At 60.6% G+C, this 54,125-nt stretch carries 56 protein-coding genes and 9 pseudogenes (1 of these 65 running past the window's edge); 37 read left to right on the forward strand and 28 right to left on the reverse strand.

All coding sequences use genetic code 11. The features are described from left to right. Positions 1 to 594 precede the first annotated feature (594 nt). The 3 genes from NKJ40_RS12005 to NKJ40_RS12015 form a co-directional block, all read right to left on the reverse strand. Positions 595 to 804: a hypothetical protein gene (locus tag NKJ40_RS12005; protein WP_352466276.1), complete on the reverse strand. Its 210-nt coding sequence runs from the start codon at positions 802 to 804 to the stop codon at positions 595 to 597. A gap of 25 nt (positions 805 to 829) precedes the next feature. Continuing rightward, the gene (locus NKJ40_RS12010) at positions 830 to 1,102 is read right to left on the reverse strand and encodes a PDZ domain-containing protein (RefSeq protein WP_352466277.1); all 273 of its coding nucleotides are present in this window, start codon (positions 1,100 to 1,102) and stop codon (positions 830 to 832) included. Between the two features lie 266 nt (positions 1,103 to 1,368). Then, positions 1,369 to 1,581 (reverse strand): DUF982 domain-containing protein, encoded by a 213-nt coding sequence (locus tag NKJ40_RS12015; RefSeq protein ID WP_352466278.1) that lies wholly within the window; start codon positions 1,579 to 1,581, stop codon positions 1,369 to 1,371. Between the two features lie 991 nt (positions 1,582 to 2,572). On the opposite strand from NKJ40_RS12015, the gene NKJ40_RS12020 reads away from it, so the two are divergent. The 4 genes from NKJ40_RS12020 (at position 2,573) to NKJ40_RS31885 (ending at position 4,464) form a co-directional block, all read left to right on the forward strand. Then, positions 2,573 to 3,289, forward strand: a complete 717-nt coding sequence (locus NKJ40_RS12020; RefSeq protein WP_352466279.1) for a pentapeptide repeat-containing protein — start codon at positions 2,573 to 2,575, stop codon at positions 3,287 to 3,289. 552 nt (positions 3,290 to 3,841) lie between these two features. Next, positions 3,842 to 4,039: a hypothetical protein gene (locus NKJ40_RS12025; RefSeq protein WP_352453312.1), complete on the forward strand. Its 198-nt coding sequence runs from the start codon at positions 3,842 to 3,844 to the stop codon at positions 4,037 to 4,039. Between the two features lie 22 nt (positions 4,040 to 4,061). Beyond that, a complete protein-coding gene (locus NKJ40_RS12030; RefSeq protein ID WP_352453311.1) occupies positions 4,062 to 4,265 on the forward strand; it encodes a hypothetical protein in 204 nt (67 codons plus the stop codon). Next, entirely contained in the window at positions 4,234 to 4,464 is a 231-nt protein-coding gene (locus tag NKJ40_RS31885; protein ID WP_502896152.1) for a Y4oE-related protein, read from the forward strand. The genes NKJ40_RS12030 and NKJ40_RS31885 overlap by 32 nt, the downstream gene beginning before the upstream one ends. A 197-nt stretch (positions 4,465 to 4,661) precedes the next feature. Here NKJ40_RS31885 and NKJ40_RS12035 read toward each other — a convergent pair whose 3' ends face one another. Continuing rightward, positions 4,662 to 4,913: a toxin-antitoxin system HicB family antitoxin gene (locus NKJ40_RS12035; RefSeq protein ID WP_352466280.1), complete on the reverse strand. Its 252-nt coding sequence runs from the start codon at positions 4,911 to 4,913 to the stop codon at positions 4,662 to 4,664. Continuing rightward, the gene (locus NKJ40_RS12040) at positions 4,910 to 5,338 is read right to left on the reverse strand and encodes a putative toxin-antitoxin system toxin component, PIN family (protein WP_352453315.1); all 429 of its coding nucleotides are present in this window, start codon (positions 5,336 to 5,338) and stop codon (positions 4,910 to 4,912) included. Before NKJ40_RS12040 ends, NKJ40_RS12035 begins: the two co-directional genes overlap by 4 nt. Before the next feature lie 193 nt (positions 5,339 to 5,531). Here NKJ40_RS12040 and NKJ40_RS12045 point away from each other — a divergent pair, with 193 nt between their 5' ends. Both NKJ40_RS12045 and NKJ40_RS12050 read left to right on the forward strand, forming a co-directional pair. Then, the gene (locus NKJ40_RS12045; protein WP_352466281.1) at positions 5,532 to 5,762 is read left to right on the forward strand and encodes a hypothetical protein; all 231 of its coding nucleotides are present in this window, start codon (positions 5,532 to 5,534) and stop codon (positions 5,760 to 5,762) included. A gap of 23 nt (positions 5,763 to 5,785) precedes the next feature. Then, on the forward strand, positions 5,786 to 7,459 hold the full coding sequence (locus NKJ40_RS12050; protein ID WP_352466282.1) for a recombinase family protein: 1,674 nt from the start codon (positions 5,786 to 5,788) through the stop codon (positions 7,457 to 7,459). A gap of 57 nt (positions 7,460 to 7,516) precedes the next feature. On the opposite strand, the gene NKJ40_RS12055 is transcribed toward NKJ40_RS12050, so the two are convergent. Next, positions 7,517 to 8,419: a LysR substrate-binding domain-containing protein gene (locus NKJ40_RS12055; RefSeq protein WP_352466283.1), complete on the reverse strand. Its 903-nt coding sequence runs from the start codon at positions 8,417 to 8,419 to the stop codon at positions 7,517 to 7,519. Positions 8,420 to 8,519: 100 nt separating this feature from the next. Here NKJ40_RS12055 and NKJ40_RS12060 point away from each other — a divergent pair, with 100 nt between their 5' ends. The 7 genes from NKJ40_RS12060 to NKJ40_RS12090 all read left to right on the forward strand — a co-directional run bounded on the left by NKJ40_RS12060 (position 8,520) and on the right by NKJ40_RS12090 (position 15,921). Continuing rightward, a complete protein-coding gene (locus NKJ40_RS12060; protein ID WP_352466284.1) occupies positions 8,520 to 9,734 on the forward strand; it encodes a trans-sulfuration enzyme family protein in 1,215 nt (404 codons plus the stop codon). A gap of 24 nt (positions 9,735 to 9,758) precedes the next feature. Beyond that, a complete protein-coding gene (locus NKJ40_RS12065) occupies positions 9,759 to 11,357 on the forward strand; it encodes an ABC transporter substrate-binding protein (protein ID WP_352466285.1) in 1,599 nt (532 codons plus the stop codon). A 9-nt stretch (positions 11,358 to 11,366) separates the two neighbouring features. Next, positions 11,367 to 12,302, forward strand: a complete 936-nt coding sequence (locus NKJ40_RS12070; RefSeq protein ID WP_352466286.1) for an ABC transporter permease — start codon at positions 11,367 to 11,369, stop codon at positions 12,300 to 12,302. Between the two features lie 2 nt (positions 12,303 to 12,304). After that, the gene (locus NKJ40_RS12075) at positions 12,305 to 13,198 is read left to right on the forward strand and encodes an ABC transporter permease (RefSeq protein WP_023680719.1); all 894 of its coding nucleotides are present in this window, start codon (positions 12,305 to 12,307) and stop codon (positions 13,196 to 13,198) included. Continuing rightward, positions 13,195 to 14,193, forward strand: a complete 999-nt coding sequence (locus NKJ40_RS12080) for an ABC transporter ATP-binding protein (RefSeq protein WP_352453305.1) — start codon at positions 13,195 to 13,197, stop codon at positions 14,191 to 14,193. The genes NKJ40_RS12075 and NKJ40_RS12080 overlap by 4 nt, the downstream gene beginning before the upstream one ends. Beyond that, positions 14,193 to 15,179: an ABC transporter ATP-binding protein gene (locus NKJ40_RS12085; RefSeq protein WP_352453304.1), complete on the forward strand. Its 987-nt coding sequence runs from the start codon at positions 14,193 to 14,195 to the stop codon at positions 15,177 to 15,179. Before NKJ40_RS12080 ends, NKJ40_RS12085 begins: the two co-directional genes overlap by 1 nt. A 448-nt stretch (positions 15,180 to 15,627) precedes the next feature. Then, complete coding sequence (locus tag NKJ40_RS12090; RefSeq protein WP_352453303.1) at positions 15,628 to 15,921, forward strand: oligopeptide/dipeptide ABC transporter ATP-binding protein; 294 nt, start codon at positions 15,628 to 15,630, stop codon at positions 15,919 to 15,921. Positions 15,922 to 16,130: 209 nt separating this feature from the next. On the opposite strand, the gene NKJ40_RS12095 is transcribed toward NKJ40_RS12090, so the two are convergent. Beyond that, a complete protein-coding gene (locus tag NKJ40_RS12095) occupies positions 16,131 to 17,186 on the reverse strand; it encodes a methyltransferase domain-containing protein (RefSeq protein ID WP_352466287.1) in 1,056 nt (351 codons plus the stop codon). 16 nt (positions 17,187 to 17,202) lie between these two features. Between NKJ40_RS12095 and NKJ40_RS12100 the strand changes: the two genes are divergently transcribed. Then, the gene (locus NKJ40_RS12100) at positions 17,203 to 17,793 is read left to right on the forward strand and encodes a TetR/AcrR family transcriptional regulator (RefSeq protein WP_352453301.1); all 591 of its coding nucleotides are present in this window, start codon (positions 17,203 to 17,205) and stop codon (positions 17,791 to 17,793) included. 151 nt (positions 17,794 to 17,944) lie between these two features. On the opposite strand, the gene NKJ40_RS12105 is transcribed toward NKJ40_RS12100, so the two are convergent. Continuing rightward, positions 17,945 to 19,390: a hypothetical protein gene (locus tag NKJ40_RS12105; RefSeq protein ID WP_352466288.1), complete on the reverse strand. Its 1,446-nt coding sequence runs from the start codon at positions 19,388 to 19,390 to the stop codon at positions 17,945 to 17,947. Between the two features lie 158 nt (positions 19,391 to 19,548). Between NKJ40_RS12105 and NKJ40_RS12110 the strand changes: the two genes are divergently transcribed. Continuing rightward, complete coding sequence (locus NKJ40_RS12110) at positions 19,549 to 19,887, forward strand: hypothetical protein (protein WP_352453299.1); 339 nt, start codon at positions 19,549 to 19,551, stop codon at positions 19,885 to 19,887. 48 nt (positions 19,888 to 19,935) lie between these two features. On the opposite strand, the gene NKJ40_RS12115 is transcribed toward NKJ40_RS12110, so the two are convergent. From NKJ40_RS12115 to NKJ40_RS12135, 5 genes are all read right to left on the reverse strand, one after another. Further along, positions 19,936 to 20,685 carry an amino acid ABC transporter ATP-binding protein gene (locus tag NKJ40_RS12115; RefSeq protein WP_352466289.1) on the reverse strand — a complete coding sequence of 250 codons (750 nt, stop codon included), beginning with the start codon at positions 20,683 to 20,685 and terminating at the stop codon, positions 19,936 to 19,938. Positions 20,686 to 20,729: 44 nt separating this feature from the next. After that, positions 20,730 to 21,785, reverse strand: a complete 1,056-nt coding sequence (locus NKJ40_RS12120; protein ID WP_352453297.1) for an amino acid ABC transporter permease — start codon at positions 21,783 to 21,785, stop codon at positions 20,730 to 20,732. Between the two features lie 39 nt (positions 21,786 to 21,824). Further along, positions 21,825 to 22,940, reverse strand: coding sequence for an ABC transporter permease subunit (locus NKJ40_RS12125; RefSeq protein ID WP_352466290.1), 1,116 nt, complete (start codon positions 22,938 to 22,940; stop codon positions 21,825 to 21,827). 68 nt (positions 22,941 to 23,008) lie between these two features. After that, positions 23,009 to 24,043, reverse strand: a complete 1,035-nt coding sequence (locus NKJ40_RS12130) for a transporter substrate-binding domain-containing protein (RefSeq protein ID WP_352466291.1) — start codon at positions 24,041 to 24,043, stop codon at positions 23,009 to 23,011. A gap of 29 nt (positions 24,044 to 24,072) precedes the next feature. Then, on the reverse strand, positions 24,073 to 25,287 hold the full coding sequence (locus NKJ40_RS12135; RefSeq protein WP_352453292.1) for a trans-sulfuration enzyme family protein: 1,215 nt from the start codon (positions 25,285 to 25,287) through the stop codon (positions 24,073 to 24,075). 79 nt (positions 25,288 to 25,366) lie between these two features. On the opposite strand from NKJ40_RS12135, the gene NKJ40_RS12140 reads away from it, so the two are divergent. The 10 genes and pseudogenes from NKJ40_RS12140 to NKJ40_RS12190 all read left to right on the forward strand — a co-directional run bounded on the left by NKJ40_RS12140 (position 25,367) and on the right by NKJ40_RS12190 (position 34,217). Then, entirely contained in the window at positions 25,367 to 26,263 is an 897-nt protein-coding gene (locus NKJ40_RS12140) for a LysR family transcriptional regulator (RefSeq protein WP_352453291.1), read from the forward strand. Between the two features lie 358 nt (positions 26,264 to 26,621). Then, positions 26,622 to 27,335 (forward strand): annotated as a pseudogene (locus NKJ40_RS12145) (IS6 family transposase). A gap of 1,279 nt (positions 27,336 to 28,614) precedes the next feature. Beyond that, positions 28,615 to 28,882: pseudogene (locus tag NKJ40_RS12150) on the forward strand (hypothetical protein). A 349-nt stretch (positions 28,883 to 29,231) separates the two neighbouring features. Beyond that, a pseudogene (locus NKJ40_RS12155) lies at positions 29,232 to 29,659 on the forward strand (UbiA family prenyltransferase); the annotation flags it as partial. Positions 29,660 to 29,843: 184 nt separating this feature from the next. Next, on the forward strand, positions 29,844 to 30,872 hold the full coding sequence (locus tag NKJ40_RS12160) for a sulfate ABC transporter substrate-binding protein (protein WP_352453290.1): 1,029 nt from the start codon (positions 29,844 to 29,846) through the stop codon (positions 30,870 to 30,872). Then, positions 30,869 to 31,615: pseudogene (cysT, locus tag NKJ40_RS12165) on the forward strand (sulfate ABC transporter permease subunit CysT); the annotation flags it as partial. The gene NKJ40_RS12160 and the pseudogene cysT, both read left to right, overlap by 4 nt. Positions 31,616 to 31,662: 47 nt before the next feature. Then, positions 31,663 to 31,821: a hypothetical protein gene (locus NKJ40_RS12170; RefSeq protein WP_352466292.1), complete on the forward strand. Its 159-nt coding sequence runs from the start codon at positions 31,663 to 31,665 to the stop codon at positions 31,819 to 31,821. Positions 31,822 to 31,952: 131 nt separating this feature from the next. Beyond that, the gene (locus NKJ40_RS12175; protein ID WP_352466293.1) at positions 31,953 to 32,993 is read left to right on the forward strand and encodes a sulfate/molybdate ABC transporter ATP-binding protein; all 1,041 of its coding nucleotides are present in this window, start codon (positions 31,953 to 31,955) and stop codon (positions 32,991 to 32,993) included. Between the two features lie 297 nt (positions 32,994 to 33,290). Further along, positions 33,291 to 33,437: a hypothetical protein gene (locus NKJ40_RS12185; RefSeq protein WP_352453916.1), complete on the forward strand. Its 147-nt coding sequence runs from the start codon at positions 33,291 to 33,293 to the stop codon at positions 33,435 to 33,437. 177 nt (positions 33,438 to 33,614) lie between these two features. After that, a complete protein-coding gene (locus tag NKJ40_RS12190; protein ID WP_352466294.1) occupies positions 33,615 to 34,217 on the forward strand; it encodes a sulfotransferase family protein in 603 nt (200 codons plus the stop codon). A 166-nt stretch (positions 34,218 to 34,383) separates the two neighbouring features. Here NKJ40_RS12190 and NKJ40_RS12195 read toward each other — a convergent pair whose 3' ends face one another. The 4 genes and pseudogenes from NKJ40_RS12195 to NKJ40_RS12210 all read right to left on the reverse strand — a co-directional run bounded on the left by NKJ40_RS12195 (position 34,384) and on the right by NKJ40_RS12210 (position 37,676). Continuing rightward, positions 34,384 to 36,210, reverse strand: a complete 1,827-nt coding sequence (locus tag NKJ40_RS12195) for a heavy metal translocating P-type ATPase (RefSeq protein ID WP_352466295.1) — start codon at positions 36,208 to 36,210, stop codon at positions 34,384 to 34,386. A gap of 281 nt (positions 36,211 to 36,491) precedes the next feature. Further along, positions 36,492 to 36,782 (reverse strand): annotated as a pseudogene (locus NKJ40_RS12200) (ABC transporter permease subunit); the annotation flags it as partial. Positions 36,783 to 36,840: 58 nt separating this feature from the next. Next, positions 36,841 to 37,029: a Tn3 family transposase gene (locus NKJ40_RS12205; protein ID WP_352452069.1), complete on the reverse strand. Its 189-nt coding sequence runs from the start codon at positions 37,027 to 37,029 to the stop codon at positions 36,841 to 36,843. Then, positions 36,951 to 37,676: pseudogene (locus tag NKJ40_RS12210) on the reverse strand (Tn3 family transposase). The gene NKJ40_RS12205 and the pseudogene NKJ40_RS12210 overlap by 79 nt, the downstream one beginning before the upstream one ends. A 66-nt stretch (positions 37,677 to 37,742) precedes the next feature. Between NKJ40_RS12210 and tnpA the strand changes: the two are divergent. From tnpA to NKJ40_RS12230, 4 genes are all read left to right on the forward strand, one after another. Then, positions 37,743 to 38,210: an IS66-like element accessory protein TnpA gene (gene tnpA, locus NKJ40_RS12215; protein WP_352466296.1), complete on the forward strand. Its 468-nt coding sequence runs from the start codon at positions 37,743 to 37,745 to the stop codon at positions 38,208 to 38,210. After that, positions 38,207 to 38,560, forward strand: coding sequence for an IS66 family insertion sequence element accessory protein TnpB (gene tnpB, locus NKJ40_RS12220; RefSeq protein ID WP_352466297.1), 354 nt, complete (start codon positions 38,207 to 38,209; stop codon positions 38,558 to 38,560). The genes tnpA and tnpB overlap by 4 nt, the downstream gene beginning before the upstream one ends. Before the next feature lie 48 nt (positions 38,561 to 38,608). Further along, positions 38,609 to 40,183, forward strand: coding sequence for an IS66 family transposase (tnpC, locus tag NKJ40_RS12225; RefSeq protein ID WP_352466298.1), 1,575 nt, complete (start codon positions 38,609 to 38,611; stop codon positions 40,181 to 40,183). A gap of 71 nt (positions 40,184 to 40,254) precedes the next feature. Next, positions 40,255 to 40,785, forward strand: a complete 531-nt coding sequence (locus NKJ40_RS12230; RefSeq protein ID WP_352466299.1) for a UPF0149 family protein — start codon at positions 40,255 to 40,257, stop codon at positions 40,783 to 40,785. 11 nt (positions 40,786 to 40,796) lie between these two features. Here the strand turns inward: NKJ40_RS12230 and NKJ40_RS12235 are convergent. The 5 genes and pseudogenes from NKJ40_RS12235 to NKJ40_RS12255 all read right to left on the reverse strand — a co-directional run. Beyond that, positions 40,797 to 41,267: pseudogene (locus NKJ40_RS12235) on the reverse strand (Tn3 family transposase); the annotation flags it as partial. 177 nt (positions 41,268 to 41,444) lie between these two features. Further along, positions 41,445 to 41,603, reverse strand: coding sequence for a hypothetical protein (locus tag NKJ40_RS12240; RefSeq protein ID WP_352451994.1), 159 nt, complete (start codon positions 41,601 to 41,603; stop codon positions 41,445 to 41,447). 135 nt (positions 41,604 to 41,738) lie between these two features. Continuing rightward, positions 41,739 to 42,863: a DUF2333 family protein gene (locus NKJ40_RS12245; RefSeq protein WP_352451995.1), complete on the reverse strand. Its 1,125-nt coding sequence runs from the start codon at positions 42,861 to 42,863 to the stop codon at positions 41,739 to 41,741. A 340-nt stretch (positions 42,864 to 43,203) separates the two neighbouring features. Beyond that, positions 43,204 to 44,154 (reverse strand): DUF1402 family protein, encoded by a 951-nt coding sequence (locus NKJ40_RS12250; protein ID WP_502896191.1) that lies wholly within the window; start codon positions 44,152 to 44,154, stop codon positions 43,204 to 43,206. A 190-nt stretch (positions 44,155 to 44,344) separates the two neighbouring features. Then, positions 44,345 to 44,682: pseudogene (locus NKJ40_RS12255) on the reverse strand (transglutaminase-like cysteine peptidase). On the opposite strand from NKJ40_RS12255, the gene NKJ40_RS12260 reads away from it, so the two are divergent. The 3 genes and pseudogenes from NKJ40_RS12260 to NKJ40_RS12270 form a co-directional block, all read left to right on the forward strand. Continuing rightward, positions 44,674 to 44,985, forward strand: a complete 312-nt coding sequence (locus NKJ40_RS12260) for a transglutaminase-like cysteine peptidase (protein ID WP_352451997.1) — start codon at positions 44,674 to 44,676, stop codon at positions 44,983 to 44,985. The pseudogene NKJ40_RS12255 and the gene NKJ40_RS12260 sit on opposite strands and share 9 nt — an antisense overlap. After that, positions 44,969 to 45,157 (forward strand): transglutaminase-like cysteine peptidase, encoded by a 189-nt coding sequence (locus NKJ40_RS12265; protein WP_352452070.1) that lies wholly within the window; start codon positions 44,969 to 44,971, stop codon positions 45,155 to 45,157. The genes NKJ40_RS12260 and NKJ40_RS12265 overlap by 17 nt, the downstream gene beginning before the upstream one ends. Then, positions 45,129 to 45,215, forward strand: a pseudogene (locus NKJ40_RS12270) (transglutaminase-like cysteine peptidase); the annotation flags it as partial. The gene NKJ40_RS12265 and the pseudogene NKJ40_RS12270, both read left to right, overlap by 29 nt. 88 nt (positions 45,216 to 45,303) lie before the next feature. Here the strand turns inward: NKJ40_RS12270 and NKJ40_RS12275 are convergent. The 3 genes from NKJ40_RS12275 to tatB form a co-directional block, all read right to left on the reverse strand. After that, positions 45,304 to 46,131 (reverse strand): undecaprenyl-diphosphate phosphatase, encoded by an 828-nt coding sequence (locus NKJ40_RS12275; protein WP_352452071.1) that lies wholly within the window; start codon positions 46,129 to 46,131, stop codon positions 45,304 to 45,306. A gap of 265 nt (positions 46,132 to 46,396) precedes the next feature. After that, entirely contained in the window at positions 46,397 to 47,107 is a 711-nt protein-coding gene (locus tag NKJ40_RS12280; protein WP_352466300.1) for a CDP-diacylglycerol diphosphatase, read from the reverse strand. Between the two features lie 196 nt (positions 47,108 to 47,303). Beyond that, positions 47,304 to 47,672, reverse strand: a complete 369-nt coding sequence (tatB, locus tag NKJ40_RS12285; protein WP_023680209.1) for a Sec-independent protein translocase protein TatB — start codon at positions 47,670 to 47,672, stop codon at positions 47,304 to 47,306. Positions 47,673 to 47,838: 166 nt separating this feature from the next. Between tatB and NKJ40_RS12290 the strand changes: the two genes are divergently transcribed. Both NKJ40_RS12290 and NKJ40_RS12295 read left to right on the forward strand, forming a co-directional pair. Continuing rightward, the gene (locus tag NKJ40_RS12290) at positions 47,839 to 48,465 is read left to right on the forward strand and encodes a hypothetical protein (protein WP_352466345.1); all 627 of its coding nucleotides are present in this window, start codon (positions 47,839 to 47,841) and stop codon (positions 48,463 to 48,465) included. A gap of 282 nt (positions 48,466 to 48,747) precedes the next feature. Then, a complete protein-coding gene (locus NKJ40_RS12295; RefSeq protein ID WP_352466301.1) occupies positions 48,748 to 49,122 on the forward strand; it encodes a hypothetical protein in 375 nt (124 codons plus the stop codon). Positions 49,123 to 49,188: 66 nt separating this feature from the next. Here the strand turns inward: NKJ40_RS12295 and NKJ40_RS12300 are convergent, their stop codons facing one another. After that, positions 49,189 to 49,860, reverse strand: a complete 672-nt coding sequence (locus NKJ40_RS12300; RefSeq protein WP_352466302.1) for an inorganic diphosphatase — start codon at positions 49,858 to 49,860, stop codon at positions 49,189 to 49,191. 441 nt (positions 49,861 to 50,301) lie between these two features. Between NKJ40_RS12300 and NKJ40_RS12305 the strand changes: the two genes are divergently transcribed. Continuing rightward, entirely contained in the window at positions 50,302 to 51,684 is a 1,383-nt protein-coding gene (locus NKJ40_RS12305) for a multicopper oxidase family protein (protein ID WP_352466303.1), read from the forward strand. A 294-nt stretch (positions 51,685 to 51,978) separates the two neighbouring features. After that, the gene (locus tag NKJ40_RS12310) at positions 51,979 to 52,284 is read left to right on the forward strand and encodes a hypothetical protein (RefSeq protein WP_352452004.1); all 306 of its coding nucleotides are present in this window, start codon (positions 51,979 to 51,981) and stop codon (positions 52,282 to 52,284) included. Between the two features lie 80 nt (positions 52,285 to 52,364). Here the strand turns inward: NKJ40_RS12310 and NKJ40_RS12315 are convergent, their stop codons facing one another. Further along, positions 52,365 to 52,985: a transglutaminase-like cysteine peptidase gene (locus tag NKJ40_RS12315; RefSeq protein WP_352452005.1), complete on the reverse strand. Its 621-nt coding sequence runs from the start codon at positions 52,983 to 52,985 to the stop codon at positions 52,365 to 52,367. 230 nt (positions 52,986 to 53,215) lie between these two features. Between NKJ40_RS12315 and NKJ40_RS12320 the strand changes: the two genes are divergently transcribed. Further along, the gene (locus tag NKJ40_RS12320) at positions 53,216 to 53,743 is read left to right on the forward strand and encodes a DedA family protein (RefSeq protein ID WP_352452006.1); all 528 of its coding nucleotides are present in this window, start codon (positions 53,216 to 53,218) and stop codon (positions 53,741 to 53,743) included. 241 nt (positions 53,744 to 53,984) lie between these two features. Here the strand turns inward: NKJ40_RS12320 and NKJ40_RS12325 are convergent, their stop codons facing one another. Beyond that, positions 53,985 to 54,125 carry the end of a universal stress protein gene (locus NKJ40_RS12325; RefSeq protein ID WP_352452007.1) on the reverse strand. It continues 690 nt past the right edge of the window, so only the last 141 of its 831 coding nucleotides appear in the window; the start codon falls outside the window, past its right edge; its stop codon occupies positions 53,985 to 53,987.

Consider the following 54,125-nt stretch of genomic DNA (forward strand, 5'->3'; position numbering starts at 1 on the left):
CACCCGAGAACCGACACCGCCAAACTGTCCGCGACTTAATGAAACAGCTGTCCGCGACTTAGCGGAATCACTGTCCGGCTTTTGCGAAATGCGCAGCTGGTGCGATGGAGGACCACTGCTGGCGAAACCTTACGATCACACGCTGCTTGTCAATTGATCAACCGCCTGCTCAGCACGCGGGAGCGTCTTCGAGATAGGGGAGCCGCTTGAGAGCAGTGACTAACGAGCCGGAGGAGTGTGCCCGGCACGAGTAGGGGGTCGGGCGGAGCATCGTGCCGGGCCTGGGCAATCCCCAGCAAGCGTCGGCTCCATGCGCCTATCTCAAAAGGTGACCGTCACAACGACAATATCCGTATAGGTGCCGGACGGCGGCGTCGACCATCCGCACCGCTATTTGAGACTGTAGTGCACCCTGCCAGAGATATGCTCGATATCAAAGGCCCGATGGCCAATGCGTTGCTTGCGAATGATCGCTGAATGCCAACCTGATTCTGTTTCATACCCGTCACCTCAACTGACAATAGTGCAGGCTAGATGGGGATACGGCGCGAAACAAGGGAGCGCCTCTTCTTTGGTTCGGCCGATCGCTTCTAGTCAGCAGCCGCGGGCCAGCCGCATCGCCTGCAAAGCCAAATCGTACGTGATAGGCTGATCGCGCAGCCATGGTCCGAACTCGCCATGAGGCACTGACGCCTTGACCGCGAGCATCCTCTTGCCGAGTGCGATCAGTTCCTCGCGGCTGCGCTGGCGCTTGGTGAAGCCCTGCCGGCCCTTTTCAGCCTCGCTGGCGTCCGCCTTGGCCATCCGGGACCGAATAGTCTCCTTTGCGTTAGCGAGCTCTCCCGGAGGCGCCGGTAAGGATCCCAGCTAGCGCATGCCCCTGTTGAACGCGGCCGCGCAGCTCATTGACGATCGCCATGTATGCGCCGAGCGGGATCGCGTCGAAAACCTCGAGCACGGCGGCCATGCCCTGCTCCACTAGGTCCGGACCGGCCAGCAGCAAGTCAGAGACGGCCGTCAGGCTGCTTTCTTCGGTGAGCGCGTGGTTCGCCGCGGCCCTCAGCCAGGACACACAGGACCAACCGTGCATGCTCAGCGCCATGATTGTCGATCAGCCGGCGCATGGAGCCGACGGCGCGCGTCTGGCCTTCCTTTCGGATAGCGGCCCTTGGGGACGATCTCTACGTGGAATTCGCCACAGAGCGCGTCAACTCGCGGGTCGACGTAGAGTGCAGATCCGCGGCTCCAGCCTTCTCGCGCAAGCATTCGGCGTCTCCGCATGATCGACGCACGATGTTTGCACAAATGTAATGGCCGCTGCAAGAGTGATGCACGATGGACAGTGGTGGGGCACGCGTTGACGAGATGTCAAGCAGTCAGGATTTTCGCTTCCTTGGCGGCGTTGAGAAATGCCACGCGCGCTACCTCCGGTGCGCTGCCGCCGCCGAGCACCTTCATGCACGCCATGCGAGCCTGGATGCGGCGCCCGGTTTCTCCAATGGGCCAGCGGTAAAGCAGCATTTCGGCGGCTTCGCGGGTGCTCGAAACACTGACTTTGCCCGAGGACAGCAAAACGGTCACGGGCTCTTCGAACGTGCCGACGTCTCGTTCGCAGGTCATATGCTGGTCTCCTTTCGCAATCTCCCCAAGACCTTACGGGTGAACCATCCGTTCCGTTGCGTCACGTTTGGCCCGGTGGGCGAACATTCTGTGAGGATGGGACCTCGTCCAGAGCGCGGGCTTGATCGCTCAGACTAGACTCGCCAACCCGTTGCGGTCCTCAAATGGCGAGAACCGTCCTTATCGTTACGAGCCCGCTATGCCTTGGTCAGTTGCCGGCGCTGATATCGGAAACGAAGCGCGGAAGGGCACTCTGCCGCCCAGAGTAACCGGCCTGCACGGTGAAGACGAGAAGGACGCTCTTCCAAGCGCGGAGTTCGAATCCTCCCTCACCGCCATAAGTCATTGTTTACATCAATAAAAATACAAGAATAGGTTGGGCGTCCGCCATAAAGCCCGGCTACCGAAAACGGGTATTCGCGGCACGTCAGCTTACGACACAAATATGCGGGGTTGATGGTTCGACCTGGGGGATGGCAGAGATCAACTTCGGCCTCGCTAAGCGAAGTCGTGGGGTTCATGCGACAGCGGAATCAGGATACGCGACGAGCACCCCGTGCCGGGTCAACCTCGCCGTCGGGAAGTACCGATCGGTGCGGAACCAAGCGGATTCACGCTTGTCGGCAGCGGACGCCGGCGGTGGCGGTCAGCACCCGAGCAGGCTCCTCATTAGCGAGACAAACGTCCAGAGCGGAGGCCAATCTTGGCACGCGACCGCGCCATCCTGAACGACCGCTCTCCTCGGCTTAGTCAAGCATACCTGCGGAATGAAGCGCCTGGCCTGTGACAAATGAATCTCTGCTGGACCGCCGATGATATGGGGAGCCGCTCGCAAATCGCGCCCTACGCGCGGGTTGATCGGCGCTAACTGTGACGGCGGTGGTCACCGTGGCTCGAGTGTCAGCAGATGTGGTAAGGTTGAGTGTCGGCGAGTAGCAGAGGTCCAGCAACAATGACTTTGAGGCGAACCAGAGCTTACGGCGCATCCGGCTTGGTTCTAGCGGTTTGCACTGTGTTTGCTTGGCAGAACGCCACTGCCGCTCAAAATTGCGACGCAGCCGCGACGCCTGGCGTCAATTGGCACGAGTGTGACAAGAAGCTTCTCATCCTAGAAGGACAGGACCTGAGCGGGGCGAACCTGTTCGGTGTTGATTTCACTTCGACCGACCTCAGGAACAGCAATCTCGTTGCCGCAAATCTTGAGAAGGCAACGCTTGTGCGTGCTTCCCTGGCCGACTCGACCGCCAAAGGCGCCCGGTTCGACAGAATCGAGGCCTACAGGACCGACTTCAGCCGTATGGACGCGCAGGGCGCTGTGTTTGCGAGCGCGGAAATACAGCGCTCGAATTTCCAGGACGCCAATCTGACCAATGTTGATTTCACAAAGGCAGAATTGGGGCGTGCGCAGTTCCATGACGCCGATATCAGCGGCAGCCGCTTCTCGTTTGCCAATCTCGCACGGGCGGACTTCCGGGGAGCGACGTTCACCGCGCCGATAGACTTTGACCGCGCCTTTTTCTTTCTGACCCGTATCGAGGGCGTCGACCTTTCCAATTCGGTGGGTCTGTCCCAGTGGCAGCTCAACATGGCTTGCGGAGACGCCCGGACCGAGTTGCCTTCTGGCTTGACGAGGCCTGAAGATTGGCCCTGTCAATTCCAGCAGGAATAGTTGTCGGCAAGCGAACTGCGGCAATGCTGCGCCCGACAGGATGAAACTGAGAACCCCTATGTCATCGTTTGCGCTATATAACTTTTGCGACAGCCGGGAGCGGATGAATGGAATCGGGCCGTATTTCTCCCACTACCCACGCGGTCCGAGGCGGCAGAAATGGGGCCGAGCAGACCGTCCGCTGCTAGGGTACCCAGCACGCGAGCGGACATGCGAGAGCTCGGTGCGAAGGTCCGGGATCAGGCCCATTGCGGACGTACGTGTTGGTTCGCCTGTTGGCGCTGAAGCGCCCATTTGGGCCGCTAGCCGCAAATGTGCGGCGGCTCAAAAAAGCCGATTGTCATGCGCCAGCGGAACGCTGTGACAAGCGAACACCAGCGCCGCCACCGTTCTCTGGAATGAATTCGATCCCGGCCGCTTCAGGCTCGCTGGGATGCAGCTGCCGAGGAGGCTGGTTACACCGCCGCGCTCAAGGCCGAGTGCGAGGCTGGCGACCGGGCACAGGATCTGCTGGAAGCGTTCTCAACGACCCCCGCTACGACTCTCGCCGGTGTGGCGGGCAAGCTCGATGCCGTGTTGCGCGAGGGCGAAGCCTGGGAGGAATGCTCCGTGTTCCCTTGGCCGCAAATCCGCTCGGCGCTCAGCGATCTGGTGCTCATCGCCGAGCAGACGATGCCGGAACAGTTCATTCGCGGCGAGCAGCGTCGCAAGCTCGGCAAGCGGCGGGCTGGCTGCTGTTTCCGCGCCTGAAAGACGAAGAAGGAGGCGAGCTATGAAGCCCATCCAACCCAACTTCCGGCTTCAGCCGAGAACCCCTCAACTTGCGCGAAGCGTCTGCCTCACGTCACCCTTCAACCGCCAGGAATTGCCAGCACAGAGCACTCTTGCGGCATCTCACCATCCGGCGGTGAGCGATCCCGATCTGCTGGATGCCTTCAACCGCGATGCCGCCGTGCACAAATGGACCGTGGCCTGAAGCTGCAGAGGCAGCGACAGCCCTGTGGGGAAAGACAGCCGCAACCGCAATCGCCTGGGGCGCCGTGTCGGCGCGTTGCGACGGGCGGACACAGGAGTATCGATTCTGGTTTCGGGTATTCGCCCATCTTCAAGCGGGTTCGCCCAATGCCGTGGCGGAAGCAGCGTCCGGCAAGGCTCGTCCAGACTCTTCCCGATAGATGGGGAGATTATGTCCGGCAAGAGAACTGCCCGCTAGTCGAGACGAAGCCGGACCGAAGCCAGCCCGTCAAGGCCAGAGCCGCTTCGCGGTGGCGCGTGCCGCGCCAGCCTTGACCGGCAGTTTTCGGCCCGGCGGACGCTTTGGACGCAGGCAAGCCTCCGGCACGAGCGATGCCGCTCCAACCCTCAGGGTGCACTACTCCGGCAGTTCGTCGCCCTTGATCGGCACCTTCCCTTTGCCGGCCCGCTTCAGGATGTCCAGCGCCTTGGGGATGTCGGCACGGGCAGCGCGTTCCTGAAAGTAGCTTTCCGTGCGCAGCGCCGAAAGCTTCTCGGCGACTGCCACATTGATGAACTGATTGAGCGGCACGCCTTCGCTCTCCGCCACCTTGCGCGCTTCATCGAGAAGCGAGAGCTGAAGCCGCAGTGCGAAATTGCTTCTCCTCATGTCTTTCTCTCCAATCGTCTCAGCGCCTCACCAGGCGACAGGACCATGATACCGAAGCGCTCGGCCACCTTGCCGAAGTCGCGTAGGTTGAACGTCACTATAGCATCCGCCCGTCCGTTGACCGCCGCTTCCAGCACCATGTCGTCGTCCGGGTCGCGAACGGCGGGTCGCCAGAGGAAGACAAGGCGAACGGGCTCGGCGACGGCCGCCACGGCATCTAGCAACGCGTTCACATCCTCAGCCGACAGGCCGGAAGCCTCAAGGTGCTCGGGCCTTGTCATGACCGCCTGGTACTCGATCATCAACGTCACCGAAGCGATGAGCGTCAGCCGGCGTTCCAAAGCCGCCACCAACAGTTGGCGCGAGGCTCCAGCGTCACTTCGGATCGCCGCCACCATGGTCGCCGTATCGAGAAGCAGTCTCATGCAAGCATATTGGATATCGCGTGCGATATTGCAATAGGCTCAAGCTTTGACAATTTGGCTTGGTTTCGGAATTCCCAAATCGCAGCGCGCAAGTATTTGCACGCCACCGTACGGACCGCGCTGCAACTGAACTTGTCTTGCCGATCATCACGCCGCTCAATGCCCTTGATCTACACAGAAGAGCGAGCATGCCATGGTGGACGAGGCCAAACCTGGGAACGACAGCGCAAGCCATGATTACAGTGCTGACACGTCGGCACCAGACATGGCTGAACGAGCCGTCCTGTCGATCGCCCGTTTGTTGGGTCGGCGGGTTGCTCGGGAGCATTTCGAGGAATTGCCGGCGGCCAACGACAACAAAGTTCATCCTCCTGAGAAAGCACCGTCAGAAGGGGAGGGTGGGGATGGCGGCGGCGGACATTAGCAACAGAGGCATAGGAGCGGTCCATGACCCGTGTCGCGCTGTATGCTCGTTACTCATCCGACAACCAGCGCGAAGCCTCTATCGAGGATCAGCTGCGGCTTTGCCGAGAGCTCGCGGCCAGGGAGAAGTGGACTGTCGTTGGAACCTATGCCGATGCCGCCCTATCCGGCTCAAGCATCATCCGTCGACCAGACATCCAGCGGCTTCCCGCCGATGCTCAAAGCGGGCAATTTGAGATCGTTCTAACCGAGGCACTCGATCGCTTGTCACGCGACCAGGAAGACGTAGCCGGCCTCTTCAAGCGGCTGCGCTTTGCCGGTGTCAAGATCGTCACTCTCTCTGAGGGCGCCGTGGACGAACTGCACGTGGGCCTGAAAGGAACGATGAACGCGTTGTTCCTACGCGACCTAGCCGCCAAGATCAGGCGGGGCCAAAGCGGCCGCATATTGAACGGCTACAACGCCGGCGGCCTCTCCTACGGCTATCGCGTGGTCAAAAAACTCGATGAACGCGGCGAACCGATCCGCGGTCTGCGCGAGATCGATGAGGATCAAGCCGAGGTCGTGCGTCGGATTTTTCGGGAATTCGCGGCTGGTCAATCGGCGGGTACGATAGCTGCAGGCCTCAACAGGGAAGGTATCCCATCACCCTTTGGGGGTGCGTGGGGCGCCTCGACCATCAATGGCAATCTCAAGCGGAGAAGCGGCTTTCTCTACAACGAAGCCTATATCGGGCTGCTCGTCTTCAATCGTCTTCAAATGCGCAAGGATCCCGAGACTAGGAAGCGCATCTCGCGGCCGAATCTGCCGGAAACCTGGCAGGTCGTTGAAGTGCCGCATCTGCGTATCATCGACGATGAGCTATGGGATGCAGTGCAAGCCCGCAAGAAGCTTTATGGAGGCATGAAACTCCATCACCGCCGACGGCCGAAGCACATGTTCTCGGGGCTCGTGCGGTGCGGCTGCTGTGGCGCTTCCTATACGGTGAAGAACAGGAACCAGCTTGCTTGTGCCGCGCACCGTGAGAAAGGCACTTGTACCAATAACAGAACGATCCGTGTTGGCGAGCTTGAGAAGCGTGTGCTGGAAGGCATCCAGCGGCGCTTGCTGGCGCCAGATGCCATTGCGGGCTTCCTTGCTGAATATCATGCTGAGCATAAGCGACTGAACGCCATGAACCGCGAGCGGCAAAGGGAAGTCGAAAGGCGGCATGCCGGCATCGACAGGCAGATCGCTAACATCGTCGATGCCATCGCTGAAGGTGTCGCGACGACCAGCATGAAATCGAAGCTACTGGACCTCGAGCGCGAAAAGGAGACTCTAGCCCGAGAGCTTCAGGCGATGGCGGCCGCGGAAAGCATTGTGGAGTTTCATCCGGCTGCGGTAACGGTTTACCGTCGGCAAGTATCCGAGCTCCAGGACGCGTTGCAATCCGACGAGTGTGAGCGGCACGAGGCGGCGAGGATCATCCGCTCACTGGTCACGGGGATCGAGATCATTCCGACGGAGGGTAGGGGACAGGTTGAGCTGAAAGTTCGCGGTGCGCTGGCGGAGCTTCTCAACCTGCCAAATCGTAAACCAGGAACAGCGCCTAGCGCTGCAGTGATGGTACCGGGAGAGCGCTGCCGCCTTCCCCACACTCATCGAACTCCCAGTTCCAATTTCGCTGCTGCGGCTGAGCGAGGCGCGCTATCCTAATTGCGGCCTGGCGGGTGACGGCATGGGGCCCAGAAGCCGACGTTCACGAAAGTGAAGTCAAGTTTGGACAGCCCCATCAATTTCCAATGCGATACGCATCAGCTGCTCGATAAAGTCGCTAACTACTCTCGATGGACGTCGGTTGGGTGGCAACAACAGAAGGGTTCGGAAGGAGATTCCCGGGAGAAATGGACGGAGGCTGAGGTTTCCGTTGAGATAGGGAAGGGCAGTTAAAGGATTGACCATTCCGCATCCAAGCCCCGCATTGACCATCGAGCAGATGGTGGTGGAATAGGGGGTTTCTAGAACCACTTTGGGCTTGATGCCGTGATCAGCGAAGATGGCCTCTGCTTCCCGTCTCGTAGTGTCCTCCGGAGCCAACGCGATGAAGGCCTGCCCATGGAGATCGGCGGGACGGATCACTTCCCTCTCCTCTAGCGGATGGCCCTTGGGCATGGCGATCGCGACCCGGTAGTTCCGGAATGGGTGGGCTTCGACGCCCGCAAGATCGATCTCGTCCGCCGCCAGGCCGACGTCGAACTGGCCGGAGGCGACGAGTTCTTTGACTTCCGAGGATAGCCTTGCCTGAAAGGTGATCGCAACGTCAGGGTGACGGTGTTGAAATGCCTTTAATGCCTTTGGCATTACATTCGTACTTAATGCGGAGAGACTTGCGATCCGGATTTCCCCCGAACCGAAGTCGCGAATCCGCGCCGCGGCCCCTTTCAAATGGATGAGGCCGGAGAATGAGGTCTCCACTTCCCTGAAAAACAGGTTGCCTTCTGCCGTCGGCGACATCCGTCCTTTGATGCGGTGGAAGAGCGCGAAACCGATGTCGCGCTCCAGTTCTTGGACGGCCTTGCTCACCGCAGGTTGTGAGATGCGTAGTATCTCCGCGGCGCGTGAGGCGGTTCCAATCGTCATCACGGCGTGGAAGACCTCGATCTGGCGAAGATTCATGGCGCACCTATAACCTGAGAGAATAGCACATCCCGATCTTGATATTGGACGGAATAGGTTTTGTCATGCTGTAACTGTCTCCAACACATGAGGAGCAAGCATGAACGATCTCACCCAATGCGTTGTGACCCCCAAAGTCAAAACAGACGGCTTCGAGGCTCTGGGTGCAGCCGTCCATCGGGCTTCGACGATCGTATTCGCGGATGCCGCAGCCTACGCCACTCGCGGCCAGCGAGGGCCTGACGGCTATTCCTACGGCCTCTACGGCACCCCGACGACGCGTACACTGGAGCAAAAGATCACTCAGCTCGAGCAGGGTCACCGGACGCTTCTCGCGCCATCGGGCCAGGCCGCAAACGCAATCGCAATGCTCGCCGTCCTCAATGCCGGAGACAAGGTACTGGTGGCGGACACGGCCTATCCCCCGGTCCGTGATTTTGTGAACACCGATCTGGCAAAGTTTGGCGTCCGAGCGGAGTACTACGATCCCACTTCGCCCGAGGGGCTCGAACGTCGGATCAACGGGAACACGAAACTGGTGTGGTGCGAGTCCCCCGGTTCGACGACCATGGAAGTCCAGGATCTGCCGCGGATTGCCGAGATCGCGCATCGGCACGGCGCGCTCGTCGGATTCGACAACACCTGGGCGACCCCTCTTAACTTCAAGCCCCTCGTACATGGGGCCGACATCGTGACCGAAGCGCTCACCAAATATATCTCGGGCCATTCCGACGTGCTGATGGGATCGATCACGGTGGCTTCCGAGCAGCTTTTCAACGCGCTCAAGGCGACTATGGGGCGCGCCGGGATCGGCGTTTCCCCCGACGACGCCTCTTTGGTGTTGCGGGGCATGGAGACTCTTGGCGTGCGAATGAAACACGCGCACGACGGCGCGACGGCGATGATCAACTGGTTCCGCGGCCACCCAGCCGTCGAGCGTGTGCTCTACCCCGCCCTGCCGTCTTGTCCCGGGCACGAATTCTGGAAGCGCGACTTCCTCGGCGCGAGCGGAGTGTTCAGCGTGGAATTGGTTCCCGAAGCACTGCTGCACGTGCCGGAGGCCCTCAATACGCTAGAGACGTTCGCCATCGGCGCCTCGTGGGGTGGGACACGCAGCCTCGTTGCCCCCATGCCCGTGAAGAGCAACCGCTCCGCGACGACCTGGAGTGGGCAGGACCTCCTTCTGCGGTTCAGCGTGGGGTTGGAATCGCACGACGATCTCATGGCCGATCTCGAGAAAATGTTGGCCCAAATCCAAGCACGGATCGACGACGAGCGGTTCGGCAAAGAAAACATCCGGCAATCAATGCTGTGAGTGAACACAAAAAGGGGAATGACAATGAACAACAACAACGAATTCATGCGAATAGACAGGCGCTCCTTCCTGGCGGGCGTCTCAAAACTGCTGGGAGTTTCGGCGCTATCCTCCATCCTGCCGTCAATCGTTGCGGCATCAGAGGTTAAGGACACGCTTCGCATCGCGATCGCCAAGCCCGCCGGGGATATCAATCCTCACAAATACACCGGCCTGTGGGGCGTTCAGGACCTCGTTTTCGAGCCGCTGGTTAAATACGGCCATGACGGTAAGATCGAGCCAGGGCTGGCGACCGAATGGTCGGTCGAAGACGGGGGCAGGCTGCTTAAGCTCACGTTGCGCAAGGGCGTGACTTTCCACGACGGCACTCCGTTCGACGCCGCGGCGGTGGAATGGAACCTGAAGAGGTGGATCGGACTCGAAGCGAACAACTGGATGAATTCGTCCCGGCTTTACGCCGGAACGGACATCGTCGACGACGATCACGTCAACGTCCGGTTCAAGGAACCGGTCCTCGGCCTGCTCCAGGAGTTCGCTTACGTCCGGCCAGTCAGGCTCCTCAGCCCCAAGTCGGTCTCTGGGGACGGTAGCTATAAGGCACCCGTCGGCACGGGACCGTGGCATCAAGCGACTGCCGGGAATGAGGGCAGTGCCTTCGAGCGCTTCGACGCCTACTGGGGTGACAAACCCTCTTTCAAATATCTTGAGGTAAAAGTCCTTCCGGACTCGCGCGGCCGCATGGCAGCGTTGCGCGCGGGCGACGTGGATCTGATCGGCGGAGCGTTTGTGTCGCCTTTGACCGCAACGGAAGCAGAGACGCTGAAGGGAGCGGGCATCGACGTCGTCATCGATCCCGGCACCACCACAATGATTATGGCCTTCAACACTTCCCGCGTCGAAGCGCTGAGGGACCCGAAAGTCCGCAAGGCGATCAACCTCGGCATCGACCGGGCTGCGATCTCGCAAGTGCTTTACCGCGGTCTGGCGACCTCCACTGGCAACCTGTTCTCCGAAACCGTTCCGTATTCGGGGAAGCGCTTCGATGTGCCTAGGCGGGATACCGAGACCGCAAAGTCGCTGCTCGAGGAGGCAGGCTGGGTCGGGGGGCCTGTCAGGCAGAAGGACGGCAAGGACCTTGCCATTGAACTGGTCGTTAGCGAGGAGCAAGTACCGGGGTCCCGATCCGTCGCGGTAGTGATCCAGTCCGAGCTCCAGGAGATTGGCGTCACGCTCACGATCCGCTCGGTGGATCATGCGTCGCGGCACAGCGACATTCCGGAGCGCAAGTTCGATCTCGCTTTCTTCCAGACGTTCGGCGCGCCATACGAACCTTTCGGGACTGTGGTGGGCCTGTTCCTATCCACCTATGACAACGGCGTGGACGGCAAGCTCTTCATCGACCCCGAGCACCTCGATCCGTTGGTGCTCGCCGCGATGTCCGCGCCCGAAGGCGAGATGGAAGCAGCTCTACAGAAGGTCTATGACTGGCTGCACGACAACGACGCCATCGCGCCGCTGCTCTTCGTTCCGGGCATATGGGCGCATGCCGCTCGGGTGAAGGGCTTCCAGAGCCCCGCGACCGAGTACGACATGCCCTACGAGAATATCACACTGGCGGAGTAGGATACGGCCGTGTTCGCCTTCATCGCTAAAAGGGCCCGCAACGCAGTCTTGTTGCTGTTTCTGGCGTCCGTTCTATGCTTCGCGCTCGTGGTATCCGCTCCGGGCAACGTGGCGATACTCATCGCCGAGCTGCGGACGCCGACGGCCACCAAAGCCGATATCGCCAAGGTCGAGGAGGAATTGGGGCTCAACAAGCCGCTTCTCGAACGCTACGGCTTCTGGCTGAACGGAGCGATCCACGGCGACTTCGGCATTTCCTACAAGACGGGCGAGGCGGTCGGCGCGTCCCTCAAGAGCCGCCTTGCCGCGACCGCCACCCTCGTTGCGGGCGGAGCGGTCGTGGCTTTCTTGCTGAGCCTGTTCGTCGGCTTCGTAGGCGCGCTCTGGGCACATAGGGCGCCAGACGTGGTCACCCGAGGGAGCGCTCTTCTGGGCGCTTCGACTCCGTCCTTCTTCGTCGGAGCACTGCTGGTCTACGCCTTTTCGGTCACGTGGCACGTCTTTCCGACCTTCGGGTTTGCCGGACCCGTCAGTTGGGTGCTTCCATGGCTCACTCTGGGATTTCTTCCCGCAGCAGTTCTGAGCCGCGTCGTCCGAGTTGGCTTCGAGGAGGCGATGGCCAAACCCTATGTCCTAACGGCCATGAGCAAAGGACTGTCAAGGACGAGTATTCTGGTTCGCGACGCGATCCCGAACATCGCGCCGACGTACTTGAACGCCTTGGGAACGCAGATCGGGACGATGGTCGTGGGCGCGGTCGTTGTCGAACCTCTGTTCGCTTGGCAGGGCATCGGCGACCTCTTCCTGACCGGGGTGAGATTCCGCGACTTCATGGTCGTGCAGGCCTGCCTTCTGGTCTTCATCACGTTCTTCATCATCCTGAACGTCGTGGTCGACATCTGCATTACGCTGACCGATCCGCGCCTTAGACTTCAAAGGAGCTGAACATGCAGCCAGTCAGACCACTCCTGAAGGCCATTGGCGCCTTCCCGCGCTCGGCGGTATTTACTATCGGCGCGTTCGTTCTGTTGGGACTGCTCGCACCCTACATCGCGCCACATGATCCCAATGCGCAAGACCTGCTGATCGCTGGCCAGGGCCCGACGCTCGCCCATCCCTTCGGAGTCGACCATCTCGGGCGCGATACATTGAGCAGGTTGATTGTGGCGGCTCGGACGTCGCTGGTCGGAGTCTGTCTCGTCCTTGTGTGCGCGCACGCCATCGGCATCGCCATCGGCACGATTGCCGGATACCGGCGGGGCTGGACGGACGAACTGCTGATGCGCATCGTTGACGTCGGCCAGGCAATCCCCAGCCTCATCGTCTCACTTGCGGTGATCGGCATTGCCGGAGTCAGCTACTGGAACATGATCCTCGCGCTCGCGCTCGCCTGGTGGCCGGGTAGCGCCCGCATTAGCCGGGCCGTGGCTGTCAACACCATGAACAAGCCCCACATGGAGGCCCTAAGAGTATTGGGCGCAAGTCCCGTTCGCATTTACTTTGTCCATCTTCTTCCCACGACGATCGGGGCGGTGCTCGTATATGCCACGGCCGACGCCGGAGCAGTCGCGCTCGCAATCGCAACGTTGAGCTTCCTCGGGCTGGGCATCCAGCCGCCGACGCCTGAATGGGGACAGATGTTGGTCGACGCGCTTCCATATCTCGAGTCCGATCCGCGCCAGGTCATCCTGCCGGGACTGACCCTGACTTTAGCTGTCATCGGATTCAACATCCTCGGTGAAGCGGTCGCCCTCAACAGAGTTCCGAAGCCGCTGACCTCCCGGATGCTCGCGGCCCGCCGCCGGGTAACCGCATTCTGGGCCAAGGAGGCACGGCCATGAGTTCTGAACCGATACTCCGCGTCAAAGATCTGACCATAGACCTGCTGACGGCGCATACCGTGGTCCGCCCAGTCGACGGAGTAGCCTATGAACTGAGCCGCCGAGAGACCCTCGCGATTGTGGGAGAAAGCGGTAGCGGCAAAACGGTCACCTGCTTTGCGCCTCTCGGCCTGATGCCCGTGGGCGTCCAGGCGGATATATCGGGCACCATTTTGTTCGACAGCCGCCAGCTCGTCGGATCGGACAATGAAACGCTTCGCAGCCTGCGCGGAAAATCCATTGGCTTCATTTTCCAGGACCCGATGAGCGCGCTCAATCCCGCCCGCCGGGTCGGACGGCAGATAGCCGAAGTAGCCGAGCTTCACCTCGGCATGACCGCAAGAGCTGCGGAAACCCGGGCGCTTGAACTTATCAAGATGGTCGGGATGTCCGACCCCGAAATACGCCTCAAGCAGTATCCCCATGAGCTTTCGGGCGGTCTCCGACAGCGTGTCATGATCGCAATCGCCATTGCCGCCGAGCCGACACTTCTCGTAGCCGACGAGCCGACCACCGCGCTCGACGTGACGGTCCAGGCGCAAATCCTCCGACTGCTGAAGGAAATCCAGTCCAGAATGGACATGGCCATGATCTTGATCACGCATGACATGGGTGTCGTGGCGGGCTCGGCCGACCGCGTAATGGTGATGTACGCGGGGCGCCACGTCGAAACCGGACCGACCGAGCGTGTACTCTCCCAGCCGCAGCATCCCTATACGATGGGCCTCATCGACGCAATTCCGAGGAAACAGGACGCAATCGGATCGCGTTTCCGTGGATTGCCGGGCGTTCCGCCCATCCTTGGCGCGCCGATCACAGGGTGCGCTTTCATGCCCCGCTGCGGATACGCTGTGGATGCCTGCGGCGAGCGGCGACCGCCGTTCTTGCCGACGGCAGTTCCGGGTGTGTCAGCCGCCTGTCCCGTTCTGAATATTCGGGCGAAGGAGTGCGCATAATGAGCGCGGTACTCGAAGTCGAGCATCTGGTCACCAGCTTTCCAAGCGCCAAACGTGGCCAAACGATCAAAGCGGTAAACGACGTCTCAATCCACCTCAATCAAGGCGAGATCGTCGGCTTGGTGGGGGAGTCTGGCTGCGGCAAGTCCACGCTCGGCCGTTCGATCGTCGGCTTGGAAAAACCCCAATCCGGACGTGTCGTTTTTGATGGCATCGACCTCGGCTCCTTGAGTGGACGCCGTCTGCGGGAAGCGCGTCGGGCAGTTCAGTACGTGTTCCAGGACCCCTATGCATCGCTGAATGATCGCCAAACTGTGGGCGAAGCCATAAACGAAGCCCTCATAATTGCAGGTTTGCGTTCGCAAACGGAACGCGAGGGGAGGATCGCTGAGCTCCTCAACCAAGTCGGTCTGGCGACGACGGTCCGGGACAGATTCACCCGTGAACTCTCAGGCGGCCAGAGGCAACGCATCGCGATCGCGCGCTCGCTGGCCGTAGAGCCGCGGGTTTTAATCTGCGACGAACCGGTCAGCGCGCTAGACTTGTCTATACGGGCGCAGGTCATGAACCTATTCCTCGACCTCAGAGAGAAGCTCGGCGTGTCCTGCCTCTTCATCGCGCATGACCTCGCGCTTGTCCGGCAGGCGGCGAGCCGGGTCTACGTGATGTATCTCGGCAAGGTGGTGGAAAGCGGTAGCTCGGAAGAGGTCTACCGGAATCCGAGCCATCCCTACACCCAACTCCTTCTCGCGTCTGTCCCCGAGGCTGATCCTGCCACCGAACGTCGGCGCAACCCTCCGTTGATCACGGGCGAAATCCCAAGTCCGACGAATCCGCCCTCCGGCTGTTTCTTCAGGACGCGGTGTCCCCTTTCAGTGGAAGCTTGTGCGGAGGCTGAGCCTGTGTCGCAAGAAGTAAGCTCAATGCACAAGGCGGCGTGCAGGTTCGCCGGCGACCTATTCGCGAAGCGGGTCTCGGCCGCATGATTAAACGTCAGATCTAGCTGAGCGTGCGGGACCTGATGCGTTGCGCATTCTGGTGGCGAAGCAGAGATTTGCGCTCCTTCCTTCCGGTACCGGGCCGGCAGTGAGTGGGAAAGCGCTCTGTCGGCAGCCCTGGTTACTCAGGCGGGCCGAGAGGAACCTCTTGCCGGTTATTATTCCGCTTCTTGTAGCGTTGGCTTAAGTGCCTGCCATTGCTCGTGAGACATGGTTGGCAGGTCAAACTGGTGACCGCGCTCAGACAGATATGAGATTCTTGCAGTTGAGGAGGGGTTCTCCGTAACTCGGGTTGCGAAGCTCGAATCATAGGAGAACCCCATGCAGGTTTTTGGCCTGCCCGGTATATTATACGCAACGCCGGCCGGGCGTCGCGGCTTCTCGGCGCGAAGACCCCAACTATCGAAGCAGAGAGAAGACGCGACGCGGTGGCGCGATGGCGGCGCGCGATGCGGGACGGACTGGATGCCGGGCAGGCAGCGCGGGCCGTCGGAGTGCCGCGTTCGACCCTCTATCGCTGGGAAAGCGCATTGAGGCCGACCGCCGCCGCATCATCCTCGCAGGCGACCCGCCGAGCCCGAGCAATCCACCGCCGGGCTGCCGGTTCAACACGCGCTGTCCGGTGGCGATGGATATCTGCCGGTTGGACGAGCCCCAACTGCGTCCCGTTCCTCATGGCGGCGTCGCCGCCTGCCATCTGGCTGAGAGTGATCACCGCCCGGTGATCTGACAACGAATGGCAGTTGGTCTTCCGAGAATAACGTTAAGCGCCGTCTGCCAGCGTCTGATCTCGCTGCGACGGGATTAGATTGGCCTACCACCACCCTCGCAAGGCGGGGAGACCGGAGCGGACGCGCGATTCGCGTCCGGGTGTGAAAGGTGAACTCCTGCGTGTCCAACAAGCCGTAGCGAGACGCGATGTCGTAATAGCAAGCGGCCTCAACGCTGGCGGCGGCCTCTGCTCCACCGATGCAGGCCACCGAGCAATCCGATCTTGAAGATTACGAAAAGGGCCACGAGTGCAATCACTGTGTAAGAGATCGGATTTGAGGCGTCGCTTAGACCGCGCCACGATAGCCACCAGGGCGCGCCTGCGTGCATGGCGATCAGCGCGACGATGCCTAGCACCAGGCCTATGGTGTGCAGGTGGCTCATGGCTGCAGGCCGTGCCGGGCCTGAGGGTTCTTCCGTGCCGAGAGCGACAAACCTATCGCGAATACGGGCAACGTCGGCGGCCGCCGTGGCTAGCACGAACTGCAGGTTCTTCGTGCCAACCGCGCCGCTAGCGACGATGTTGAGACCCGAGTCCCGGAATTCCGTTATGATGTCGTCGACTGTGCTGACGCCGTGATGGTGGAAGCGATCGATGAAGCCTCCATCCTGTGGCGCTTGCACGAAGTCGACGGCGAGTACGCGACCGGATGGCTTCAGGACTCTGTGTATCTCATGAGCCATCTGATTACGTCCATCGGCAGAAAGATGATGGAGCATCAGCGTCGTCGTTACGACATCGAATTCGGCATCCCGGAACGGTAATGCCTGGGCGGCGGCCTTTTCAAAGGTGACCTTCAGACCGACTCTTCGAGCCTTCGCACCCGCCCTGGTGATCATTTCCGGTGACGCATCGATCCCGTGCACGGTGCCCGTCGGCCCGACCTGCTGCTTGGCAAGTATAGCGAGCGTTCCCGTCCCGCACCCTATATCGAGGACGGACTCTCCAGGTTCGAGCTGCGTCAACCGGAGGATCTTTTCGCGAAAGGCGCGTTCGCGGCCTAAGGTGAACAGCCAAGTCATCAGATCGTAGCGTGCTGCCCAATGTATGATGCGGCCGGGCGCGCCGGCTCCGCTGTTGTTATGCCCATGTTTTCTCATCAGAGACTCCTTGGCCACTCTCGCCGGTTGATGGACATCATGTTCGGAAACTGACATGATATCCGGGAACGCGTCAACGACCATTCGCGGCAGAATGTCCGGTACCGCACGGTCCTCTGCCATCTGACCGGAAAAGCTCATGGTAACGGAAAAGACGATAGACCGCCGTGTCGCCCGGACCCGGTCGACTCTTCACCATGCGCTGATCACTTTGATCCTGAGAAAGGGATATGAAGCAATTACCGTCGAGGACATCTGCAATGAGGCAAACATCGGCCGATCGACCTTTTACGCGCACTTCACCAGCAAGGACGACCTCAAGCGCAGCGGCCTGGACGATCATCTGCGCGCCATGCTGGTCGAACGCCAGCGGCATGCGCTTGCAGCGCCAGGCGAGCTGAAAGATCGCAGCTTGGGGTTCGTGCTCGGTATGTTCGAGCACGCGCGTGAACATATAGATCTCTACCGAGCTCTGGCCGGGGGCCGCGGTGGGACTATTGTGCTCGGCAGCATCCGCGAGATTCTATGCGATCTCGTGCGCGCGGAGCTTGCCGCAAAGAAGGACAGGAAGCTCCCCGATGTCGTGCCGAACGAACTGATCGTCCAGTTCGTCGTGGGTGCCTTTCTGTCGGTGCTGATCTGGTGGCTCGACGGCGGCGCCAAATTGCCGCCGCAACAAGTCGACCAGATCTTCCGGCGTCTGGCCACCGAGGGCGTCCCGTCGGCTTAGATATCAGGCCGAAGAACTGTGAAGCAGTCAGTTGCAGTGCCGGCGTTGCCAATTCACCAACCACCGGCTTTGTTCGACGCATGTCCTTGAGGTCGCGATACACCGCCGTGAGGTCTGTCGACCAACGCCTCCGATACGTGGCTTGCGGCCGTCAGACGGCCGTCGGCGTGGACAGCAGCCACAGCCCGAAAACCGTATATCCGACCATAAAAACGGTCAGCGGAAATTGGCTGAGCGCCGCGCGGCTGCGCGCCGGATGCAAACGGAACGCCAGCCCATGCGCGACCAGAACGGCAAGTATATGGCCGCCGATGATCGCCGCCGCCTGAAAGTTCCAGATGATCCACGCTGCATCGGAGCCCATGATCACTCCCGCCCCGACATTCATGTGCGCCGTGCCGAATAGGTTCCATCCCCGATCAAACGGATCCGAAATAGCGACGAGCGCATTCTGGCCGTTCACCAGGAGGGCCGTCAGATAGTGGGAAAAATGATAGGCGAGCGCGATCGGGACGATCGACCAGACAAGGAGCCCGACCGCTTTTCCGAAAGAGATGCTCCCGGCCAACCGCTCACCGACAAACAGTGCGGCGAAGAACACGGCGACAAGTGCGATAAACATCAGCACAAGACCGGCGCTGTTGATTCCGACTAATGCCGAGCGCCCCGGAAATTCGAGCGGATTGACACCATTCGCGCCCAGCCAAGAGAAGGTCTTCGACAGACCGTCGAAGGACACCGAGCTCAACGTCAGCAACAGAAAGAGCATACCGCTCGCCGGCAAGGCTTGCGCGCTCCACAATTTCGCTCCAGGCCAGCAGAGTGAGAGGGCGCGCCCCCCGCTTGGGTGGTCCGGCGTCGTTTCGACGATGGCGAAGCGTGACACCATGCGGAAGAACGCGGACAGAAACTCGCCGCGCCGGCTCCAGCCTTCGTAGCCGAAGATGATCATGCAGACGAAGGTCGAGAGCCAGTAGGCCATGAGAGCGAACGCAAGCCGCGCCGGATCTTCGGGCGCCGGATAGATCAGCTCGAACCAGGCGAAGCTTGCAAACAAAATCAACGCCGGCCAGTAAGCCAGTCCTTGTGGCATTGTGCGATCGCGGAATGCCGGGAAGACGCTGGAGAAAATGCGCCACGGCCCGTACCACGGGTTTGTCCACGACCAAACATTGCCGAATACGCCCTGAAGCAATGTCAGTCCGACCCAGACCAGCGTCCACACCGTTAGCGGAAGTGGATTCGACAGCGGATCTCGGCTGCCGAGAATTCCCGCCGCCACGAGTATGGCGAGAACCGCGAAGGCGAGCGTGCTGATCCAAATGCGCGCGGCGTCGCCGAATTGACCAATTGGCAGGCGGGATGCCGAAATGCGTTCGAGCAGCCTGGGCGGGAGGACAGCCAGAACCAGAAAACTCGCGGCTACGGCCACCGCCCCGCCCACGACATAATATCCGGTCGGCAGGAGCATGACATAGCCGCGCTCGGAAGCATGGGCAAAGGCTGGGGTTGTGAAATGCGGCACGAGGGCAGCAGCTGATAATGCGATGCCCAACGCTCTCGCAGAGATGCTTTTATGTTCGCTGTCCGCCGCCATCCATCCGTCTTGCCACATGGCATTTGCGAAGGAAAGCGGACTACTGCTCGCGCAAGTGGAGGTGCCAAAGTGGGTGCCCGACTTCGTGCTAGCCCCCAAAGCCCGCTTGGTGAACAGGCCATATGATGCAGCTACGACTTCGAGTCGAGAGTTGCGTTGTGGACGACGTTCTCGTCCTCTGCCGTCTGCTGCAATACGTGGCAGCTGTGCCTGCGCCGGCCGGCGGCGCATTATCGTCGAAACAGGACCGGAGCGCCCACCGCCAGGCGCCCGGATCGTCGACGTGCAGAAGTTGTGGGCCGAACATCTACCAATGGCCGGAACTCGCGGCGCTGTCGATCCTGTTTCGCGAACGCCTGGTGTATTCCTTCGAGAGTCGGCCGCGCTTGTTCGACATTATCTCGCGCAGCATCGAAGGCGTCGCCGGCCTGATCCTGGGCCGGCGTCGCGGTCTGGCAGGTCGCTGCGCGCTGACCAGGCCCCGGATGGATTTCTGATTTGCGTCTGCCCATCCGGCCGGCGCATGGGCTGGCGGGAGAGGTTCGCTAGTTCAGGATCTGGGCAAGAAACAGTTTGCTGCGCTGGTGACGCGGATGCGAGAAGAATTCGGAGGGCGTGTTCATCTCGACGATCTCGCCCTGGTCCATGAAGACGACGCGGTCGGCGACCTGGCGGGCAAATCCCATCTCGTGCGTGACGCACAGCATCGTCATGCCATCGTCGGCCAGCGCGACCATGGTGTCGAGCACTTCCTTGACCATTTCAGGATCGAGGGCGGAGGTCGGTTCGTCAAAGAGCATGATCTTCGGGCTCATACAGAGCGCACGGGCGATGGCGACGCGCTGCTGCTGGCCGCCGGACAACTGGCCGGGATATTTATGCGCCTGGTCCGGGATCTTCACCCGCTCCAGATAGTGCATGGCGGTCTGCTCGGCTTGCCCGCGCCGCATCCTGCGCACCCAGATCGGCGCCAGTGTCAGGTTTTCCAGAATGGTCAAATGCGGGAACAGGTTGAAGTGCTGGAACACCATGCCGATGTCACTGCGGATTACGTCGATCTGCTTCAAATCGTTGCTGAGTTCGACGCCTTCGACGACGATCTGCCCCTGCTGATGCTCCTCCAGCCGGTTGATGCAGCGGATCATCGTCGACTTGCCCGAGCCGGACGGACCGCAGATCACCAGCTTCTCGCCGCGATGGACGGTCAGGTTGATATTCTTCAGCACATGGAAGTTTCCGTACCACTTATTCATGCCGGTCATTTGGATAGCGGGCGGAGCGCTGGGATCGGTCATGGACGGAGCGCGCGTTGGGGCGGACGATAACATCAAGGCATTTCCTAGTGAGCGGTCGGGCCGCGCCGCTCCAGGAAGTCGGCGAAGCGGGCGAACGAGAAGGAGAGCGCGAAGAAGATCGCGCCGATGAACAGGAATGTCTCGGCCGCCGGCGACGGCCAGTCCGGGTCAGCCAGCGCCGCTTTACCGGAGCTGATCAGGTCGAACAGGCCGACCACCAGGACAAGGCTGGTGTTCTTGATCATGACGATGATGGTGTTGGCCAGCGCCGGGATCGCCACCCGGATCGCCTGCGGCAGGATGACGAGATATTGCGTGCGCCAGAAGGGCAGGCCGAGCGCTGCCGCAGCCTCGTACTGGCCATTCGGGATGGCCTGCAGGCCGCCGCGGATCACCTCGGCGAGATAAGCCGCGGCGAAGATGGTGAGCGCGACCAGCGCGCGCACGAATTTGTCGGGCAACAGGGCCTCGGGCAGGAACAGCGGCATCATGATCGACGCCACGAACAGGATGGACAGCAGCGGTAGTCCGCGCACCGATTCTATCAGGACCACGGCGCCGATGCGTATCGCTGGCATGGTCGAGCGCCTGGCCAGCGCCAAGAGAATGCCGACCGGGAAGGCGACGCCGATGGCAACGACGGTGAGGATGAGCGTCACCGGCAGGCCGCCCCAGGACGAGGTCGGAACCTCGGTCAGGCCGATGCCGCCGCCCATCAGCCAGAAGATCAGCACGAACGCTGCCACCCAGAGCGCCAGCAGCCGCAGGGCCCAACTGGCGGGCCGCACCGACCAGGCAAGCAGCGCCAGGATGAGCAGGCAGACGATCGCCGGGCGCCAGCGTTCGTCGAGCGGATAGATGCCGAACAGCAACTGCCCGGACTTGGCGTAGATGAAGCTCCAGCAGGCTCCGGTGGCAACCCGGCAGGCGCCTGGATTGGGGTCGAACAGCACGGCGTCGATTATTAGCCAGCGCAGCATCGGCGGTACCGTGGCGACGAGCAGGACGCCGAACAACAGCGTCAGGGCGGCATTGAGCGGCGTGCCGAACAGGAGCTTGGCTGACCGCCGCAAGGCGCCGAAGCGGATCTGTCCTGGCATTGGCTCGGCCGGAAGGGAAAGAGACACGGCCTTCATAGTTCAGCGCTCCACGATGGCGATGCGACGGTTGTACCAATTGGCCGCGCTTGACAGGCTCAGGTTGAGGGCGAGATAGACGCCGAGGATGATGAAGACGCCCTCGATCGAATGGCTGGACTTGCTGATGATGGTGTTCATCACCGCAAGGAAGTCCGGATAGCCGACCGCGATCGCCAGCGTCGAATTCTTGACGACGTTGATGTATTGGCTGTTGAGCGGCGGGACGATCACCCGCAGCATCTGCGGGATGATGATCAGGCGCAATATTTTGCCGCGCGGCAGGCCGAGCGAATGACCTGCGTCCCACTGACCGCGGCCGACCGAAAGCACGCCGCCGCGCACGATCTCGGCGACGAAGCCGGTGGTGTAGATGGTCAGCCCGATGAGGATGGTACTGAGTTCGGGCGTCAGTTCCCGGCCACCCTTGAAATTCGACCCGGTGAAGGTCGGCCAGTCGACGGAGAACTTCGCGTCGGCAAGCCATAGTCCGGCAACGCCCACCGTGAGGATCGCCGGCGCGGCCAGCGGCGGCAACCATCCTCGTCGCGCCGCCGCCCAGCCGGCGGCCGCCAGTGCCAGGGCGAGAGCAATGACGAGCAATCCCTGGGTGGCGACGTCCATGCTGACGGCCGGCACCACAAAGCCGCGCATGGAGGCGTAAACACCGGGCAGGGGATTGAGCGCTTCGCCGACCGGCGGCAGCACCTTCCACCACAGCGAGTAGAGAAAGATCAGAAGCACGATCGGCGGTGAATTGCGTGCAACCTCCACCCATACGCGGCAGGTGCCCGCCGCCAGGGGATTGCTGCTCAGCCGGGTGATGCCGACGACGAGGCCGAGCGCGGATGAAAAGACGATGACGACCGCGGAGATGAAGACCGTATTGGCGAGCCCGGTCGCGATCGCCCAGTAATAGGGGTCCCGCGACTTGTAAGTGAGGATTGCTTCGGAGATGACGATCCTTGACGGCATCGTCAGGAAATCGAAGCCGATCGGGATGCCGCGTGCCCTGAGATTGGCGAAAGTCGTGCTGACGAGCAGGGCAGCGAAGGCGGCAGCCACGGCCACCAGGGCACACTGGATGATGATCGATCTGGTCTTGGCATCGCTCAGCATTTCGACCTCGACGGTTCGCGGCGTTGGCAGGGAAAGGGAACGGCGGGCGCGTCCCCTTCATGTGCAGCTCAATCCCAAGGGAAAGGATAGTTGAGGCCGCCGTCCTTCCACAACGCGTTCAGGCCGCGCTCGACCTTCAGCGGGCTGTCCTTGCCGAGATTGCGATCCCAGATCTCGGCGTAGTTGCCCATTTGTTTGATGACGTTGTAGGCCCACTTGTCGTCCAATCCGAGCGGCTTGCCGAAACCGGGCTCCTCACCCAGCACGCCTTTGACTTCCGGACTGCCCGAGGCAAGCTTTTCATCGACGTTTTGCGAGGTGATGCCGTTGGCCTCGGCCCAGAACAGGGCATTCAATGTCCAACGCACGACGTCGAAGAGTTGATCGTCGCCGCGGGCGACCGCGACGCCATTGGGTTCGGCGGCTTTGCCGACCTTGATGATGTCGTAGTCGTCCGGGTTCTTGGCCACCGCGGCACGCTGTCCTGCTGCCGCGGTGCCGTCGGTGACGTAGGAATCGCAGCGGCCGCCAAAGAAGGCGTCGCGCGCCTGAATGGTCGAGTCGTAATAGACTTTCTCCATCGCGATCCCGAACTCTTCCTCGGTTTCCTCGATCGCTTTCTCGGTCAGGCTACCACCGCCTTGCAGGCAGACGGTCTTTCCGTCCAGCAGTTTGGGCTCGGTAATATTGTCGGCCTTGCGCACGAGCATGCCGTCCGTGTCGTAGAGATTGATCCAGACGAAGCGGACAACCGTATCGCGACTGTAGGTGATGGTGGATGTGCGCGACAGAACGTCGATCTCTCCGGTCTGCAGCGCAGGAAAACGTTGGCCTGCGTTAAGCGGCACGTAACGGATCTTCTCCTTGTCGCCGAGGATGGCGACCGCGAAAGTGCGGCAGATATCGGAATCGAAGCCGCGATAATACCCCTTCTCGTCGGGCCGGGAGAGACCAGGCACGCCCTGGCTGGCGCCGCAGCTGACATAGCCGCGTTCCTTGATCTTGTTGATAACCGCCTGCGCGCTGGCGTCCACGGCGCCCGAAGTCAGGCTGGCCAATCCTATCGCCAGACCCGTGAGCCATTTCAGAACTTGATGTTTCATAGTCATTCCCCTTCTCGTTGAGGTTCTAATCATTCGGCGGCCTTGGCGTCGGCTGCTGCGGTTCCGTTGCGCCGGGCTTCATCAAAGAGTTCGAAGGCCTGGGAAAGGTCGGCCAGAAGATCTTCGAGCGCCTCAAGGCCGATCGACAGGCGCCAGACCGGGCCGGGCTTCAGCCAATCGAGGCTGGCGCGCCCTTTGCGCGGATCGCTGACGGCAATCAGCGAATGCACGCCGCCCCAGCTTGCGCCGAGCCTGAACAGCCGCAGGCTGCGCAGGACATCGGATTGCAGTGGCGCCAGTTCCGGCCGCAGCACGAAGGAGAACACGCCCGCCGATCCGGCGAAGTCACGCTTCCAGACCGCGTGGCCGGGATGGCCAGGCTCCGCGGGATGCAAGATCTGCGCGACTTCCGGGCGTTCCGATAGCCAGGCGAGGATCTTGCGCGCGGTGGCGTCGGCATGACGCACGCGCACCGGCATGGTCATCAGGCCACGCTCGCACAGCGCGCAATCCTCCGGCGAGACCCCGTAGCCGAGGAAGCGCGCCGTGTCCTTCAGGCGTCGGAACAGCGCCTCGTCGCGCACTGAGACTGAACCCATCAGGAGATCGCCATGGCCGCCGGCGTGCTTGGAAAGCGCCTGCATGGAGATGTCGACGCCATGAGCGAGCGGCTTGAACAGCAGATGCGAGGCCCAGGTGTTGTCGGCCGCGACGAGCACGCCGGCCTTGTGGGCCGCGGCTGTGATGGCGGGCACATCCTGGACTTCGAAGGTGGCCGAGCCAGGCGATTCTACCCAAACCAGCCGCGTTCTGCCGTCGATCATGGCCGCGATGCTTGCGTCCAGCCTTGCATTGTAGGAAACCGCCTCGATCCCGAGGGGGCCAAGAAAACGCTCTGCCATGTCGCGCGCCGGGCCATAGAGCGTCTCCGGGATCAGAACCCTTTCGCCGCCACGGCAGACAGCCATGGTCGCCAGCGTCATGGCCGCCATGCCCGACGGGACGACGAGGGCCCGCAATCCGCCTTCCAGCACGGCGATATGATCCTCGAGCTGCCGGCTGGTCGGTGTGCCGTAAAGTCCGTAGCTGAACCCGTCGTACAGACGCTCGACGCGACGCTCGAACGATTCCAGATCGTCAAAGACCACGGTCGAGGCTCGCTCGACCGGCATCGCCACCGCCTGAAACGGTTCCTCGGAGCGCTTGGGAGGATGGACATGTGAAGTGTCGTCGCGTCGGTTCATGGGCGAAACTTAGCGGGCTCATCCATTGCCATCTATGACCGCAGCGATAAAGTTAATTCGCTTTTGATATGGGCTGACTATGAACCTGCGCGACATCGATGTCTTCAACGCGATCATGATCACGCGCGGCGCCGGCGCGGCGGCCGCGCTGCTGGATACCTCGCAGCCGGCCATCAGCCGTTCGCTAGCCAAGCTAGAGGCCGAACTCGGCTTCAGGCTTTTCGACCGCATTCGTGGCAGGCTGGTGCCGACACGCGAAGGGGAGTTGTTCCATGCCGAGGTGAAAGCCAACCTGGTCGGGCTCGACCGGCTCAAGCTGCGGGCGGCCCAGATCAAGGAGGTCGGCACCGGTACCATCCGCGTCGCCTCCCTGTCGGCACTCGGGCATGGGCTGGTGCCGCGCGCCATCGTAGCGTTCTCGCACCGGCATCCGCAGGTGCGAATCAGCTATCAGGTCCGCACCTCCAATATCGTGCGCGACCTGGTCGCCTCTGGCAGTTTCGATATCGGGCTCGCGGCCGACGAGGTCGATACCAGCGGCGTGCTGCACAGCATCTTCACCACGCCGCGCGCCGTCTGTGTAATGCCGAAGAACCACCGGCTGGCGCGGAAGCAGATAATCACGCCGGCCGATCTCGCCGACGAGGCCTTCCTGGCATTGTCGCCGGAAGATACGGCTCGGCTCGCGATGGACAAGATCCTGGCCGCGCATGGGGTACGGCCGCGCATCCTGATCGAAACGCCCTACGGCCTGACCATCGCTATCCTTGCAGCGAAGGGCATGGGAATCGGCTTGGTCAATCCCTCCGTCATTGCGGACGGCATGATCGGCGGTATTTTGGCCAGGCCATTCGAGCCGGCCGTCAATTTCCGCGCGCTACTCCTGCGCCCGCCGGACGGCATCAATTCGACCTTGATCACCGACTTCATTGGCGAACTCTATGCCGCCCGCAATATGCTATCGAGCGAGGCATAGGCAATGTGGCTCGCCGCCTAAACATAGACGCGACCGGTCTTGCCTCAGTAAGGCGCGGACGTCCATGGCCTCACGCAGCCTCGCACGGCGCAAATTCGTGTTCGCCCTTTAGCCGGCTTCCTCGTTTGAAACCGGACGATCTCGGCGAACGCGGAGCTATCCTGCCAGAGAAATAGATGGCCACCTTCGAACATGCGCAAGGTCGCCCTCGGGAGTCTTCCCACCATGCATTCCTGAGATGACGGTAGAGCGATCCCGTCGTACCACCCGCCACCTATTAGAACTGGGCACCCGATTTGGTCCAGGCGCTCCCAGGGGCGTTGTCACGGTAACCGCGTGTCAGGGATCGCTGCGATAGATGCTGGGGACGAACACTTCGCAGATCAGCTACAAACGGCATCGGTTCCCACCCGAGATCATCGCCCACGCGGTGTGGCTGGATTATCGATTTCCGCTGAGCCTGCGTCGTGTCGAAGAAATGCTGCTGGAGCGCGGCATTGTCGTTTCCTACGAGACGATCCGTCGGTGGGGAAAGAAGTTCGGGCTGGACTACGCCCGGCGCCTGCGCCGCAAGCAGCCCAGTCGAAATGATATCTGGCACCTCGACGAAGTCGCCATCATGATCGCCGGCAAGAAGCATTGGTTATGGCGGGCCGTCAACCAGGACGGCTATGTGCTCGACGAGATCGGCTAGACCCGGCGCAACACTAAGGCCGCCAAGCGCGTGCTGACACGGCTGTTGAAGAAGCAGGGCCAGGTGCCGAAGCGCATGATCACCGACAAGCTCGGCTCCTATGGAGCAGCGCGGCGTCTAGTCATGACGGACATCGAGCACCGGTCGCACAAGGGCTTGAACAACAGAGCGGAGAATTCGCATGTGCCACTGCGAAAACGAGAGCGGATGATACAAGATTTTCGATCACCGGGGAGCCTCCAGCGTTTCGTCTCGACGTTCTCTGCAGTCCGCAATCTCTTCGTCCCGCCCCGTTCAAAACGCTCCGCCTTTCAAATCCATCTTCACCGCTTGAATGCCATGGCGCAATGGAAAGCTGCTGCCGGCGTGATCGCCTGAAATCATTCCCAAAAGTCACAACGACAGCCCATCTCCGTTTATGTGACATCACCTCTTGGGGTTGATGATGCTCCCGCGGGTCGAATAGAGGTCGCCAAAGAGGTAGCGGCGCCGTCTTTCCCGGCACAAACCAGCTCCTGCGCTCGTCGTTCCACCTCGCTCGCGGAAACGCCCCCGAAATCGCTCGACGGTCATTCGGTCATAAGGAAAGTTCGCCAAGGCACCGGGCGTGTCTTGTTTCTGAGGCGTAGAATGATGCTTGGATTCCTCCACGGTCGTGCCGTCAGCTGTTGGATCCGCAGAGCAACGTCCCGCCGGCCTAATGGTTCACACGCGAGCCAGAACTCTGGGCGCGCTGGGATTGGGCAGGCTAGTACTCCGTAATCATTCGGCGCGGCGGAGCGCAATTAGGAGTCTCACGAGTGCACCGTGGACTTGCGAAGCCCGTGAGCAAATCGCCGATGGCGGTAACGAATCCGGAAACTCGTCCCGGCTGCGTTGTTCAGCGCTGGCGCCTGATTCCTGGCCGAGGAACGCTTGCCGCGCCAACCCTGCAACCTAGATCACCTCGTGCTGCGCGACTTTATAGGCAGCACAGATTGCGCGAGCGATGGCCGAAAGATTTAAGGCAGAGATCTTGAAAACTTCCGCAGCTGAAATGGTACACGCTTACATTGCTAGACGGCACGCCTCCGTTCCGGCAAAGCTGCGAATCGCGGGGCCAATGGCAATCCGCAGGTCGGCGGGTTCGGGCAACGCTCATTGAAAAATGGGCCGCCGACTTTCCTTTTGGCTGTAAGCTCGCTTCATGGCGCTTGGACACGCTAGACTAACTCTAGCAATCAACTGTAGCGGCCACCTGAACGAGTAAGTAGCGCCATTACCGGACCCTCACCGCCGCTCTCAACAGCGGACCTTCGCTCTACGGCCGGAGTCGACCCGAAGACGACCTTGGCCCGCCGGGTCATGAATGGCAGCCCTACTCCCGCAACTGCCCTTTCCGACCCCCGCGCTGGATCCCCATATCTGCCACGCGGGCCCTTGCAGTTGTTGTCCGGCTGTTTGCGCATGTCACATGTCAATAGCCACAGCCGCGTGACCGCGATCCTGGTTCATTGAGGTCGAACCGTCCGGAAGAAACGCCCTCTCCGAATCGTTCTTCCGCGTCCTTAACGAAATAATTGACAGTCCAACCAAAACGGCGCTCCGTGGTTCGACGGGGATGGATCTTGGCACTCTTGGCGATGCCGGACTTCGCCGTCACGATAGGTAGGATGCAATGCCGACAGTCATTGGCCACCATAAACATCACAAAAGGAGCGAAGCACTGGCTCGACTCGCCGAAGCGCAAAGAGCTTTTTGGTCCGCTCGGCGTGACCAACATACGAACATTTGTAGATCCACAAAATCCGACCCGGGTGGCCGTTCTTATGGACGTTCCGGACATGGACGCCATGATGAAAGCTATGCAGAGCAAGGAAGCCGCGGATGCGATGGCCTTCGATGGAGTGGTGCCAGAGTCCTTGGTGATCCTGGTCGAATCGTAAAGGTGATTGCTCCGCTGGCCAAGGTTAGAAGGGTTTGCTCAGCGATTGCCGTGCGGTTCCGGTCATTCTGGAAAGCGCCCATTATTGGCGTAGAGCCCGCTGGGCACTGGCTTCAAGAGCCGGTCCTGCGCGTGAGCGCCGCCGTTGGTCTCGGTCGTGCCAAGATCAGCCGCTACAGCTTGCGCAACCTAATGCCGGCTCAGGTCCGCAAAGCAACTATTCCGCGCGTTCACGCTGGACTTCCGCTTGCCACCCCGAGGCTGCCATTGCGCGCATACGCAACGCTGCGAATTTGGCACTTCAACCGAACAGGAAAATGCCTTTCTCTGCGCGGGATTAAGATTACTTCATGGCGACTTCGAGCCGACCGGACCTGAGTGATATTCATAGAGGTGACTGGGTGGATCGCCGGCTGCCGCGTGCATGGCGGCCCTACACGCGGCTCGCGCGGCTGGATCGGCCAGTGGGCATATGGCTGACGTTGTTCCCTGTTGGGCCGCATTGATCCAAGCGGCACATGGTATCCCCGCCGTTCAGCAATTGGCGCTATTCACCCTTGGCGCGTTTCTGATGAGAAGCGCCGGGTCCACGATCAATGACATTGCCGATCGCAGGTTCGACGGCCACGTTGAGCGGACCCGCTTTCGCCCTCTGGCAAGCGGCCAGATCGGCATGGTCCCAGCAATCGCCTTTCTGGCAATTCCGCTTGCGCTTGCGGCGTCGCTCCTGCTCTTCCTGACGCCCTACACGCGCCTGATCGCCACTTGCGTATTGCCGAAGGGCTGGCGGTTTCTAGTTATCGCGTCCGGGAGCCCAGGATCCCGAGTCACGTTATGTGAGGAAAAACATTCCTCATTTAGGGTGAAATAGGCGAGAAATTGCTTCACTAGGCCAAAAAAGGCAACATTGATCTAAATTCTATCAATTCGGTAGATTTGACGCGAGTTCAACGGAGGCGGAAATGACCAAACCTCATTTCATGAAACTGCTCGGCGCACTGGTCGCCACATCTGTCCAGTTCGGCACGCTCGGTTTCGCGTTTGCCGATACCACCATTCTCAACGTGTCCTATGACCCGACGCGTGAGCTCTACAAGCAATTCGATGAGGCTTTCACCGCCCACTGGAAGTCCGAGACCGGCGAGACCGTCGCCGTCCAGCAGTCGCATGGGGGATCGGGCGCTCAGGCTCGCGCGGTAATCGACGGCCTCGACGCCGACGTGGTGACGCTGGGGCTGCAAGGCGACATCGACGCGATCGTCTCGAAAACGAAGAAGATCAATCCCGACTGGCGGACGAAGTTCGAGAACAATTCGGCGCCTTATACCTCGACCATTGTCCTCCTCGTCCGCAAAGGCAACCCCAAGGGCATTCACGATTTTGGCGATCTCACAAAGGACAGCGTCCAGGTGATCACGTCCAATCCCAAGACCTCCGGTGGTGGCCGGTGGGCCTACCTCGCGGCCTGGGCCTGGGCCAACACCAACGATGGCGGCGATGAAGCCAAGACCAAGGAATTCGTCGGCAACCTCTATTCCCATGTTCCGGTGCTTGACACCGGCGCGCGTGGCTCGACCGTGACCTTCGCGCAAAAGGGCCTGGGCGACGTGCTGATCGCCTGGGAAAACGAGGCCTATCTGGCGCTGGACGAGTTCGGCGCCGATCAGTTCGAAATCGTCATCCCGCCGACCTCGATCCTGGCCGAGCCGCCGGTCGCCGTTGTCGACGCCAATGTCGATGCCAAGGGCACACGGAAAGTTGCCGAAGCCTATCTGGGCTATCTCTATTCCAAGGAAGGCCAGACGATCATCGCCAAGAACCACTACCGTCCGGCGAAGCCCGACCTGGTGCCTGCGGAGGATCTCGCCAAACTGCCGGAAATCAAGCGGATCAGCATCGACGATCCAATTTTCGGCGGATGGATGAAGGCGCAGCCTTACCATTTCGGCGACGGTGGTATATTTGACCAGATCTATAAGCCGGCCCAATAGCATTTAGATCAGGACGACATGACCACAGCACGCCCGCCAAGGCGGGGTGGCGGTTCAGACAGCCGAGCGTCATTCCGGGTTTCGGATTGACGCTCGGCTTCTCGCTTGCCTTCCTCACCCTCCTCATTCCGCTGTCCGGGCTGATCTGGCGCTCGGCGGCGCTCGGCTGGACCGACTTCTGGGCGATCGTCACCGATCGCCGCACCATCAACGCGCTTGAAATCAGCTTCGGCACCGCCTTCATTGCCGCCGCTGTCAACGTCGTCTTCGGCACGATCGTCGCGTGGGTGCTGGTGCGCTACAGCTTTCCAGGCCGCCGCATCGCCGATGCCATGGTCGACCTGCCCTTCGCGCTGCCGACAGCGGTGGCCGGCATCGCACTGACCACGCTTTACGCACCGAACGGCTGGATCGGAAGCCTGCTGATGCCGCTCGGCATCAAGGTCGCGTATACGCCGCTTGGCATCGTCATCGCGTTGATCTTTATCGGCCTGCCTTTCGTCGTTCGTACCGTGCAGCCGATCATGGAGGAGATCGACAAGGAGGTGGAGGAAGTGGCCGCAACGCTCGGCGCCAATCGCTTCCAGATCATCAGCCGCGTCCTGCTTCCCGGACTGGCGCCGGCCATCGTCACCGGTTTCGCGCTGGCCTTCGCGCGCGGCGTCGGCGAGTACGGTTCCGTCATCTTCATCGCCGGCAACCTGCCGTTCAAATCCGAGATCGCGCCGCTTCTGATCGTCATCGCGCCATCTCGGTCGTGTCGGGCCACATACGCGGGCTAACCAACACCATGCCGCTGCATGTTGAAATCCTTTATAACGAGTACAATGCCGCCGCCGCCTTTGCCGTCGCTTCGCTGCTTGCCGGCCTGGCGCTCGTCACGCTGGTCTTGAAAACACTTCTCGAGATGCGCTACGGCGCCGAGATCGCCGCGACGCGCGGACACTGACAAATGCATGTCGCCCAAAAGTGTGTAGCGGTTTTTGGACAACGACATGCATAAAACAAAGATTTGATGTCGCCCAAAAGTGGGAACCGGTTTTGGGATAACGGCATGCATCAACTACAAAAGGGATTTGCATGGAAGTTCGCGTTGCCAACGTGCGCAAGGAGTTTGAGCGGTTTCCGGCCCTCCGCGACGTTTCGCTCGACATCAAGTCGGGAGAACTGATCGCCCTGCTGGGACCTTCCGGTTCCGGCAAGACGACGCTGCTCAGGCTGATTGCCGGCTTGGAGCGGCCGACCCGCGGAAAGATCTTCTTCGGCGAAGAGGATGCCTCTCAAAAGTCGATTCAGGAGCGCAATGTCGGCTTCGTCTTCCAGCACTACGCGCTGTTTCGCCATATGACGGTCGCCGACAATATCGGCTTCGGACTCAAGGTCCGGCACGGGCCGTCACGCCCGTCGGCGAAGGAAATCCGCCGCCGCGCCTTGGAACTTCTCAACCTCGTCCAGCTTTCCGGTCTGGAAAAACGCTATCCGGCGCAGCTTTCGGGCGGCCAGCGCCAGCGCGTGGCGCTGGCCCGCGCCATGGCGATCGAACCGGCCGTGCTTTTGCTCGACGAGCCGTTCGGCGCGCTCGATGCCCAGGTGCGCCGCGAACTGCGCCGCTGGCTGCGCGACATCCACGACGCCACCGGCCATACCACGGTCTTTGTCACCCATGACCAGGAAGAGGCGCTGGAGCTTGCCGACCGCGTCGTGGTGATAAGCCAGGGCCGCATCGAGCAGGTCGGCACCGCCGACGAGATCTACGATACCCCGAACTCGCCCTTCGTTTATGGCTTTATCGGCGAATCGAGCTCGATCCCGGTCAAGGTCGAGGACGGCCAGGTCTGGATCGCCGACCGCCCGATCGGGCTCTCCGCGCCGCACGCACCGCAAGGCGAAGCGACATTGTTCTTTCGCCCGCACGATGTCGAACTGGTGGACGAATGCAACGGCTGCATCGCCGGCACGGTCGCCGCCAGCCGCCGCGTCGCCGGCACCAGGCGGGTCGAGCTCGAAATCGGCGGCGAACGCCAGCGGGTCGAGATCGAATTGCCCGTCGACCATCCGGCGGCGCAGAAAACTCGAGTGGCTTTTAGGCCGCGGCGCTGGAAGCTTTTTCCGGCTGGTTGATTACGAGGCGATTACCAACTTGTGCACAACAAGACGTTTCGGCCCCGCTCTTTCAACGCGCCTTAGCGAGAGCGCAAGGGTCATCGGATTTTTCGGGGAAGCCGCAAAGCCGTAGTGCTCGTAGAAGGCTTTCGCTTCGTCCGATATGGCATGAACAAGAAGGCCGCGAATCCCGAGGTCGTCGCGGCGTAACGCGTGCGCAGAACGGTGTCTTGCAACAGCGCGGCGCCTAACCCGTGCCTTGCCAGCTTGTGTCCACGCTGCTCGAATGTCGCGCGGTATACGTCGAGCAGCCTGATGGAGCAGGTCTGCACGGCCTTGCCGTTCAAGATGGCTTTGGTGGACCGCGATCACGTTCCCGGCGGAAACTCGCTGTCGGTTGTCTCCCATCCTTTGATGGGCATCCACGTCATCGACCGGAGCAAGCGCTGCGTCAGCGGATAGTGGTGTCGATCCACGCGTCTTCGCCACAGCGGCGCCAGGAGCCACCATTCCCGGCGCTTCTCCAATACTGACCTTCGCGCGCTACGGCTTGACGCGATTCGGAGCTGACCTTCAAAGATATAGCGAATTAAAGAAAACAGCGGTATTTTGACCGATTGAAATCTCCTTGGGGTGCTCATGGCTCTAGATGTCATTGGTGCAGGCATGGGTCGCACTGGCACATATTCGCTGAAGCTCGCGTTGGAGCATCTTGGGTTCGGGCCGTGTCATCACATGGCAGATGTCCACGCCAATCCCGAGCAGAAGGCGCTGTGGCGCGCCGCCGGCCAGGGACAACTCCCGACCTGGGATGCGGCATATGCCGGCTATCTTTCCGCGGTCGATTGGCCAACGGCGCATTTTTGGCGCCAAGTGAGTGACCACTACCCTCATGCAAAGGTTATCCTGACAGTTCGTGACCCGGAAGCCTGGTATGACAGCATGGCGCAAACAATAGGGCTCACGATGGATGCTGCTACCAATGATCCACAGTCCTTTGGTGTGGCGGTGGTTGGAAACGCTGTCTTTGGCGGTCGATTTGATAACCGTGATCACGCAATCGCTGTCTATGAAGCACATAACGCTTCCGTGAAATCAACGCTGCCGCCTGAACGCCTTCTCACGTATCAAGTCTCCGAAGGATGGGAGCCGCTTTGTGCCTTTCTCGATGTACAGTTGCCTTCCGAACCGTTTCCACGCACCAATTCGACTGCCGAATTTCGTGCTCGCATAGGGCGCTGAACGGCGGTTTTCCACCCCCGGCCGGACCTTCCCGAGCCTCATCAGGCAATCTGATCTATGAACGCGCCAACCGACCACATGCGCCAGTAGCAGTCATCCGATCGGACGAATCGAATGACCGCTTTGGCTAGTTCGGTTCGAAGCCTTAGGCTTCAAAGAGATGCGCTTAAACATCTTGGATTCGAACGCGCAGCAGTTTTGCCGAATTCAGGAACACCAGGACATCTGGCCCCAAGTGCAAAATCGCTGCCTGGATAGGACCGATCCAGCCCATCAGCGCTGCGGTAATGCCCAAAACATGCACAACACCAACGCCGACGAAGATATTCTCCTGAATTGTCCGGTAAGCGCGTCGCGCAATCGCGCGGGCGCTGACAATTCTTGCCAGGTCATCCTTCATCAATGCGATATCGGCGGCTTCCAGCGCTGCCTGCGTGCCGCCGCCCCCCATCGCAATGCCGACATCGGCGCGTGCCAGCGCCGGCGCGTCGTTGATCCCGTCGCCGACCATCGCCACGCGATGGCCCTGCTTTTGCAATTCGGCGATGGCGGCGACCTTGTCCTGCGGCATCAGATTGGCACGCACTTCATCCATGCCGAGCTCGTTGGCGATGGTCCGCGCTGTGGCCTCATTGTCACCCGTCACCATCACCATGCGCTTGACCCCGGTTGCACGGAGCTTTGCCAGCGCTTCGCGCGCACCTGGTCGCAATGTGTCGGCAATAAAAATCACGCCAGCGAATTTCCCATCGACCGCGACGTGAACCGGCGTCTGTCCGCCCTTTTCGATCGCATCGGAAAGCGGCACGCCGGCCTCGCGCAACAACAATGCATTCCCGACCAGCACGGTGCGTCCGGAGACCGTCGCCTTCACACCGCGCGCCTGCAACTGCTCGTACTGCTCCGGTTCCGGGACATCGATTTTCATCCGGGCGGCATAGTTGACGACCGCTTTCGCCAAGGGGTGAGCGGAGCGCCGATCGGCGGCGGCGGCAAGGCTGATCAGATCAGCTTCCGAAAGCGTGCCGTCCTGCATCTCCACGCCGACAACCTCGGGCTTGTTCGCCGTCAGGGTGCCTGTCTTGTCGAACACCAGGACGTCGACCTTGGCCAAAGACTCCAGATAGACGCCCCCCTTGACCAGAATTCCACTGCGTGCGGCTCGCGCAATGGCTGCGATAATCACCAGAGGAGTCGCCAATCCGAGTTCGGCAGGTGATGTGAAAATCAGCAGAGTGACGATCATCCGAACGTCGCGGGTATAAAGATAAACCGCAACGAGGAAGATCAGCACGACCGGGATCAGCCATGACGCGACCTTATCCGCCAGTTTCTGGACGGGTGCCTTTTCCGCTTCGGCATTCTCGACCAGACTGATGATGCGGGCAAAGGTGGTGTCGGCACCAACCTTCTCGGTCTCGATGTCGAGGGCGCCGGATTCGACGATGGTTCCGGCAAAGACATCGGCGCCATCGCTCTTGTCCTTGGGAATGCTCTCTCCTGTGATCGATGCTTCGTTGACCGAAGCCGCTCCACCGACGACGGTGCCGTCGACCGGGATCTTCTCGCCGGCCCGCACCAAGACAACGTCGCCCGCGCGCAAATTCTCGATCGGGACCATGCGTTCGCCACCTGCGTCCCGCACAAGCGCCACCTGCGGCACTGAGCCGATCAGGTCTTTGATCGAGGCTCGCGCTCGTTCCATATTCAGATCGGCGATGAACTCCGCGATCAAAATGATCACCATGAGGACCGCGCCGGCGACGGTCTCGCCTCCGCTCAGCGCCACCACCGTGGCAATGGTGACGAATATTTCGGTACCGATCTTGCGCTCTTTTACGAGATCAACGGCGCCGGTTTTGACAAGCGGATACAAGCCGATGGCAACCGCCACCCACAAGGCTTGTATTGGAATGAGCTGCTGCCAATACAGCAACGCCATCAAGCCGGTAAAAATGATGCGCGCGACTTCGGTCCAGCGTTCGCGCGTCATCAACACTCGCCAACCCGATGGAACCGTCTTAGGCGCCGGCTCAACGCTTTCGGTGGCTGCTGTCTCGGATTTCATGATTGGCTCGCTATCTCGGATTGCGGTCTTGAGTTGAAGCATGAGCGCATCAGGCCCCCGCGGCGGATAGTCCTGTCCAGCCATGGTATCCGACATAGAGGCCAACGGCGATGAGAAATAGCGCGCCCAGCGCGCGCGACGGTCGGCGGCCCCTACCGTGACGAGAGTAATCCCGAAGCTTGGCGATCCTGTCCCACATGCATGCCTCACGTCCACACCCGGAGGGATTGCTCCAGCCTGTCGGCGATCTGTATGACGACATAGGCGATCACCATGTAGATCACGACGGCAATCACAAAGGCTTCGAGGTAGTAGAAGTTCAGCGCGGCGATCAGTTGGGACTGCGCGAAGATATCGACGACCTCGATGGCGAATCCGAGTGAAAGCGCCTTCATGATGACCATCATCGAGGTGGTCAGCTCGGGAATTGCCGTGAGGGCCACCTGGGGAAATAGGACCCGTCGGAACAGTTGGCTGCTTGTGTAACCCAGCGAGTAGGGGGTCGGAACAAGAACCGTTCCCAGCGACACGCTAACGTCGAACGGAGCATGAACGTCATGCGGCGTGGCGTAACCGAGCCGGAAGTCTGAGCGAACGGAATCCTTCAGGCATCTGATGTTCTGCATCCCAGGTGTAGATGCCGGTCAGGTTGATGTGCTCCCAACTCAGCCGCGATACGTGCTTGAGCAGATGATCCGGAATCTCGCGATGCGTTTTGCGTAAGTAGGTAAGGGCCCGTTCGATATAGACCGCATTCCTACGATCGCACTGACGACGAGGTTGAGGCCGGAGGCGCGGAACGCCTGGCTTTCGAAGGACCGGTCACGGATTTCACCACGCTCGTGGAAGAAAACGGCGCGCTTCAGCTTATGCGCAGCCTCACCCTTGTTGAGGCCGGCCTGGCAACGCCGCCGAACTTGAGTACCATTCGATCATGAACAGCGATCGCTCGACCCGGCCGAGTCCCGTAGCGCTCGTGCGAGTTGGCTTTCCTTCGGAGATGCGGATAGTTTCTTCAGGATCGTGGCCGGCACTACGGATCGCGTGGTGATCGACGCCGCCAGATGGAGGAGATCATCCCAGTGCTCGAGGATCAGGGTGGTGTTGATCGGCGCCCCGATGTGGTTCGACAGCGCCGGGTATGCATCGCCTTTCTCGAACGTGTGGAACTTCCGGTCCTTGAGGTTGCGCAGTCGCGGCGCGAAGCGTTTGCCTATGAGGGCGAACAGACCGAAGATGTGATCACTCGCGCCACCCCTATCGGTAAAGTGTTCCTGGATGTCGAGGACCGTGTCCTGATCGAATAGCCCATCGAGCACATAAGCAGCCTCACTTTCGGTCGGACTGATGGGCAGAATGCTAAAGTAGCGTGAGCGTGACGAGCACCCCATCTTGCCTGAGGGCTATGCACTGGGGAGATTTGCCGCCTGATTTGCGGCAGCGAGGAGCGCAGGCGCATGGAGTGGGAGGACCCTGATGCCAGTCATCAAGACAGTCATCAAGGCAGGCATGAAGAGGGTCACTATCGCCGGGTCGAGGTGATCACAGGCCGGCGGAAACGGCGCAGCTGGACGCCGGCGGAGAAGGCGCGGATTGTTGCGGAAAGCGCGGAGCCGGGCGCCAACATCTCGGCTGTCGCGCGGCGTTGGGGGATCAATCGAGGTCTTCTTTCGGTCTGGCGACGGCACGTGGGGCTGGTGCAGGCGAAAGCGGCTGCGGAGACGACGCCAGCCCTGCAGTTTGTGCCAATTACGATCGCGGGCGAGGAGCGACAGCTCGAGCATAGTGACGCACGGAATAAGGAGGCGCCCAGGTCGACCGGTCGGATCGAGCTCGAGATCGGTGAAAGCCGCCTCGTCCTGACGGGTTCGGTCGATCCGGCCCTGGCGGCCGCCATCGTGGGTGCCTTGCGTGTGCCGCAGTGATTGCGCTAGCCGGCGACGTGAAGGTGGTGGTGGCGACGCAGCCGGTCGACTTCCGCCGCGGCATCAATGGCCTTGTTGCCCTGGTCGCCTCGGCTCTTGCAGCCGATCCCTATTGCGGTGACGTCTTTGTCTTCCGCCCCAAGCGCGGCGACAGATTGCGCCTTCTTTTTTGGGACGGAAGCGGCATGGTTCTGGCCTCGAAATGGCTCGAATCGGGGCGCTTCACCTGGCCGCCGATCCGCGACGGCCAGGTCCGGCTGACGCGCGAGGAGTTCGCCCTTCTGGTGGCTGGCCTCGACTGGACGAGGGTGGCGAAGAAACACGTCAAAAGACCGGTCAGAGCGGCGTGAAGTGACTGGATTTGCTTGAAGATTCGGGGTCGCCTGGTAGGGTTGATCATGTCGCCCCGCCCTGATTCGTTGCCATCGGATCCTGCCGAATTGCAGAGAATGGTTCTGGCTCTTAAAGCCGAGAACGCGGAGCTGCGCGTCTATGCCGATCTGCTTCGGCAGATGATCTTCGGGGTAAAATCGGAGAAGCTGGCCGTGCTCGATCCGGTGCAGATCGCGCTCGATCTCGGTGACCTCTGCGAGGTGCCGGCCGCGGCCAACGACGATGCCGTCGAAGACAAGGATCGGCCGCGACGCAAGCACCGGTCGGCGTCGCGCAACATGGGTGCCCTGCCGAAGCATCTGCCGCGCTGCGAGGAAGTGATCGAGCCGCAGAGCGCGGTCTGCTCGTGTTGCGAACTTCCCCTCCATCGCATCGGCGAGGATGTCAGTGAGGCCCTCGATATCGTTCCGGCACTGCTACGCGTGATCCGCACGATCCGGCCCAAATACGCCTGCCGGGCCTGTGAGGCCCATGTCGTCCAGGCGCCGGCGCGAGCGCGAGTAATGGACGGGGGCATGGCGACGACGGCCCTGATGGCGCATGTGGTCGTCTCCAAGTTCGCCTGGCATCTTCCTCTCTATCGCCAGTCGCAGATCTTCTCGGGTTACGGCATCAATCTCGACCGTGGCACGCTCGGCGGCTGGGTCGGACGGGCCGCCTGGTGGCTGAGGCCGCTTTACGATCGCCTGCTTGCCTTCATCCGCTCGCAGCCGCGGGTGTTTTGTGACGAAACGCCTCTGCCGCGACTTGATCCGGGACGCAAGCGGACGAAAGTCTGCCAGTTGTGGGCGCAGGCCGTCGATGATCGTCCCTGGCAGGGACCGGCACCGCCGGCAGTCGGCTATGTGTTTGCAGAAAGCCGGGGAACCGGAGAGATCGAGGCACAGCTTTCAACATTCGACGGCATTCTGCAGGTCGATGGCTATGCGGCCTACAAGAGCCTGGCGAAGCGGCGGCGCAAGAGCAATATCGCACCCTTGCAGCTTGCCTTTTGTCTGGCCCATGCTCGGCGCAAGTTCGTCGAGGTGGTCAAGACGACGGGCTCGAGCGAGGCGCTGGCGGTGGTCGCCGCTATTGCCGAGATCTACCGGATCGAGGAATGCATCCGCGGCATGAGCGCCGAGCAGCGCCTGTCGGTGCGCAAGGCCGAGAGCGCTCCGCTCATGGCGGCACTGAAGGAGCAGTTGGAGATGCTGATCGATGAGGTCTCGGCCAAGTCGTCGCTCGGCAAGGCCATTGCCTACACGCTGGCGCATTGGCATGGGCTGATCGCCTTCCTCGAGGACGGCCGGATCGAAGTCGACAGCAACGTTGTCGAGCGTTCGCTCAAACCAGTTTGCCTGACGAGGAAGAATAGCCTCTTTGCCGGATCCGCTCGCGGTGGCGAGACATGGGCGGTGCTGGCATCACTGGTCAACTCGGCACGGCTCAATGGTCTCGATCCCGAAACCTGGCTCGCCGACGTGCTCGAGCAGATCGTCTCGGGTTTCATTCCGGTCAATCGGCTCGACGAGCTCTTGCCGTGGAATTGGAAGGCGGACCGGGAAGCACGGGGCCAACTGGAGCGTGTGGCGGCATGATCGCTCGTCGGTCAAGGGGGCCCGTCGCCGCTCGGCCCGCTGCGGCGTCCTCGATTGCGCCTTCGCGCCCGATGCTGGACGATGCGGCCTTCGAGACGTTCCTGCACAAGCAGCGGCCGCATCCGCCGGTCTTCGGCATGGATGGGCTCGACGGCTATCTGACTGCGCTCATCATCGGTCCGCGCTTTATCGACCCGCGCCAATGGATTCCTTTGTTTGCAGGCGAGCAAGCGTTGATGGCGCTCGAAGGTACAACCGAGGCGCTCGCCGTTCAGACGCTGGTTGCCAACTATAACCGGATCTCGGTCGGGCTCGGCGAAACGCCGGAGACCTGGCGTCCGCGCCTTGCGCGACAGCAGGACGGCACATTCGACGCCTTCGAATGGTCGACCGCCTTCCTGCTTGCCACCGGCTACGCCACAAGGCTCTGGCGCCCCGTTCTCCACGGCCATGCCAAGACCGGCGACATCATCGCCCCGATCCGGGATACAACGGGGCTGAACTCCCGTCTCGACGACGCGGGCGTCGCAGCCGTTGCAAAGGCGGTCGTCGCCATCCGCTCGTACTTCATGCCCAAGCGGGTCAAAGCGGCCCGCATCTGAATCCTGCCTCTGTCAAGCAAGGACAGTCGTGCGGTGCTCGTGACGCTTACAAAGTAGCCGTACTGATCGGAAAGGTGGCTGTAGAACTTTGAGCCGGGTTCGCTGCCGTAATGCAGATTGATGTCGCCGCGCTTTGCGGCTCGGTCGCTCGCGCGGAAGAATTGGCCGTCAGATGATGACGTCGTGCCATTGCCCCAAAGGCGAGAATGCGGATGGCGGGTGTGGGCGTCCGTCACGCAGGCCTGCGCCGCGCGGTAGGTCTCCGACCGTGCATGGAAGGTTCTCATCCAACTGATCTGGTGAGCGCTGATGCCTTTGGACGCGCTGGCCATCCGTTTCGGACCAAGGTTGGTCGCATCCGCCAGTACGCCGGCCAGCATGGCCGAGACATCTCTTGGGACGTCGCCGGTGCGAACATGCGTGAAGCTATCCGCAAAGCCGGTCCATTCATGCACTTCCCTCAACAGGTCGGGAACCTCGATACCATTGGATGCGGCGTCCATCCCTGGATGGCAATCCCGGCACAACACCCAGCGGGGATTGCGAACCTCCACTGTGCCGAACACCGTTTGAATTCGACGCGTCGTATAGTCCTTGACCGGCCGAAAATTGTGGCAATCCGGACAGACCCGTCGAAACAGGGTGTAGGTTTTCGCCTCCTAGGTCGCGACCACTGTTTGCAGGGCGGCCATGATCTTCTTGCCATCTTTGATCGACAGGTCAAGGTCTCCGCCACGCGGACGCTCATCGCTTTTGTCGATCCGGACCTCGTTTCGACATCGCCGAATTCGTTCCTGCTCTCGATCGTGATCGTCCATTCCACCGCCATCGCCGCCGCCTTAAACAAAGTAACGGTGATGGCCCAGTCGGCGCTAACAAATCGTGGCCGCGCTCACCCCAGAGAAGTTACCGGTCCCAATGCCTCGATGCCCTCGAGCGCTTCATCCACCGAGTTACTGCGCAAGAACGTTGCTGATCTCGACCAGGTTCGAGCGCACGCGCAACATGTAGAAGCCAATTGTCGTTAGGTGATTCGGCAACAGCCAGCCATCCTCGCGGCCATTGGCGATGATGAAGGGCTGGATGCGCAGCGCCGAGACGAACTGCGAGTCCATCGTGTCCCACAGGCTCTGCAGGTGCTTTTCGTTGATCACGTCCTCGAAATCGGCCTCGGCGCCTTTCATCAGCCCGTAATAGGCATAGAGCTGGCCATAGGCGAACCAGAAGCGATCGTCGGCGCGGAAATCGAACCAGCCATTGTTGTAGTGCTCAGCGCGCTCCTTGAGGATCGCCGAGGTCGAACCGATGTCGGACGAGATGCGGTCGATATACTGCTTGAGATTGTCAGCGCGGGCATCGAACACCGTCTGGCAGGTTTCCAGCCGGGCGTTGAAGGCGCGCAGCTTGCGCACCGCGTCGCGATAGTAGCTCGGCGTCGGCGTCTTCGGCCCGAACGGGTTCAAGCCGAAATACCAGGTTTCCTCATCGAACTGCAGATTGCCGCGCGCGTCCTGCAGGTCGGCGTCGATCTGCGAGGTGGTGCGCACGCGGCCGAGATTGTCGGCAAGCTCGGTCGCCGTGCGCCGCACCGCCTGGTTGATGCCGCGCTGGAACGACGCCTTGTTGTCCATGAACGGCGTGTGGTCCCAGTCGATGCCGAACAGGCCGAGCTTGTAGAGGATCATCGACGACACCCAGGCATTCTGGTTGACGTTGAAGTCGGTCAGGTCGGCCGCCAACTGGGCGATCGCCGAATTGCCACAGGTCCTGGCGGCGTCGGTGCTGGCACCGGCGGCGACCTGCTCGCCGGCCGACAGGTTGCGCTTCTCGAATATATAGGTGTCGGGATAGTTCGGGTTGAAATTGTTCCACCACTGGGTGGCGTAGAAGAAATTGGCGTAGAGGCCGATCAGCATCAGCAGCGCCAGGCCGACCACTGCCTTCAGGATCCAGCCGCGCTGCGTATACCAACGCCCGGCCCACACGAACGGCCACAGGATGACGCCGATGGCTAAGCCGATGCCGCGGCCGATCCACTGGAAAATCCGGGTGAAGAAATTCACGATCGGATCAAGCATGGCGATGTCACCCCCTCAGTCAGTCAAGCCGTAGAGGCGCATGCCAAACGCCACCTTGTCTTTCAAATATGTGATTTTCAGAACGTCGCGCTGGGTAAGCCATTCTCAGTTTGGAGCCGCATGGTAATCGACACACGATACCTCGCTTGGCCATCTTGCACGCGACCGGCAATTCCGGCGCGCTTTATGAGTTCGCTTGAGTGCACTGTTTGCTTCCATCTGATGTCGATAGATGTTCGCCAAATGCAAGCGGAATTGGTCTCATGACAGCCAGCTTTTCCGGCATAAATCTGTCCTGCCATCCGACGCAGGTTCGCGAGTGTCCGGCCACCAACCACGATCATTTCGTGCCATCGGTGAGAAGCGCCTTGAGTTCTTCGAGCCTGTCGTTGATGAGCCAGCCGTAATAGTTCTCGACGGGCAGGGTGCGGCCGGTCTTGTCGGTCACGGCTTGCCTCAACTCACGTGCACGTCTGCGCGGCTGGCCAACATTGTAGAGCGTGGCGGTGATTCCGGGATTACCGGATATATCGAACCCCTGTTCCCGATAGGCATCGATCGAATCCCGGATGATCGCGGCGATGTAAACAAGACTGCGATCAGGATCCATGACGTCGCGATAGATCGCCTGCGGGCGATCGGGCGACAATCGGGGAAGCTTGCTGACCCGGCTGACCATGTCTGTGACCTGCAGGGCTGCAAGCGGGCTTATCTGTCCCAGGCCGAAGGTCTGCCCCGCATAGAAGGGTTGGAAGAAGGCCCGCTGGAACGTGATGGGTTCGTAGTCGACGCCATCGACCTTGCGACCCCGGAATGTCTCTTCCCAGACCTGGTCACGGCAGCTCCAAATCAGCGCGCTGCTTTCGAGAGAAGCGCAGGATGCGAATTCGGGCCGCTGGACGAATGACTGGACCGGAGTGCCCCTGTAGCTGAAGGAGAACTTCAGATCGGCATAGGCGAGCGCCTTGACGTAATAGGTCTGAACCGAGTCGACCACGCTGATATTGTAGGTGTGCTCTCCGACGAGAGCCGCGACGATGTGGATCGGATCGATGCCATAGGCGAGCGCCGCCTTCCTGATCTTGCCGACGAGCTTGCGGTCGTCCCGTATCAAGGCGGTTATGGCCCGATACTTCTCCTCGTACGTCGTGTTGAATGCCTTGGAACGAAGCGCGGACGCTCTTGGGATCACCGGTTGCTCGGCAAGACGATTGCCCGTCGGGACGACTGTGACAGTCTGCGCCACGGCTGGGGCCGTTCCGACACAAGGTGCAACGATCGTCACCGTCATCAAAAAGGGCTGCAGCTTGGCTGTTGGCATGAGGCTCCGTTGGCAGCCTCCGGCTCCGTGAAGGGATGCAGGGTGTGCCGTCATATGGTCATGGCAGTGTGCTTTCGAGCCTATAACAGAGAGGCGGAGGTTTTGCGAGCCGGCAAGGTGTTCGGATGCAAGGACGCTGGAAAAAATGTTCGGCATCGCGTTACCTAAGCGCGCCGACGAGAAGATTGTCTTCGCTTAAGATGGAAACCCACCGTCTCGTGTTGTATTCCGCTTGGCGCTTCAGGTAGTGATAGTTCGTCTCGTACCAGGGACGAACCCTATTGGTCAGATTATCGAGAATGAAATCGCCCTTGTCGGTTCGAACCGCCAATACAGCGTGCCCTTCGCCATCGGACTTGCGCACTGCCGTCAAGAGCAGACTGGAGACGCGAAGGCCTTTCGCATCAGCGTTCGCCGATTTTCCAGTGCATAATCCTCGCAATCACCCAGATTATCGTCAGGATAGGACCAATATTCTGGAACTCCATTGTGTTCCATGTCGCTCACTGGCTTGACGCGGTGGTTTACGGATACGTTGACGCCTACGAGCGATCGCAAAAGTCATCGGTCATGCTCGGCGAATGCAGGGCAGCTCACATTCATGCGAACAAACGGACGGACAACGCAGCGATCGGTCATTACGAATACTGTCGGAACTATCGCGATGATTGCTCGATCGTCACGCGCGACCCGAAGCCCGTCGAACTGACCCGCTCCTTGTGTGAGACGCTGATCGAAATCAACAACAGGGCCAACACGACGATCATGGCCATGACGGACATAGATACCCGGTGTCGATGAGAAATGGGAGTATCCCTATAAGGGATTTGGCGACTGCGACGACATCGTGCTGGAAAAACGTCGCGAACTGATGAGACAGGGCGTGCCCCCGCAAAACCTTTTGGATAACGGTGGTCAGGCAGTCGAGCGGCGAGGGGCACGCGATGCTGAGCGTCAACACGACCGCCGGTGACTTCATTCTCGACAATCTGGAGCCGAAGGTCCTGCTGTGGTCGGACACCGGATATACCTACCTGAAGCGCCAGTCGCGATCCAACTCCGGCCATTGGGAAGCGATCGAATCCCAACAGACATTCTCGTCAGCGGCACGAAATAATCTCAGGACGCTGACAGGAGACCGGCGCCAAGAAGCAGAAATATCGAGGCGCCGAGCCCGATCCGATAATAGACGAAGGGTATGTAGCTGCGCGTCGAGACTAGCTTCAGAAAACCCACGATCGCGACATAGCCGACCGCGAAGGACAGCAGGGTGGCCAGCGCGGTCGGACCGGCGCCGACCGGACTGTCTGCCCCCCAACTCGCATAGAGCTGGAAGAAGCCTGAGGCGAGCACGGCAAGTATCGCCAGCAGGAACGAATACCTGGCGGCGGCCTCTCGCGTGTAAGCCATCAGCAGTCCGGCGCTTATAGTGTCTCCCGATCGCGAAACGCCCGGGATGAGGGCCATCGCCTGGGCGGCGCCGAACAGAAGGCCGTCCCGCCAGCCCAGATCGCGCAAAGCCTTGCGCTTGGCGCCCAGCCGGTCGGCGGCCGCGAGAACCAGCGCGAAGACGATCAACATGGTTGCCGTGAGATAGAGGTTGCGGGCCGGACCTTCGATCAGGTTCTTCAGCAATAGTCCTAGGATGCCGATCGGCAGGGTCCCTATGATCACCAGCCATCCCATGCGGGCATCCGGGTCCAGCCGTTCACGGCGGCCGGCCAGGGAACGCAGCCATGTGGCGATGATGCAGATGATGTCATGGCGGAAATAGATCAGGGCCGCGATCTCGGTCCCGATCTGCGTAATGGCGGTAAATGCGGCGCCGGGATCGCCGGCCGGTGGCAGGAATTCACCAACGATCCGCAAATGCGCGCTTGAGGAGATCGGAAGAAATTCCGTCAGTCCTTGAACCACTCCTAGGATCGCCGCCTCGCTCCACCCGATTTCAGCCAATTGCACTTCCTTTGCGTGGTGCGCAGCTCGTCTCGGGCTGTCGCTTCATCGGATCGTCGAAGAGCCGACGTTAGCCGGTGCGGGCCTGCAGATAGGAGAGCATGAGGAACTGTGGGGCGGTCACGCAGCTTTGCTGCGCTGATCGGGTCTTGGATTGTCGTTTGCCATGCCCGGATACCATTCCGCGAAGACTGCTTTGAGACTTCCGTCGAGTGTCCGGGTGCGGCCATTGCTTCGCCCGTTGCCTCGTGGGCGCTCAACGCGAGGTGCAGTCGTGATCCAAAAGGCGCTCGGCCGCTGAGCTTTCCCAATTGGTCAGGATGTAAAATCCCGGTCTTGCGCCGGCGAGTTCGGCGCCAACGACGACGACATTTACGTGATGCATGGCGCCCCGGGCCTGCGGCAGGCCGGAAGCGATGATGCCGACTACGTTGGTCGTTTCCAAATCCGGCTTGTCGACTGCCTTGATCCAATAGCGTTTCCCCATCAGAGCCAAAGGGAGAAGCTGCCACGGACCTTCCACCTTCGGCCCCTTCAGGACAAGTTTCTTTTCCACCGACACCGCAACGCAATCGATATGGATGTGGAACTGATCCTGGGATCGCTCAGTCCTGGAATTCACAGCCATGGCGATGGCCGTTCGTGGAAGGTGACGTCCGAGGCTCGCCGAGACCTTGCTTCGTGCTTTCCATGCCCGATTCCAGAGTTGGGAACTGCCCTGCCAACGGACAGACGGGCTTTCAAGGCCGGCAACAGCCGTAAGTGGCGTCAACAGAAACTCGGTCCGGTATCGGGGTGATTTAATGAGAGCTGATCCAGGCACGCCCTGCCTGGGCAGGATCACTTCCTCGCAGGGGAAAGCGCTGCCAAGATGCGCTGCGGCAAGAGCGCAGGTCTGCACAACCTGCCAGAGCGCGTTGCGATGCGCTGAAGCGGAGCCGACGTCGGTGACCGCCGCAGTCAGCAACGCGATTGTCAAACAGAGCACGGCTGCAGCACGGCAGTGGTGGAACAATGGTAACCTGTGAAGGGATTTTACAGCGAGGGGAATGCCCGAGATGAGGTTTTGAGTCCCGGCGCGCAGTCGGCGAAACCGAAACGGTGAAGGTGGAGCGGCTGGGAGCCTCGCGATGGTTCCGATGGGCGACTGCTCTTCTGCCCGATCACTGGTTTGATGACGTTTCGGCATTAAACCTCGCATCCTTGGCCGTGACCGATGTCAGTTCAGATTCTGCGCCCCGCTCAGCGGCCGGATCGAGATTGCTGTCCTTCCCTACTATGGCCTTGTCAGCGCTTCGCGGCACGTCCTCCATCGCATTCTGAAGCATCGAGCGGGTTTCCTGCAGGTCGAGTTCCTTCTCGGCTTGACGTACGGCGTCGTCAAACTGCTTTCGAAAATCGCCCGCAATCCGATTGAATGTCTTCATCATTGCCCCCGCCGATCGCATGACTTTTGGAAGCTCCTCCGGGCCGAAAACAACCAGCGCCACCACGAAGATAACCAACAGGTGGGTCATGCCAAGTCCGAACATCGGTACGTCCTCTCGCGCAATCGCCGGCAGCGACAACCTCTCCGCTGGTTTGTGGCGACCGATCCGGTTGAATGCCTCGACCTACGGCGCCAAATCCAACCATCATAGCCTCTCGCCTGAGCCATTCCAGTATGCGGCCGCGGGAATGTCGTTCATACTTCGAGCCATGTGGCACCACTCGTCAACCCGAATATCAGGCGCACGTCTGGTAGGGATATTCGCAACCGTGCTCGCAGCAAGCGGACTCCTCGCTGGAGCCGATGGCACAAGGCCCAGAATATTTGAAGCAGGCGCCTACTCCTTTTCCGACGAACTCGGCGGATTCCGGATCATTGCCGCTTCGGGAGCCGGAACAAGGGCCGATCCCGTCGTGATCACCGAGGAACTCGAGTCGGCAAGCCCGGTAACCCTCACCATACGCGCCATCCGGCCGGTTCAGCCATTCGGTGCCTCCGGCAACTATGCCACCGGGTTCATTTCCCTAAGGATCGTTGCCCTCAACAACAGCGGTCACGCCTGGGTCGAATTCGAGTTCGAGTTGCAGGAGATTCTCAACCAGCCAAGCGATTCCAGCGACGGGCTTTCGTTCGACCAGGCGCGCCGCGAAACGGATGCAATTCGGTCCGATAGTTTCGCCGAATTCAGTCGTGAATTCGAACCTTATGACCATCTTCTGTTCCGGAAAGGCGAGGTCGATCCGCTGAGCACGGTTTCGTTCTCATTCCTGGTGACTGATTTCACGCCGACTGCGCGGCTCTATCTCGTTCAGGACCCGCGCATTCCCTCAACCTGAACGTGTCGCGCATCATCGCGGCCGTCGGTTCGAACAACGCTGCTCGTCATGCATGCCGGCAGTTTGGCAGGTGTCGTTGGGCGCGGCATGCCGATGGATTTGCTGGTCATTTTGGTCGCTTGGCCGTGCCTTTGATTCGGGCCACAAAATACGGACAACAGGGCAAAACCCGACGCGAACGACGATTGAGGATCGTGAGCGCCCGCGGTACGAGTTCTCCGCCGAGTTACTTGTGAAGCGTTCACACTAGCGACAGTTCCGGATCGTGCTATGATCTTGCGCATGAGGACGATCCCGGCCTCTTACATTCTGGTTTTCGCGGCGCTCGCTGCAACGCCCGCGCGGGCCGAATGCCAGTGCCTCGCCAACGGCCACATTTTCCATCACGGCGAAATCGCTTGTCTGCAATTGCCGTCAGGTCCTGAACTCGCGCAGTGCGACATGGTTCTCAACATTTCGTCATGGAAAAAATTCAGGATGGATGCCCCGAGGCGACGGCGCCGTTTGGCTTGCCTGTCAAAGGGGACGAGCAGAAACCAGGCGAAGGCGGAGATAAAGCCAACGATTTGGCTTTATCAACAGCAAACGCCCGGAGCTAAAGCGAAGCGCAGTTTGCGCGCATCCAACAGTGCGACGCAAGCCCAACGCATACCCTAGCGGTGTTCCAACACCGCTAGGAACCAGCCCTATGGATGAGCTTCCTGTTGAGATTCTGCTTTCCTGTCAGTCCTTCTTGTTCCGGTAGCTTTCAATGGCTTTGCCAACCATGTCGATGGCGACGTTGGCGCCACCAAAGCCGTTCAGCTCAACGGCCTTGCGGCCTTCAGGTAGCTGCTTGTAAACTCGAAAGAATGCCTCGATGCGCTGTCGTTCGATGGCCGGAAGATCATCGATGGTCTTGACCCCGTCATATTGCGGATCGATATCCGTAGCCGGCACAGCGATGATCTTGTCATCCGCTTCGCCGCCGTCGACCATGTTGAGCACGCCGATGGCGCGGACTTTGATCAGAGCACCGGGCACAACGGGTTCCCGGGTGAAGACAAGCGCATCCAACGGGTCGCCGTCGCCGCCCAACGAACTGGTAACGGAACCATAGTTGGCCGGATAGACGACCGGCATGGACTGATATCGATCGACGACGACATGGCCTGTCTCGGCATCGATCTCATATTTGGTGATGCTTCCCGCCGGAATCTCGATAACCGTGTAAAATTCGCTGGTGTCTTTCGGCTGCGGAAAATCGAAAGCTGTGACGAATTCGGCGAAAGCGGGCTGCGTGCCCAGCAGGGCCGCAAGCGCCATGACAGTCGGCAAAGCGCGCATGGTTGTCTCCAGAGGTTGGACGGGCAGGGCGCCCTGCATCCGCCTAGCCACCGTATGTGACGGCAGCATTACAGGGTTCCGTTATTGAAATTGGATGACCGTATTTGCACCGATCCTGCGGCGAGCAGAAATGGGCCGAGATAGAGCGCTGACGAGTGATGAGCGTCTATGGGCGTTTGCGTTTATGGGCGTTTAAGAGACGGTGGCCGCTTCAAATGTGCTATTTCAGGCGAGCCCATTTCCGGCAAGGGGATAGCTTGCGTCGTAACTCCTGCCAATCGGGCACGCTACACCCACAACACGCCGTTCGGCGAGAGCTGCCACGTAGACGCCTCGCGGCTCAGTGCGACGTTGTGTGGCAATCATCAAAAAGCAAGTGAAACTCCAACTTCAGTTGAAGTCCTTCGGAGACTACGCCACCTTGACCTTGAATCATTGCCAGGGTTCGAAATTCGTGAACGAAGAGACAACAACACCACGTCCGCTATACTCCACTGAAAGGGCTGCTTCATGTCGGGAATGTCGCGCAGGGGATTCTTGCTGGGCGGCACGGCAGCAGTAGCTGTCGGCGCTGCAGGCGGGCTGATTGCCGGCAGGGCCGTAGCAGCCGATCTGACCTTGCGGGTTTCAGCGATCAGTCGGTCGATTTTGCCCGGCACCGTCACCAAAGGGATGATGAGTTTCGGTGCGGGCGGGCCGCCGCCCACTCTGCGTTTATTGCGAGGTAGGCCGTTTTCCATAGACGTGGTCAATGATCTCGATGAAGCGACGAGTGTGCACTGGCATGGATTGCGCATCGCCAATGCCATGGACGGCGTGCCTTATCTCACCCAGCGTCCCATCGCGGCGGGCGAAAGCTTCCGTTACACTCTGACACCGCCGGATGCCGGCACCTATTGGTATCATCCGCATTGCAACACGCTCGATCAGATGGCCCGCGGTCTGACAGGCATGCTTGTTGTCGAAGATGACGAAGATGCCGGTTTCGACCAGGATTTGCCGCTCAATATACGCGACTTCCGTCTCGGCGAAGACGGCCAGTTCATCGAATTGTTCAAGGCACGCAACGCTGCGCGCGGCGGCACGCTGGGTACGGTCTCGACGGTAAATTGGGAAGTCACCCCGATTTACGATCTGCCAGCGGGCAGCCTTGTGCGCCTGCGTTTGGCAGTCACGGATGTCACCCGTATCGGCACTTATGACCTCGATGGCGGAACGGCCAAAGTGATCGCTCTTGATGCCAACCCGCTGCCGCAGCCTGTTGCGCCTCGGGGCATTGTCATCGCGCCCGGCCAGCGCGCCGATGTCGCCCTCCGCGTGCCTGATGGCGAAGACGAGATCGTCAGCCTGAATCTCAGAACAGCCAAGGGACCTCGCGTTCTCGTCCGATTCCGGCCTATCGGCGCCAGCGCGGGGCGGACGCTTGGCGAACTCAAGCCGCTGCGGCCGAATCGCGTACCGGAGCCGGATCTTGCCGATCCCGAGACAATGGACTTCGTCTTTGGCTGGTCGCCCAATGGTGATGCGCCGGCGCCGGGTGTTTGCGGCACGCTCGGCTACACCTTCTGGTCGATCAACCGCGTCGCCTGGCGAGGGGACGCGCCGGGGCCAGTTGATCCGCTCGCGGCTCTAAAACGAGGCAAAAGCTATGTTCTGCGCCTTCGCAACGAAACGCCGAACGATCATCCGATCCATTTGCACGGTATGTCTTTCCGTCTGCTACGCTCCGACAAGCGCAAAATTGCGTCGCTTGTAACAGATACGGCCCTTCTTAAATCGCAAGAAGTGATGGAAGTGGCGTTGGTCGCTGACAATCCGGGTAATTGGGCATTCCATTGCCACGTCATTGAACATCAGAAGAGCGGCCTGACCGGTTATTTGCGTGTGGAATGACCCGGTCCTCATCCAGGGTTGCGTTGCCGAGGGCGTGAGAGGGTCGAAATTGGGCGAGGCGGAGCGTCCGAGTTCTCGCCGCACTAATGGCGCTACTGCTCACGGGCGCCGGAGCGGCCGGCGACGGGTGCTGATCTGTGCATCTGATCGAGCCTCTGCTGAGTGGCCTCCCGGGCTCGCTCGCCAACGCCGGTTCCCATGCCACCGCGGTCGCGATTGCGTTGGTCATCATCACGGCGCTGTAGCTCATGCTGGGCGATCTGGCGCCCGCTCCGGATCGTGCTATGATTTCGCATGAGGACGTTCCATGCCTCTTGCATCCTGGTTTTCGTGGCGCTTGTTGCAACGCCCGCGCGGGCAGAATGTCAGTGCCTCGCCAACGGCCGGACGTTCCATCACGGTGAATTCGCCTGTCTGCAATTGCCGTCTGGACCGGAACTCGCGCAATGCGACATGGTTCTCAACATTTCGTCATGGAAAAAAATTCAGAGCGGCTGCCCGGAGGCGACAGCACCATTGAGTGTGCTCGTCGAAGGGGGCGAGCAGCAATCAGGCGAAGCCGGACACAAAGCCTTAACAACGACGAACACTCCGACCTAAGACGAAGAGCAGGCTGCGCATCAGCCACAGAGATCTCTTTCGGCAAGGCGTCAACTTTGGGGTGAACTGTTACACTACCGTCACTTGATTGCGCTGACCAGCGGGTTGTCGCCATCGAGGGAGACCCAGCGCCCCGTGTCGGTGCCGGTTTGCCTCTTAAGGAAGCGGTAGCCGGTCTGGTCCCAGCGGCGCACCGTGTCGGTGAGGTTGTCGAGGATGAAGTCGCCCGTGTCGGTACGAACAGTCAGCACTGCATGACCCTCGCCGTCGGGCTTGCGAACAACCGTCATCAGCAGATCCGACACAGGAATGCCGCGGTTTATCAGACGGCGACGCTTTTCCAGCGCATAGTCTTCGCAATCGCCGAAACCACTGTCCGGATAAGCCCAGAATTCGTCCTGTCCGTACTGGTCGAGATCGCTCATCGGCTTGACGTTGTTGTTGACCGTCAGGTTAACGCTCGTAATCTGCCGCCAGAGTTTTCCGGTCATGTGCTCCGGACCATTGTCGCGTGAGCGGATCTCACATTCGGCCCGATGGGATTTGCAGAAATCGTAGTGACCGATCGGCTGCGAGGTAAAGCCACCGATCGGCATCGACTGTGAAGCCGTCGCCGCCGACCACGTGGACATTATCGCAATGATTGCAACGACCGCACCGCCGCCCAACCGTGCGCACAACCGCACTCGTGAGGAACTCATCCGACCCGCCCAACCACCTTTGTTAAGAATGAGTTAAGGTCGATCCCGTGGGTTCTGTCAATCAGAGCGGGAGGAAGATCCTTCTGAATGGTTACTTGCGCCGTGTGCGTTGCTCGGCCGCTACACGTCTGCACGATTTCGGTTTCCTGCGCGGCAGGTCTTTGCCAGAGGGACCGATATGGTGAGATGTCAACCGTCGGTCACGCTTGGTGCGAATTGGAAAGTGATGAATGAGCCTCGATGAGGTCACGCAAGCGACGATCGCGTTTATCCGGACGCATGAAGCATGGGGTGTTCCGCTGGTGCTCGTGCTGGCCTTTGGGGAATCGCTGGCGTTCATCTCTCTGTTGTTGCCTGCAACCGTGATCCTGATCGGTGTCGGTTTTCTCATCGGCGAAAGCGGTATCGCATTCTGGCCCCTGTGGCTTGCCGCCGCCATTGGGGCGGCATTGGGGGACTGGCTGTCCTTCTGGATCGGCACGCGGTTGGGAAACGGGGTTTCGCACTATTGGCCCCTGTCACGTTATCCAAACCTCATTCCGCGCGGTCACCTGTTCTTCGAGCGATGGGGGGTGGCCGGGGTGTTCTTTGGGCGCTTCTTCGGTCCTTTGCGCGCATCCGTGCCATTGGCGGCGGGCATCTGTAAGATGCCCGCCTTGACGTTTCAGATTGCCAACATCACCTCAGCCTTCGTCTGGGCCACAGGTATTCTGGCTCCCGGCGCCTTCGGCCTCAAATGGCTGCAGGCGTGGATTTGATGGGCACCAAAGGCGGACCGTCATTGTCTGCCTCTGGCAAGGGCAGGAATCAATCGTAGGCGGCGCGAACGGGTATGCTCCCCAGTTCAGTTCGAGTTCGAATTTCGAAGGCGAAACAATCCGCAACTCAAGAGAATTAGGCACGGTTTCGTCTTGAACTCGTAGCTGGTTCCTTTGATGCCGCTGGCGCAACCGTAGGAGCCAACTTGCCGCCGCTACTCGAGGCCAGATTTGCAGATTTCTAGTGCGACAAAAGGACAGGCAGGCGCAGATCGCCCAGAACGCCCTTGGTTGCGCCACCCACGACAAAATCTCTCATCCGGGAATGGCCGTACGCACCCATGACAAGCAGATCGGCGCCCATGCCGACAGCGCGCTCCTG

The organism is Mesorhizobium sp. M0119 (genome assembly GCF_040322615.1).
Classification (GTDB): domain Bacteria; phylum Pseudomonadota; class Alphaproteobacteria; order Rhizobiales; family Rhizobiaceae; genus Mesorhizobium.

Excerpts from the sequence above, each read along its gene's own strand:
- NKJ40_RS12005 (WP_352466276.1), bottom strand. The coding sequence starts at position 804 with ATGGCCAAGGCGGACGCCAGCGAGGCTGAAAAGGGCCGGCAGGGCTTC.
- NKJ40_RS12010 (WP_352466277.1), bottom strand. The coding sequence starts at position 1,102 with ATGGCGCTGAGCATGCACGGTTGGTCCTGTGTGTCCTGGCTGAGGGCC.
- NKJ40_RS12020 (WP_352466279.1), top strand. The coding sequence starts at position 2,573 with ATGACTTTGAGGCGAACCAGAGCTTACGGCGCATCCGGCTTGGTTCTA.
- NKJ40_RS12030 (WP_352453311.1), top strand. The coding sequence starts at position 4,062 with ATGAAGCCCATCCAACCCAACTTCCGGCTTCAGCCGAGAACCCCTCAA.
- NKJ40_RS31885 (WP_502896152.1), top strand. The coding sequence starts at position 4,234 with ATGCCGCCGTGCACAAATGGACCGTGGCCTGAAGCTGCAGAGGCAGCG.
- NKJ40_RS12035 (WP_352466280.1), bottom strand. The coding sequence starts at position 4,913 with ATGAGGAGAAGCAATTTCGCACTGCGGCTTCAGCTCTCGCTTCTCGAT.
- NKJ40_RS12040 (WP_352453315.1), bottom strand. The coding sequence starts at position 5,338 with ATGAGACTGCTTCTCGATACGGCGACCATGGTGGCGGCGATCCGAAGT.
- NKJ40_RS12045 (WP_352466281.1), top strand. The coding sequence starts at position 5,532 with ATGGTGGACGAGGCCAAACCTGGGAACGACAGCGCAAGCCATGATTAC.
- NKJ40_RS12050 (WP_352466282.1), top strand. The coding sequence starts at position 5,786 with ATGACCCGTGTCGCGCTGTATGCTCGTTACTCATCCGACAACCAGCGC.
- NKJ40_RS12055 (WP_352466283.1), bottom strand. The coding sequence starts at position 8,419 with ATGAATCTTCGCCAGATCGAGGTCTTCCACGCCGTGATGACGATTGGA.
- NKJ40_RS12060 (WP_352466284.1), top strand. The coding sequence starts at position 8,520 with ATGAACGATCTCACCCAATGCGTTGTGACCCCCAAAGTCAAAACAGAC.
- NKJ40_RS12065 (WP_352466285.1), top strand. The coding sequence starts at position 9,759 with ATGAACAACAACAACGAATTCATGCGAATAGACAGGCGCTCCTTCCTG.
- NKJ40_RS12075 (WP_023680719.1), top strand. The coding sequence starts at position 12,305 with ATGCAGCCAGTCAGACCACTCCTGAAGGCCATTGGCGCCTTCCCGCGC.
- NKJ40_RS12080 (WP_352453305.1), top strand. The coding sequence starts at position 13,195 with ATGAGTTCTGAACCGATACTCCGCGTCAAAGATCTGACCATAGACCTG.
- NKJ40_RS12085 (WP_352453304.1), top strand. The coding sequence starts at position 14,193 with ATGAGCGCGGTACTCGAAGTCGAGCATCTGGTCACCAGCTTTCCAAGC.
- NKJ40_RS12090 (WP_352453303.1), top strand. The coding sequence starts at position 15,628 with ATGGCGGCGCGCGATGCGGGACGGACTGGATGCCGGGCAGGCAGCGCG.
- NKJ40_RS12095 (WP_352466287.1), bottom strand. The coding sequence starts at position 17,186 with ATGGCAGAGGACCGTGCGGTACCGGACATTCTGCCGCGAATGGTCGTT.
- NKJ40_RS12100 (WP_352453301.1), top strand. The coding sequence starts at position 17,203 with ATGGTAACGGAAAAGACGATAGACCGCCGTGTCGCCCGGACCCGGTCG.
- NKJ40_RS12105 (WP_352466288.1), bottom strand. The coding sequence starts at position 19,390 with ATGGCGGCGGACAGCGAACATAAAAGCATCTCTGCGAGAGCGTTGGGC.
- NKJ40_RS12115 (WP_352466289.1), bottom strand. The coding sequence starts at position 20,685 with ATGACCGATCCCAGCGCTCCGCCCGCTATCCAAATGACCGGCATGAAT.
- NKJ40_RS12120 (WP_352453297.1), bottom strand. The coding sequence starts at position 21,785 with ATGCCAGGACAGATCCGCTTCGGCGCCTTGCGGCGGTCAGCCAAGCTC.
- NKJ40_RS12125 (WP_352466290.1), bottom strand. The coding sequence starts at position 22,940 with ATGCTGAGCGATGCCAAGACCAGATCGATCATCATCCAGTGTGCCCTG.
- NKJ40_RS12130 (WP_352466291.1), bottom strand. The coding sequence starts at position 24,043 with ATGAAACATCAAGTTCTGAAATGGCTCACGGGTCTGGCGATAGGATTG.
- NKJ40_RS12135 (WP_352453292.1), bottom strand. The coding sequence starts at position 25,287 with ATGAACCGACGCGACGACACTTCACATGTCCATCCTCCCAAGCGCTCC.
- NKJ40_RS12140 (WP_352453291.1), top strand. The coding sequence starts at position 25,367 with ATGAACCTGCGCGACATCGATGTCTTCAACGCGATCATGATCACGCGC.
- NKJ40_RS12160 (WP_352453290.1), top strand. The coding sequence starts at position 29,844 with ATGACCAAACCTCATTTCATGAAACTGCTCGGCGCACTGGTCGCCACA.
- NKJ40_RS12170 (WP_352466292.1), top strand. The coding sequence starts at position 31,663 with ATGCCGCTGCATGTTGAAATCCTTTATAACGAGTACAATGCCGCCGCC.
- NKJ40_RS12175 (WP_352466293.1), top strand. The coding sequence starts at position 31,953 with ATGGAAGTTCGCGTTGCCAACGTGCGCAAGGAGTTTGAGCGGTTTCCG.
- NKJ40_RS12185 (WP_352453916.1), top strand. The coding sequence starts at position 33,291 with ATGGAGCAGGTCTGCACGGCCTTGCCGTTCAAGATGGCTTTGGTGGAC.
- NKJ40_RS12190 (WP_352466294.1), top strand. The coding sequence starts at position 33,615 with ATGGCTCTAGATGTCATTGGTGCAGGCATGGGTCGCACTGGCACATAT.
- NKJ40_RS12195 (WP_352466295.1), bottom strand. The coding sequence starts at position 36,210 with ATGACGCGCGAACGCTGGACCGAAGTCGCGCGCATCATTTTTACCGGC.
- tnpA (WP_352466296.1), top strand. The coding sequence starts at position 37,743 with ATGGAGTGGGAGGACCCTGATGCCAGTCATCAAGACAGTCATCAAGGC.
- tnpC (WP_352466298.1), top strand. The coding sequence starts at position 38,609 with ATGTCGCCCCGCCCTGATTCGTTGCCATCGGATCCTGCCGAATTGCAG.
- NKJ40_RS12230 (WP_352466299.1), top strand. The coding sequence starts at position 40,255 with ATGCTGGACGATGCGGCCTTCGAGACGTTCCTGCACAAGCAGCGGCCG.
- NKJ40_RS12240 (WP_352451994.1), bottom strand. The coding sequence starts at position 41,603 with ATGGACGATCACGATCGAGAGCAGGAACGAATTCGGCGATGTCGAAAC.
- NKJ40_RS12245 (WP_352451995.1), bottom strand. The coding sequence starts at position 42,863 with ATGCTTGATCCGATCGTGAATTTCTTCACCCGGATTTTCCAGTGGATC.
- NKJ40_RS12250 (WP_502896191.1), bottom strand. The coding sequence starts at position 44,154 with ATGACGGTGACGATCGTTGCACCTTGTGTCGGAACGGCCCCAGCCGTG.
- tatB (WP_023680209.1), bottom strand. The coding sequence starts at position 47,672 with ATGTTCGGACTTGGCATGACCCACCTGTTGGTTATCTTCGTGGTGGCG.
- NKJ40_RS12290 (WP_352466345.1), top strand. The coding sequence starts at position 47,839 with ATGTGGCACCACTCGTCAACCCGAATATCAGGCGCACGTCTGGTAGGG.
- NKJ40_RS12295 (WP_352466301.1), top strand. The coding sequence starts at position 48,748 with ATGAGGACGATCCCGGCCTCTTACATTCTGGTTTTCGCGGCGCTCGCT.
- NKJ40_RS12300 (WP_352466302.1), bottom strand. The coding sequence starts at position 49,860 with ATGCTGCCGTCACATACGGTGGCTAGGCGGATGCAGGGCGCCCTGCCC.
- NKJ40_RS12305 (WP_352466303.1), top strand. The coding sequence starts at position 50,302 with ATGTCGGGAATGTCGCGCAGGGGATTCTTGCTGGGCGGCACGGCAGCA.
- NKJ40_RS12310 (WP_352452004.1), top strand. The coding sequence starts at position 51,979 with ATGAGGACGTTCCATGCCTCTTGCATCCTGGTTTTCGTGGCGCTTGTT.
- NKJ40_RS12315 (WP_352452005.1), bottom strand. The coding sequence starts at position 52,985 with ATGAGTTCCTCACGAGTGCGGTTGTGCGCACGGTTGGGCGGCGGTGCG.
- NKJ40_RS12320 (WP_352452006.1), top strand. The coding sequence starts at position 53,216 with ATGAGCCTCGATGAGGTCACGCAAGCGACGATCGCGTTTATCCGGACG.